Source organism: Ruegeria sp. CDSA246, assembly GCF_059611225.1.
In genome coordinates this window covers 112,764-169,133 of the sequence record NZ_JBXWPD010000005.1, presented here as the reverse complement: position 1 = coordinate 169,133, position 56,370 = coordinate 112,764, and the positions used below count along the sequence as shown (strand labels likewise).

Annotated in this window: 59 protein-coding genes (2 of these 59 running past the window's edge); 23 read left to right on the top strand and 36 right to left on the bottom strand. The window is 57.4% G+C overall.

The window, feature by feature from the left end; genetic code table 11:
- Together AC2FI9_RS08135 and AC2FI9_RS08130 are read right to left on the bottom strand one after the other, a co-directional pair.
- Positions 1–1,340 carry the 5' portion of a DNA-packaging protein gene (locus AC2FI9_RS08135; RefSeq protein ID WP_496767053.1) on the bottom strand. It extends 31 nt beyond the left edge of the window, so the window shows 1,340 of its 1,371 coding nt (coding positions 1–1,340); its start codon is at positions 1,338–1,340; its stop codon lies beyond the left edge, outside the window.
- Positions 1,341–1,838: 498 nt separating this feature from the next.
- Complete coding sequence (locus AC2FI9_RS08130; RefSeq protein WP_496766973.1) at positions 1,839–2,906, bottom strand: linear amide C-N hydrolase; 1,068 nt, start codon at positions 2,904–2,906, stop codon at positions 1,839–1,841.
- Between the two features lie 420 nt (positions 2,907–3,326).
- Between AC2FI9_RS08130 and AC2FI9_RS08125 the strand changes: the two genes are divergently transcribed.
- Positions 3,327–4,583, top strand: coding sequence for a DEAD/DEAH box helicase (locus AC2FI9_RS08125; RefSeq protein ID WP_496723430.1), 1,257 nt, complete (start codon positions 3,327–3,329; stop codon positions 4,581–4,583).
- 38 nt (positions 4,584–4,621) lie between these two features.
- On the opposite strand, the gene mltG is transcribed toward AC2FI9_RS08125, so the two are convergent.
- The 7 genes from mltG to fabD all read right to left on the bottom strand — a co-directional run bounded on the left by mltG (position 4,622) and on the right by fabD (position 10,950).
- Positions 4,622–5,782, bottom strand: coding sequence for an endolytic transglycosylase MltG (gene mltG, locus AC2FI9_RS08120; protein ID WP_496766972.1), 1,161 nt, complete (start codon positions 5,780–5,782; stop codon positions 4,622–4,624).
- Entirely contained in the window at positions 5,783–7,048 is a 1,266-nt protein-coding gene (gene fabF, locus AC2FI9_RS08115) for a beta-ketoacyl-ACP synthase II (RefSeq protein WP_496766971.1), read from the bottom strand.
- A gap of 193 nt (positions 7,049–7,241) precedes the next feature.
- On the bottom strand, positions 7,242–7,985 hold the full coding sequence (locus tag AC2FI9_RS08110) for a 1-(5-phosphoribosyl)-5-[(5-phosphoribosylamino)methylideneamino]imidazole-4-carboxamide isomerase (protein ID WP_496740430.1): 744 nt from the start codon (positions 7,983–7,985) through the stop codon (positions 7,242–7,244).
- Between the two features lie 122 nt (positions 7,986–8,107).
- Positions 8,108–8,647: a GNAT family N-acetyltransferase gene (locus tag AC2FI9_RS08105; RefSeq protein WP_496766970.1), complete on the bottom strand. Its 540-nt coding sequence runs from the start codon at positions 8,645–8,647 to the stop codon at positions 8,108–8,110.
- Between the two features lie 141 nt (positions 8,648–8,788).
- Positions 8,789–9,022 (bottom strand): acyl carrier protein, encoded by a 234-nt coding sequence (locus AC2FI9_RS08100; protein ID WP_005982462.1) that lies wholly within the window; start codon positions 9,020–9,022, stop codon positions 8,789–8,791.
- 209 nt (positions 9,023–9,231) lie between these two features.
- Entirely contained in the window at positions 9,232–9,969 is a 738-nt protein-coding gene (fabG, locus tag AC2FI9_RS08095) for a 3-oxoacyl-[acyl-carrier-protein] reductase (protein WP_496766969.1), read from the bottom strand.
- Positions 9,970–10,011: 42 nt separating this feature from the next.
- Positions 10,012–10,950, bottom strand: coding sequence for an ACP S-malonyltransferase (fabD, locus tag AC2FI9_RS08090; RefSeq protein ID WP_496766968.1), 939 nt, complete (start codon positions 10,948–10,950; stop codon positions 10,012–10,014).
- A 161-nt stretch (positions 10,951–11,111) separates the two neighbouring features.
- Between fabD and AC2FI9_RS08085 the strand changes: the two genes are divergently transcribed.
- Entirely contained in the window at positions 11,112–12,338 is a 1,227-nt protein-coding gene (locus AC2FI9_RS08085; RefSeq protein ID WP_496766967.1) for a cytochrome b/b6 domain-containing protein, read from the top strand.
- Positions 12,339–12,410: 72 nt separating this feature from the next.
- Here the strand turns inward: AC2FI9_RS08085 and AC2FI9_RS08080 are convergent, their stop codons facing one another.
- Complete coding sequence (locus AC2FI9_RS08080; protein ID WP_109311412.1) at positions 12,411–12,983, bottom strand: YceI family protein; 573 nt, start codon at positions 12,981–12,983, stop codon at positions 12,411–12,413.
- 128 nt (positions 12,984–13,111) lie between these two features.
- Positions 13,112–13,630 carry a hypothetical protein gene (locus AC2FI9_RS08075; RefSeq protein ID WP_496723447.1) on the bottom strand — a complete coding sequence of 173 codons (519 nt, stop codon included), beginning with the start codon at positions 13,628–13,630 and terminating at the stop codon, positions 13,112–13,114.
- Positions 13,631–13,914: 284 nt separating this feature from the next.
- Here AC2FI9_RS08075 and rpsF point away from each other — a divergent pair, with 284 nt between their 5' ends.
- The 7 genes from rpsF (at position 13,915) to AC2FI9_RS08040 (ending at position 18,259) form a co-directional block, all read left to right on the top strand.
- The gene (gene rpsF / locus AC2FI9_RS08070) at positions 13,915–14,268 is read left to right on the top strand and encodes a 30S ribosomal protein S6 (protein WP_082637099.1); all 354 of its coding nucleotides are present in this window, start codon (positions 13,915–13,917) and stop codon (positions 14,266–14,268) included.
- 27 nt (positions 14,269–14,295) lie between these two features.
- Complete coding sequence (gene rpsR / locus AC2FI9_RS08065) at positions 14,296–14,523, top strand: 30S ribosomal protein S18 (protein ID WP_005982441.1); 228 nt, start codon at positions 14,296–14,298, stop codon at positions 14,521–14,523.
- Positions 14,524–14,535: 12 nt separating this feature from the next.
- Positions 14,536–15,156, top strand: a complete 621-nt coding sequence (rplI, locus tag AC2FI9_RS08060; RefSeq protein ID WP_496766966.1) for a 50S ribosomal protein L9 — start codon at positions 14,536–14,538, stop codon at positions 15,154–15,156.
- Positions 15,157–15,395: 239 nt separating this feature from the next.
- On the top strand, positions 15,396–15,752 hold the full coding sequence (locus AC2FI9_RS08055; protein WP_496766965.1) for a hypothetical protein: 357 nt from the start codon (positions 15,396–15,398) through the stop codon (positions 15,750–15,752).
- Between the two features lie 153 nt (positions 15,753–15,905).
- The gene (locus AC2FI9_RS08050) at positions 15,906–16,394 is read left to right on the top strand and encodes a transglycosylase SLT domain-containing protein (RefSeq protein ID WP_496766964.1); all 489 of its coding nucleotides are present in this window, start codon (positions 15,906–15,908) and stop codon (positions 16,392–16,394) included.
- A gap of 214 nt (positions 16,395–16,608) precedes the next feature.
- Complete coding sequence (locus AC2FI9_RS08045) at positions 16,609–17,310, top strand: LuxR family transcriptional regulator (RefSeq protein WP_058274014.1); 702 nt, start codon at positions 16,609–16,611, stop codon at positions 17,308–17,310.
- Positions 17,311–17,407: 97 nt separating this feature from the next.
- The gene (locus tag AC2FI9_RS08040) at positions 17,408–18,259 is read left to right on the top strand and encodes an acyl-homoserine-lactone synthase (RefSeq protein ID WP_496766963.1); all 852 of its coding nucleotides are present in this window, start codon (positions 17,408–17,410) and stop codon (positions 18,257–18,259) included.
- Positions 18,260–18,355: 96 nt separating this feature from the next.
- On the opposite strand, the gene tig is transcribed toward AC2FI9_RS08040, so the two are convergent.
- The 3 genes from tig to AC2FI9_RS08025 all read right to left on the bottom strand — a co-directional run bounded on the left by tig (position 18,356) and on the right by AC2FI9_RS08025 (position 22,875).
- Positions 18,356–19,687 (bottom strand): trigger factor, encoded by a 1,332-nt coding sequence (gene tig / locus AC2FI9_RS08035; RefSeq protein WP_496767052.1) that lies wholly within the window; start codon positions 19,685–19,687, stop codon positions 18,356–18,358.
- Between the two features lie 184 nt (positions 19,688–19,871).
- Entirely contained in the window at positions 19,872–20,996 is a 1,125-nt protein-coding gene (locus tag AC2FI9_RS08030) for a porin (RefSeq protein WP_496766962.1), read from the bottom strand.
- Between the two features lie 301 nt (positions 20,997–21,297).
- On the bottom strand, positions 21,298–22,875 hold the full coding sequence (locus AC2FI9_RS08025; protein WP_496766961.1) for an NAD(P)H-hydrate dehydratase: 1,578 nt from the start codon (positions 22,873–22,875) through the stop codon (positions 21,298–21,300).
- A gap of 169 nt (positions 22,876–23,044) precedes the next feature.
- On the opposite strand from AC2FI9_RS08025, the gene AC2FI9_RS08020 reads away from it, so the two are divergent.
- The 5 genes from AC2FI9_RS08020 to AC2FI9_RS08000 all read left to right on the top strand — a co-directional run bounded on the left by AC2FI9_RS08020 (position 23,045) and on the right by AC2FI9_RS08000 (position 27,528).
- Complete coding sequence (locus tag AC2FI9_RS08020) at positions 23,045–23,383, top strand: P-II family nitrogen regulator (RefSeq protein ID WP_496766960.1); 339 nt, start codon at positions 23,045–23,047, stop codon at positions 23,381–23,383.
- A gap of 28 nt (positions 23,384–23,411) precedes the next feature.
- Positions 23,412–24,818 carry a type I glutamate--ammonia ligase gene (gene glnA, locus AC2FI9_RS08015; protein WP_058277498.1) on the top strand — a complete coding sequence of 469 codons (1,407 nt, stop codon included), beginning with the start codon at positions 23,412–23,414 and terminating at the stop codon, positions 24,816–24,818.
- Positions 24,819–24,917: 99 nt separating this feature from the next.
- On the top strand, positions 24,918–25,562 hold the full coding sequence (locus AC2FI9_RS08010; RefSeq protein WP_496723461.1) for an MSMEG_1061 family FMN-dependent PPOX-type flavoprotein: 645 nt from the start codon (positions 24,918–24,920) through the stop codon (positions 25,560–25,562).
- A gap of 66 nt (positions 25,563–25,628) precedes the next feature.
- The gene (locus AC2FI9_RS08005; protein ID WP_496766959.1) at positions 25,629–26,417 is read left to right on the top strand and encodes a lytic murein transglycosylase; all 789 of its coding nucleotides are present in this window, start codon (positions 25,629–25,631) and stop codon (positions 26,415–26,417) included.
- 199 nt (positions 26,418–26,616) lie between these two features.
- Positions 26,617–27,528 (top strand): hypothetical protein, encoded by a 912-nt coding sequence (locus tag AC2FI9_RS08000; protein WP_496723464.1) that lies wholly within the window; start codon positions 26,617–26,619, stop codon positions 27,526–27,528.
- A 36-nt stretch (positions 27,529–27,564) separates the two neighbouring features.
- Here the strand turns inward: AC2FI9_RS08000 and AC2FI9_RS07995 are convergent, their stop codons facing one another.
- Positions 27,565–28,308, bottom strand: coding sequence for a heme-dependent oxidative N-demethylase family protein (locus AC2FI9_RS07995; RefSeq protein WP_496740441.1), 744 nt, complete (start codon positions 28,306–28,308; stop codon positions 27,565–27,567).
- A gap of 123 nt (positions 28,309–28,431) precedes the next feature.
- Here AC2FI9_RS07995 and dddP point away from each other — a divergent pair, with 123 nt between their 5' ends.
- Entirely contained in the window at positions 28,432–29,775 is a 1,344-nt protein-coding gene (dddP, locus tag AC2FI9_RS07990; RefSeq protein WP_496766958.1) for a dimethylsulfonioproprionate lyase DddP, read from the top strand.
- A 4-nt stretch (positions 29,776–29,779) separates the two neighbouring features.
- On the opposite strand, the gene AC2FI9_RS07985 is transcribed toward dddP, so the two are convergent.
- Positions 29,780–29,974: a hypothetical protein gene (locus AC2FI9_RS07985; protein WP_496723470.1), complete on the bottom strand. Its 195-nt coding sequence runs from the start codon at positions 29,972–29,974 to the stop codon at positions 29,780–29,782.
- 241 nt (positions 29,975–30,215) lie between these two features.
- On the opposite strand from AC2FI9_RS07985, the gene AC2FI9_RS07980 reads away from it, so the two are divergent.
- On the top strand, positions 30,216–31,430 hold the full coding sequence (locus tag AC2FI9_RS07980) for a bifunctional alpha/beta hydrolase/OsmC family protein (RefSeq protein WP_496766957.1): 1,215 nt from the start codon (positions 30,216–30,218) through the stop codon (positions 31,428–31,430).
- 9 nt (positions 31,431–31,439) lie between these two features.
- On the opposite strand, the gene AC2FI9_RS07975 is transcribed toward AC2FI9_RS07980, so the two are convergent.
- The 5 genes from AC2FI9_RS07975 to AC2FI9_RS07955 all read right to left on the bottom strand — a co-directional run bounded on the left by AC2FI9_RS07975 (position 31,440) and on the right by AC2FI9_RS07955 (position 33,907).
- On the bottom strand, positions 31,440–31,790 hold the full coding sequence (locus AC2FI9_RS07975) for a hypothetical protein (protein ID WP_496766956.1): 351 nt from the start codon (positions 31,788–31,790) through the stop codon (positions 31,440–31,442).
- Between the two features lie 10 nt (positions 31,791–31,800).
- Positions 31,801–32,358: a hypothetical protein gene (locus AC2FI9_RS07970; RefSeq protein ID WP_496766955.1), complete on the bottom strand. Its 558-nt coding sequence runs from the start codon at positions 32,356–32,358 to the stop codon at positions 31,801–31,803.
- Positions 32,359–32,499: 141 nt separating this feature from the next.
- On the bottom strand, positions 32,500–33,087 hold the full coding sequence (locus tag AC2FI9_RS07965) for a biotin transporter BioY (RefSeq protein WP_496723476.1): 588 nt from the start codon (positions 33,085–33,087) through the stop codon (positions 32,500–32,502).
- Between the two features lie 68 nt (positions 33,088–33,155).
- A complete protein-coding gene (locus AC2FI9_RS07960) occupies positions 33,156–33,578 on the bottom strand; it encodes a DUF6314 family protein (RefSeq protein WP_496723478.1) in 423 nt (140 codons plus the stop codon).
- A complete protein-coding gene (locus tag AC2FI9_RS07955; RefSeq protein ID WP_496766954.1) occupies positions 33,575–33,907 on the bottom strand; it encodes a hypothetical protein in 333 nt (110 codons plus the stop codon). The genes AC2FI9_RS07960 and AC2FI9_RS07955 overlap by 4 nt, the downstream gene beginning before the upstream one ends.
- Positions 33,908–33,996: 89 nt before the next feature.
- On the opposite strand from AC2FI9_RS07955, the gene purB reads away from it, so the two are divergent.
- From purB to AC2FI9_RS07935, 4 genes are all read left to right on the top strand, one after another.
- Entirely contained in the window at positions 33,997–35,301 is a 1,305-nt protein-coding gene (gene purB / locus AC2FI9_RS07950) for an adenylosuccinate lyase (protein ID WP_496766953.1), read from the top strand.
- 378 nt (positions 35,302–35,679) lie between these two features.
- On the top strand, positions 35,680–36,219 hold the full coding sequence (locus AC2FI9_RS07945) for a tetratricopeptide repeat protein (RefSeq protein ID WP_108860321.1): 540 nt from the start codon (positions 35,680–35,682) through the stop codon (positions 36,217–36,219).
- A gap of 68 nt (positions 36,220–36,287) precedes the next feature.
- A complete protein-coding gene (locus tag AC2FI9_RS07940) occupies positions 36,288–37,379 on the top strand; it encodes a flagellar motor switch protein FliG (protein ID WP_496766952.1) in 1,092 nt (363 codons plus the stop codon).
- Positions 37,380–37,494: 115 nt separating this feature from the next.
- The gene (locus AC2FI9_RS07935; RefSeq protein WP_496766951.1) at positions 37,495–38,418 is read left to right on the top strand and encodes a lysophospholipid acyltransferase family protein; all 924 of its coding nucleotides are present in this window, start codon (positions 37,495–37,497) and stop codon (positions 38,416–38,418) included.
- On the opposite strand, the gene AC2FI9_RS07930 is transcribed toward AC2FI9_RS07935, so the two are convergent.
- Positions 38,419–39,120, bottom strand: a complete 702-nt coding sequence (locus AC2FI9_RS07930) for a DUF1223 domain-containing protein (protein ID WP_496766950.1) — start codon at positions 39,118–39,120, stop codon at positions 38,419–38,421.
- Positions 39,121–39,351: 231 nt separating this feature from the next.
- Between AC2FI9_RS07930 and acnA the strand changes: the two genes are divergently transcribed.
- A complete protein-coding gene (acnA, locus tag AC2FI9_RS07925) occupies positions 39,352–42,042 on the top strand; it encodes an aconitate hydratase AcnA (protein WP_496766949.1) in 2,691 nt (896 codons plus the stop codon).
- A 105-nt stretch (positions 42,043–42,147) separates the two neighbouring features.
- Here the strand turns inward: acnA and AC2FI9_RS07920 are convergent, their stop codons facing one another.
- The 10 genes from AC2FI9_RS07920 to yajC all read right to left on the bottom strand — a co-directional run bounded on the left by AC2FI9_RS07920 (position 42,148) and on the right by yajC (position 49,142).
- On the bottom strand, positions 42,148–42,684 hold the full coding sequence (locus AC2FI9_RS07920) for a DsbE family thiol:disulfide interchange protein (protein ID WP_496740451.1): 537 nt from the start codon (positions 42,682–42,684) through the stop codon (positions 42,148–42,150).
- Positions 42,677–42,835, bottom strand: a complete 159-nt coding sequence (ccmD, locus tag AC2FI9_RS07915; protein WP_496723495.1) for a heme exporter protein CcmD — start codon at positions 42,833–42,835, stop codon at positions 42,677–42,679. Before ccmD ends, AC2FI9_RS07920 begins: the two co-directional genes overlap by 8 nt.
- A complete protein-coding gene (locus AC2FI9_RS07910; protein ID WP_496766948.1) occupies positions 42,832–43,605 on the bottom strand; it encodes a heme ABC transporter permease in 774 nt (257 codons plus the stop codon). Before AC2FI9_RS07910 ends, ccmD begins: the two co-directional genes overlap by 4 nt.
- 61 nt (positions 43,606–43,666) lie before the next feature.
- Complete coding sequence (gene ccmB, locus AC2FI9_RS07905) at positions 43,667–44,323, bottom strand: heme exporter protein CcmB (protein WP_496723499.1); 657 nt, start codon at positions 44,321–44,323, stop codon at positions 43,667–43,669.
- Positions 44,320–44,934 (bottom strand): heme ABC exporter ATP-binding protein CcmA, encoded by a 615-nt coding sequence (gene ccmA / locus AC2FI9_RS07900; protein ID WP_282169318.1) that lies wholly within the window; start codon positions 44,932–44,934, stop codon positions 44,320–44,322. Before ccmA ends, ccmB begins: the two co-directional genes overlap by 4 nt.
- Before the next feature lie 146 nt (positions 44,935–45,080).
- Entirely contained in the window at positions 45,081–45,434 is a 354-nt protein-coding gene (locus AC2FI9_RS07895; RefSeq protein ID WP_496723503.1) for an Mth938-like domain-containing protein, read from the bottom strand.
- Positions 45,421–46,191, bottom strand: a complete 771-nt coding sequence (locus AC2FI9_RS07890) for a sulfite exporter TauE/SafE family protein (protein ID WP_496766947.1) — start codon at positions 46,189–46,191, stop codon at positions 45,421–45,423. Before AC2FI9_RS07890 ends, AC2FI9_RS07895 begins: the two co-directional genes overlap by 14 nt.
- Positions 46,184–47,158, bottom strand: a complete 975-nt coding sequence (gene secF / locus AC2FI9_RS07885) for a protein translocase subunit SecF (RefSeq protein WP_058277475.1) — start codon at positions 47,156–47,158, stop codon at positions 46,184–46,186. Before secF ends, AC2FI9_RS07890 begins: the two co-directional genes overlap by 8 nt.
- 1 nt (position 47,159) lies before the next feature.
- Entirely contained in the window at positions 47,160–48,821 is a 1,662-nt protein-coding gene (gene secD, locus AC2FI9_RS07880) for a protein translocase subunit SecD (protein WP_496766946.1), read from the bottom strand.
- Positions 48,822–48,854: 33 nt separating this feature from the next.
- On the bottom strand, positions 48,855–49,142 hold the full coding sequence (gene yajC, locus AC2FI9_RS07875) for a preprotein translocase subunit YajC (RefSeq protein ID WP_058274044.1): 288 nt from the start codon (positions 49,140–49,142) through the stop codon (positions 48,855–48,857).
- 201 nt (positions 49,143–49,343) lie between these two features.
- Between yajC and AC2FI9_RS07870 the strand changes: the two genes are divergently transcribed.
- Together AC2FI9_RS07870 and serS are read left to right on the top strand one after the other, a co-directional pair.
- Positions 49,344–51,008 (top strand): mechanosensitive ion channel family protein, encoded by a 1,665-nt coding sequence (locus AC2FI9_RS07870; protein WP_496766945.1) that lies wholly within the window; start codon positions 49,344–49,346, stop codon positions 51,006–51,008.
- A gap of 72 nt (positions 51,009–51,080) precedes the next feature.
- Positions 51,081–52,373: a serine--tRNA ligase gene (gene serS, locus AC2FI9_RS07865; RefSeq protein WP_496766944.1), complete on the top strand. Its 1,293-nt coding sequence runs from the start codon at positions 51,081–51,083 to the stop codon at positions 52,371–52,373.
- 54 nt (positions 52,374–52,427) lie between these two features.
- Here serS and AC2FI9_RS07860 read toward each other — a convergent pair whose 3' ends face one another.
- The 4 genes from AC2FI9_RS07860 to AC2FI9_RS07845 form a co-directional block, all read right to left on the bottom strand.
- Positions 52,428–53,036: a helix-hairpin-helix domain-containing protein gene (locus AC2FI9_RS07860; RefSeq protein ID WP_496766943.1), complete on the bottom strand. Its 609-nt coding sequence runs from the start codon at positions 53,034–53,036 to the stop codon at positions 52,428–52,430.
- A 91-nt stretch (positions 53,037–53,127) separates the two neighbouring features.
- Complete coding sequence (locus tag AC2FI9_RS07855) at positions 53,128–54,114, bottom strand: fatty acid desaturase (RefSeq protein WP_496766942.1); 987 nt, start codon at positions 54,112–54,114, stop codon at positions 53,128–53,130.
- 163 nt (positions 54,115–54,277) lie between these two features.
- Positions 54,278–55,741 carry a ribosome biogenesis GTPase Der gene (der, locus tag AC2FI9_RS07850; protein ID WP_496740460.1) on the bottom strand — a complete coding sequence of 488 codons (1,464 nt, stop codon included), beginning with the start codon at positions 55,739–55,741 and terminating at the stop codon, positions 54,278–54,280.
- 48 nt (positions 55,742–55,789) lie between these two features.
- Positions 55,790–56,370: the end of a PQQ-like beta-propeller repeat protein gene (locus AC2FI9_RS07845; protein ID WP_496766941.1), read on the bottom strand. Its footprint extends 742 nt past the window's final position; the window shows 581 of its 1,323 coding nt (coding positions 743–1,323); its start codon lies off the right edge, out of view — the gene reads right to left on this strand; it ends in the stop codon at positions 55,790–55,792.

The window sequence follows — 56,370 nt, the reverse complement described above, 5'->3', positions numbered from 1 at the left end:
GCCCCCGCAGGCCCCACCACCAACTCATGCAGCGCCCAGACCAGCGCGTCGACCCGGTCGGGGGAGCCCTGCCCCTCGAACCCCCGCGCGGTCATCTGGCACATCTGCTCCTCCAGCGCGTCCAGCCCCGCGACATGCGCCACCCGCCCCTGTTCGTACAATGCCGCAACAGGCTCGGCACGCGCGACCTTCCCGCGTGAGGCCCGCACCGCGCGATAAGGCACCAGAGGGTCCACCTGCCGCACGACCTCTTCCACCAGTTGCCCGCCCTGATTGACCTCGGCCACCAGTCTTTCGGCCCTGAATTCATCCATCGCGTCAATCGCCGCCTGCGCCCAGCCCGCCGGGCCAACGCCCTGCACCGTCCGGTCGGCCAGTACATAGGCCCGCCAGTCCTCGGGCGGCCCTTGCACTTGCGCGCCGACCACCACGATCCCGCAGGCATCCGCATCCGAGCCCGCCGTCACCGCTGGGTCCAGCGCGACCACAATACGGTCCAACTCTGGTACATTCTCAACTCGCGCCGCGTCCAGCATCGCCCCGGTCCACAACGCCCCCTCGGCATCCGACAGCAGCACGCCGTCCAACTCCTGCCGCCCCAGCCGCGTACCCGCATAACGCGCGCGCACTTCGTCCAGAAACGAATCCGCCAGATTGGCCCGGTTCGCCTCGGTCGGCGCATGGGTCTGCACGGTGGACGGAGATGCCAGCAATTCCTTCAAAACCTGCACATTGCGCGGCGTGGTCGTGACACAGACACGGGGCCGCTCCCCCAACCGCAACGCAAATTGCAACATATCCCAGGTCTCGCCCGCCTTCTTCCACTTGGCCAACTCATCCACCCAGGCTGCATCGAACTGAGGCCCGCGCAACCCTTCGGGATCATGCGCTGAAAACGCCTGCGCCTCAGCTCCGTTTGGCCAGATCAGTTTCCGTTCGGAGGCTTTCCAGACAGGTCGCCGATCCTGCGGCGAACATTGCAATATCCCGCTATCGCCAAAGATCATCACATCGCGTACCTGATCGAATGTCTCACCCACCAATGCAACACGACGCGCCTCGCCGCGATCCAGCGGCAAAGACCCCTCGACCACCCGTCGCACCCATTCGGCCCCGGCCCGCGTCTTACCAGCCCCACGCCCGCCCATGATCACCCAGGACCGCCAATCCCCCTCGGGCGGCACCTGATGCGGCAGTGCCCAGAACTCGAACAGGAAAGGGAGGGCGCACAGCCCCCCCTCCCCGATCTCACTCAGAAATCTGTCCCGAACCGCAGCAGGCGCGGAGGCGAGCCAGCCTGCACCCAATCTCAAATCGAGCGCGCTCAAGGTCGAGCGCATACCCCCCTTGGGCAATTCCGGCTTGTCTGTGATGTTGTTCGACAAAGCTTGTCTCCACTTTCTGACAACTTCGGATCAGCCCCTCTAACTGCCCGAGTTGCTTGGCTGAACCAGCAAGATCTGCATCCTCCCCGGCACCGATCTGTTTGCGCAGTTCTTCCGCTGCTTGGCGCAGATCGCGAATGGATCTCTCAAGCGACTGCAACAAATCAGCCGTCTGGGACATCCGCTCTTCCGGGGTAATCAAAGTCATGTGTGCCTGTGACCTCATGCGTGAGTGATCTCCGCACGAGAGAAACGAAAAACGGCCACCGGGTCGCCCCAGGGCCGTCGTCCACCTCTTCTAGCATGACACAACTTATACGCAAGAAAGTCCGCAAAGTCAATGTGTTGCGCAACAACGGCGCAACGGGTAGCGTGCGCTGATAGTTAAGAGACCTTTACTGATAGGACTATGTGGCAGACGGTCGTCAGTGGTTGAGCCCCGTGACTACAACGTTACGTATCGCCGAGAAAAAGAAATGGCTCGGAAGGTTCAAAGCTGGCCGAAACCTCGCCTGCAAGGATGGGCTTTTCGCCAAGTTCCAATTTCAGGGTAGAAGCCCCATCGGAGAGATCAAGGTTCTCGATATCCACCCAAAACAATGTAGGGCTGAACACGCTCTCATAGTAGTACCGACCCAGCTCATGATCAGCGACCGTACGCCAGGTTGTTGATGCGATGTTTGGGCGCTCTGGGTCCGTCACACCAAATGGTACGGAAATTGATCGCACGAGAGAGAACACCGCCGCCGTCGCATCGTTTTTGTCGTCAAACGAGGGAACGGCATTCAGATTCCAGCTCAACCGCGCAAATCGGTCGGAAGACCGATGGGTTCCGGGCAAAAATGAAAGACCATTAACTTCACCCCAATAAGTGGTGATAGCGAGTTGTTCGTCAAAAGTAGGAGAATTCGCCATGACAGTAAATTCGCGGCCATGGTGAATAACCAACTCGCCATCGAGATACTCGAATATTGCACTGTCACCAGACGCATCAGATAGCGCAATATGCCCTCCGGCCTCATGTCCGCATGGCAACATCGGCGCTAAGATCACGAATGGCTCTTGCTCCATCGCTGCAACGGCTTCTTCAACTGTTGCAAAGTTGTCCAGAAAATACTGCAACCACCCTCCGACAGAAAGAAGAGGTTTGTCTCCGGCATTTTCCGTCCCGTAATCCGCCTCGGCAAGATAGAGAGCATTGCCGACCAGCCCGCCATCATTCATGCCGTCAACAGTAGCCCCGTCATAGATCGTTGCCACGACAGAGCCGTATTTGGACGTCCATTTGACCGAATTCTCTCCGGCACCACCATCACGGTCCATGCCCCGCGGGAAGGCCCAAATGTCTGTTGAAGTATCTTCGAACCAGTCAAGCGTCCTCCCCGTGAGGAAGGATCCGTCTGCCGTTTCATAGACGATCCGAGAGCATGCGATTGCTGAAGACGCGGCTAGAACCACGGTCAGAGTGGTAGCTACAAGTATTTTAGCGCACATTTCTGGATTCCTTTTTTGGTCATACACAAAAAGTCATCTCCCCTAAGGATCGGGTATTTTCCGATGTTATGAAAGCCAAGAAGCACTTCGGGATTTTCAAAGCCCAGCTGGACAAGGTTCTTCTATTTGAACAATCCGTTCCCTGGCGGCCGCGGCAAGTACGTGTTCCCACTTCGCAATTCATGGCTTGACAAATGCTAACAAAACTAGCATGTGCCACCTTAAGACAGCGCTGACGCGTGAGCATTGACGGTCGCAGCAGACCCCACAGCGCATCACTACTTCTCCTAGTTCCCATTCACGCAGGGTTCTTGACGCGACGCCAGATGGCGCAGGGTTCGCCTGCACGTCCCGAGGTTTAGCGGAAACCCTGCCGGTCACGCGCTGCGTGGCCAGACACCTCTTGTCCGCACGGCTATTGCCTTGCGGGTTACAAAGGATAGTTATTTGTTCGACTTCGACATGCTGGGCCTTGCACCAGCCCTCAACGATGCACTGAAACGTGCCAATTTCTCACAACCGACCCCTATTCAGAACCAGGCCATCCCGCTGGCGCTGAACGGTCACGACATCCTGGGCCTGGCGCAGACCGGCACCGGTAAGACGCTAGCCTTCGGCCTGCCGCTGATCGACCACTTGCTGGCGCAGCCCGGCAAACCCGCGCCCAAAACCGCCAAAGCGCTGATCCTTGCCCCAACCCGCGAGCTGGTCAACCAGATCGCGGATAGCCTGCGCAACCTGACCGACAAGACCAAACTGCGCGTGGCCACCGTGGTCGGTGGTCAGTCGATCGGCAGACAGATTTCGTTCCTGTCGCGCGGCACCGACATTCTGGTCGCCACACCCGGGCGTTTGATCGACCTGATGGAACGCGGTGCTGTTGACCTTGGCTCGGTGCGACATCTTGTACTGGACGAGGCCGACCAGATGCTGGACATGGGCTTTATCCACGCCCTACGCAAAATCGCACCCAAGCTGGGCACGCCGCGCCAAACCATGCTGTTCTCGGCCACTATGCCAAAACAGATGGAAGAGCTTAGCCAATCCTATCTGACCAACCCGCAGCGAGTGCAGGTCTCGCCTCCAGGTAAAGCGGCGGACAAGATCACGCAGTCTGTGCATTTCGTCGACAGGGCCGGCAAACCGCGGAAATTGCGCGAAATTCTGTCCGCTGACATGGACGCTCTGACCTTGGTATTTTCCCGTACCAAACACGGTGCCGAGAAACTGATGAGAGGCCTTGTGGCCGATGGATTCAACGCGGCCTCGATTCACGGTAACAAAAGCCAGGGACAGCGCGACCGCGCGATCAAGGCGTTCCGGGCCGGAGAGATCAACGTATTGGTCGCGACCGACGTGGCCGCGCGTGGCATCGACATTCCCGGTGTTGCCTATGTGATCAACTATGACCTGCCCGAAGTGCCCGACAACTATGTCCACCGCATCGGGCGCACAGCCCGTGCTGGTCGCGAAGGTGAGGCTATCGCCTTCTGCTCACCGGACGAGGTGGATCAGCTGCGCCAGATTCAGAAACTGATGAAGATCGAAATTCCGGTCGCCAGCGGCACCATGCCAGAATTTTCCGAGCCCAAGAAAACCCGCAATCGCGGAGGCTTCCGGGGGCGTAGACCGCAGGGGGCAAATTCGACATCGAAGCCCGCGTCTTCGAAACGTCGTCGCCCACGCGGACGTCCCGCTGCATAAAAAAGAAAAGGCCGCGTTTTCGACGCGGCCTTTTTTTCTTAGTTGCTTGAACTGTTTCTTTCAGCCTCAATCTCTCGCCACTTGGCGACGTTCCGATTGTGCTCCTGCAAGGTTTCCGCAAACGCGTGCCCCCCGGTGCCATCCGCAACAAAGAATACAAAGTTGGTCTCTTCCGGCGCGACAGCAGCCTCAAGGCTGGCCAAACCCGGGTTGGCAATCGGTGTTGGCGGCAAACCGTCTATCACATAAGTATTCCAAGGTGTTGCACGGCGCAGTTCACTGCGACGCAGCCCGCGCCCCAGCGTGCCTTGACCCTTGGTGACACCATAGATGACCGTCGGGTCTGTCTGCAGCTTCATGCCCTGCTCAAGCCGGTTCACAAAGACGCTCGCAACCTGCCCGCGTTCATTGGGAACACCGGTTTCCTTTTCGATGATCGACGCGAGGATCAGCATTTCCTCTGGGCTGCTGATAGGAAGGTCGCCTTGGCGATTCTCCCACACTGCGTTGATGCGCAATTGTTGCTTGTCTTGCATCGCCTGCAGAACAGCCGTCCGGTCATCGCCCGGTGCCAAATCATAGCTGTCAGGTGCCAACATCCCTTCGGCCGGGATCTCGGCAATCTCACCTGTCAGCGGTTCAATCGCCTGCAAGCCTTGCGCTACCTGCCAAGAGGTCACGCCCTCAGCAACAGACACACGGTACCGGGTGTCGGCTTCTTCACGCTTTTGACCGTATTCGGCAGGGATGTCCTCGTCGGTCACATCAAACGATGCGATCTCGACAAATTCCAGCGTTGCCGGGTCCAACTCGCGTACCCGGGTTTGGATGCGGGTGACACCGATACGGTATTCAATCTCGGACCCACAGGTGCTGGCCCCGCTGCTGGTAATCTCGTCGATGATCTGCTCCATCGACGCGCCTTCGCGCACCAGAAAGCTACCGGCTTTCAGCTGCTGCGATTTATCCGTGTAGTCCGCCGCCATGCGAAAGATCATGGCGCTGCTGATGGCTCCGTCATCTTCAAGCTCTTGGCTGACACGGGTCATATTCGACCCGCTTCTGACCTGCAGGCACATGGCGGATTCTAGCGGACCCTCGGCCTTGTATTGCGACTGCCCCCACACAACCAGCCCGCCCATCAGGAACAAGGCAACGATCAGCAAGGTCAGCGCATTCGAAGCAAGAGCCCGGAACATTTAGCTGACCTTTCCGAAGATCACGCTGGCATTGGTGCCGCCAAAGCCGAACGAATTCGACAACGCCACATTGATCTCACGCTCACGCTTGGCGTTGGGCGCCAGATCGATCGGAGTTTCAACGGCGGGGTTATCCAGATTGATCGTCGGCGGAGCCACTTGATCCCGGATCGCCAGGATCGAAAAGATCGCCTCAATCGCGCCAGCCGCACCCAAAAGGTGACCAGTGGCCGATTTGGTTGAGGTCATGGTGGCCTTGCTGGCGTGATCCCCCAACAGGCGCTCTACCGCGCCCAGTTCGATCGTATCCGCCATAGTCGATGTGCCATGCGCATTGATATAGTCCAGATCCGAAGGCTCAAGGCCCGCGCTGCGCAATGCGGCTTTCATGGAACGCTCAGCGCCATCACCATCCTCGGACGGTGCGGTGATGTGATAAGCGTCGCCGGACATGCCATAGCCCAGCACTTCGGCATAGATCTTTGCACCGCGCGCCTTGGCGTGCTCGTACTCTTCCAGAACCACGATGCCTGCGCCCTCACCCATGACAAAGCCATCACGGTCCACGTCATACGGCCGACTGGCTTTCTTTGGGTCGTCTGCGTACTTGGTCGACAGCGCCTTGCACGCATTGAAACCAGCGATACCGATCTCGCAGATGCAGCCTTCACCGCCACCGGCAACCATGACGTCAGCGTCACCTGCACGAATGATGCGGCTGGCATCGCCAATGGCATGCGCACCGGTCGAACAAGCTGTCACGACCGAATGGTTGGGCCCCTTGAACCCGTGGCGGATAGACACCTGACCGGATGCCAGGTTGATCAGCGCACCGGGAATAAAGAACGGCGACACACGACGCGGACCTTTGTCGCGGATCAGGTTTGCCGTTTCAGCAATAGAGCCCAAACCGCCGATACCGGAACCGATCAGAACGCCTGTACGCAGGCGGTCTTCTTCATCCTCAGGCAGCCAGTTGGCATCTTGGCAGGCCATGTCGGCGGCTGCGATCGAATACAGAATGAAGTCTTCGATCTTGCGTTGCTCTTTTGGCGGCAACCAATCGTCGGGGTTAAACGTCCCTTCGGTTCCATCGCCGCGCGGAACTTCGCAGGCATAGGTCGTGGTGACACCGCTCTCTACGGCATCAAACTGGGTGATCGGGCCTGCGCCGGATTCCCCATCCAACAACCGTGACCAAGATTCCTCGACCCCGCTGGCCAAAGGAGTGACCAATCCCAGACCGGTTACAACGACTCTGCGCATGAAATGCCTCTTGCCTGCTTCCTATTTGAGAACCGCTCATACCCCGGCCCGGGGTCCGGGGGCAAGAGCAACGGCACATTCCATCCCGGCGCCATTTCGCCGGGCCGTCCGTCGGTGCGGGTTGTGCCGAAACAATTTGCCCCGACCCTTTCGCAGATTTGAAAGAGCCGGGGCAATATCTTGTGGGATAAACTTACTGGAACTCAGCGACCGGCTCGTGAGCCTGTTCGGCCACATCAAGCGCATCCGCTAAGTCAACCGTCTTGCGGAACAATGCCCGTCCAACCAACGCGCCCGAGATGTTGTGCACATAGGCCAGGCGCGAGATGTCATCTGATGTCCGAACGACACCGCTGGCGATTACCGGTGTGCGCGAAAGTTGCGCCAGACCCGAGATCAGACCCAGCTGCGCGTCGACGTCTTCGATGTCGCTGTCGATATCGGTCACCAGAATTGCCGCAAAGGGCGTACCTTCGAACGCCTCAATAAATGCTTCCGGCGTAAACGCACTCTGGCTGCGCCAGCCTTCGGTCATGACCTGTCCTTGCCAGACATCCACAGCCAGAACGATTTGGTCCGGGTAAAGCTTGGCCAGCTCCTTGACCAGATTCGGGTCCCAGGCCGCCAGCGTGCCAATCACGATCCGTCCCGCGCCTTTGTCGATCCAATACTCGACCTGTTCTCGCGTCCGCATACCGCCGGCCAGTTGCACTGACATCTCAGACGTGCGGATGATTTCCTCGACCAATTCGGCGTTGGTGTCGCGGCCTTCGATTGCATCGAAATCCGTCAGGTGCATCCACGTGGCACCGGCCGCAGACCAGCTACGCGCCGTGTCCGCCGGATTCACATGCCAGATCATCGCGTCGTCCAGACGGCCCTTGTCCAGTGTGACACACCGGCCGTTCTGCAATTCCATCGTGGGGTAAATCCTCATGAGCTTGCTCCTCCGCTCAATCGCTCTGCAAATCCAGAGTACCATACACGCGGAAGATCGGCCCGTTTTACCAGGATCGGCAAACCAAGTTCGGTTTGCGGCATTCAGGAAGTCTCAAATTGTCAGTGGCGTGGCGGCGGACCATTTCGGCGCAGTAGCGTAACGTCGCTGCCATTGTACGCGCATTCACGCATCGGGGCATACCCCAGCTTGTTCGCCAGCTTTTTCGAGGCAGAATTCCCAGAATTCACCATAGCAACCAATGGCCCAGGCATGATCCGGTCAAACCAATCATGCGCGGCCTGCGCGGCCTCTAACCCCAAGCCCTGCCCTTGTGACTCGGGGACCAAAATCCAGCCTGCCTCGGGGAAACTGTCAAAATCTTCGCCGATCGAGCGGTTACCGTAGAAGAACCCCGCCTGCCCGATCATCTGCCGATTCGACTGCTGAACCACGGCCCACTGCCCGAAACCGGCCATTTGCCAGTGCCCGGCATTTCGAAGGAATGAATCCCACGCCTCTCCGCGCGACCGCGGCTTGCCGCCGATATGTCGCACGATGCATGGGTTGCGCCAAATCTCGGCGAACCGGTTGAAATCCTCTGGCCGCATGCCGCTCAGCGTCAAACGGGCCGTATTGATCATCGGGGTGGATCTTATCATGCCCTTCCCGCTCTGAATTATGTGCCTCGGGTAAAAGGTTGCGAACGAATACGGCACCTTGCAAGCCAGAATTGGGCACGGCACAAAAAAAACGGCGCCTCCGTTGCCCGGAAGCGCCGCTTTTTAATAATGTCGAAGCTCTTAGGAGGCTTCAGAGATGAATTTGACGGCGTCGCCAAATGTCTGGATGGTCTCGGCTGCGTCATCGGGGATTTCGATGCCGAACTCTTCTTCGAAGGCCATAACCAGCTCAACAGTGTCCAGGCTGTCTGCGCCCAGATCGTCGATGAAGGACGCGTTTTCGGTCACTTTGTCTTCTTCAACACCCAGGTGCTCAACAACGATCTTTTTAACGCGATCTGCGACGTCGCTCATGTCTATTCCTCATTCCGTTTTCAGGGCCTAGTGCCCGGTTCTGCCCTTGCCCGCTCAGGCTGGCTTTGATTTGCCCGGTGCGGGCGGTTGGGTCCCGGATGACCGGGAAAGTAGAAGGCCGACCATTTGGTCGACCCCAGCATTTATGCGCCGCCTATAGCATAGACAACGCGCGAGGCAAACGCTTTCGCACCTGCCCCTGTCCGCGCTCACAACATGGCCATACCGCCGTTAACATGCAAGGTGGTTCCGGTAACATATCCGGCTTCGGGGCTGGCAAGATACAGTACAGCCGCCGCAATTTCCGACGCATCGCCCATGCGACCGGCGGGAACCTGCCCCAAAATGCCCGATTTCTGATCGTCGGTCAGCTTGTCGGTCATGGCTGTGGTGATGAAGCCGGGCGCAACCGCGTTAGCCGTGATCCCACGACTGGCAACTTCATAGGCCAACGACTTCGTCATACCGACCATACCCGCCTTGGATGCGGCATAGTTCGCTTGACCGGGGTTGCCGGTGGCGCCAACCACGGACGAGATGTTGATGATCCGACCCCAACGGGCTTTCATCATGCCCCGCAGGACCCCTTTGCACAGCTTGGCGGTCGAGGTCATGTTCACGTCGATCACGCTCTGCCATTCGTCATCCGACATACGCATGAACAGGTTGTCCCGGGTAATCCCGGCGTTGTTGACCAGAATATCAACCGACCCCATCGCCTCGGCAGCTTGCTTCGGCAGCGCGGAAACAGCTTCGCCGTCGCTCAGGTTACATGGCAGGACATGCGCCCGCTCGACCAGTTCGGCGGCCAATGCCTCGAGCGGTTCGACACGAGTGCCCGACAACGCAACCGTGGCCCCCGCACCGTGCAGCACGCGCGCAATCTCGCCGCCAATCCCGCCGGACGCTCCGGTGATCAACGCATTCTTACCTGTCAAATCAAACATTCGATCTTCCCTTTGCAGCGCAACTTGCGTCGCACGTTGTTCTTATGATTCGCTCTTAACCACATTCTGCACGTCATCCGGCGTACCAACAGCCTTGCCAGCAATCGCGCGGTCGATCTTGCGGATCATCCCTGAAAGCGCCTTGCCTGCACCGATCTCCCAAGTCTCGGTGACGCCCTGCGCCGCCATGTATTGCACGCTCTCGCGCCAACGCACGGAACTGGTGACCTGCTCGACCAGCAACTGACGGATCAGGTCCGGATCGCCAACAGCCTCGGCGCGCACGTTCGCAATTAGCGGAACTGCCGGGGCCTTGATTTCAACTGCAGCCAGCGCCTCGGCCATCACATCTGCGGCGGGTTGCATCAACGCACAATGGAACGGGGCGCTTACGGGCAACATCACAGCGCGCTTGGCACCTTTTTCCTTGGCAATCTCGGCAGCACGTTCCACGGCCGCCTTCGCTCCCGAAACAACAACCTGTGTAGGGTCGTTGTCGTTCGCGGCCTGACAGACCGCGCCCTGCGCAGCCTCTTCTGCGACGGCACGAACCGCCTCAAGGTCCAGCCCCAGAATTGCGGCCATTGCGCCTTCACCAACCGGAACGGCGCTTTGCATCGCCTGACCACGTGTCCGCAACAAACGCGCCGTATCCGCAATCGACAGCGCACCAGCTGCCGCAAGCGCTGAGTATTCCCCCAGCGAATGCCCAGCTACAAATGCAGCGTCCGTGACCGCAACACCTTCGGCCTCCAACGCGCGCATCGCGGCCATCGAGGTTGCCATCAGCGCCGGCTGTGCGTTCTGCGTCAGCGTCAGGTCGGCAATATCACCTTCCCAGATCAGGTCGCTCAGCTTTTCACCAAGCGCTTCATCGACCTCTTCGAAAACAGCCTGTGCAGCCGGGTAGGCCTCGGCCAGTGCCTTGCCCATACCTATGGTCTGGGCGCCCTGCCCCGGAAAAACGAACGCGCGTGTCATTACAACCTCTTGGATGACGTTAGGTTGCGATGGGGTGTAAACCGAGTGAACGAGCGGCACAAGCTCTGCATCCTGACACGTAAACTGTGCGTCAAAGCCTATTGTGTCGGCCCCGGCTGCATTTAGGGTGGCCACAGCAAACAGATCGGAGTCGCAAACCAATGCCCCTTGCCAACACCACCCAAAGCTATGGAGGCGTTTCGAAAACCTTCCACTGGCTGACAGCCTTGCTCATTCTGACGGCGCTTCCGATTGGGTGGTTTGCAAACCAACTGGCACACGCAATCGAAGACCCGACCATTCCAACGACACCGGAAGACCTGCAACAGGCGGCGCAGCTGTTTTCACTGCACAAGACTATCGGTGTAACGGTCTTTTTCGTGGCCCTTGCCCGTATCTTGTGGGCGATCAGCCAACCCAAGCCAGGATTGCTCAATGCTGAAAACAAGCCCGAGGCATTTGCTGCGGAAACCGTCCACTGGCTGTTGTATGGCTCGCTGGTTCTGGTTCCTCTGACAGGCTGGATTCACCATGCGGCCACCGAAGGGTTTGCGCCGATCCTCTGGCCGTTCGGGCAGAACCTGCCTTTTGTGCCGAAATCCCCCGCATTGGCCGAAGCAAGCGGCGGGTTACACTTCGTCCTGATGCTTGTGCTGGTGGGTGCGCTGGTTTTGCATTTCGTTGGCGCGCTCAAGCACCATGTAATCGACAAAGACAGCACATTGCGCCGCATGCTGCCCGGACAGGTGGAATTGCCGGAACCACCAACGCAATGGCACTCACCTGCCCCCGTCGTAGCAGCAGTCGTGATCTGGGCTGTTGCTCTTAGCATCGGGTGGTTCGACGGAGCCTACTCGGCACATCCGACCGGTGATAATGCATCTGCCGAACTGGAGGCCGTCCAATCCGACTGGCAGGTGCAGGAAGGCACTTTGGCAATCACGATCACCCAGTTGGGCAGCCCCGTCAGCGGCGCGTTTTCCGATTGGACTGCGGCAATCACTTTTGACGAACCGGCGGAACCCGGACCAGCGGGATCTGCCGATGTGACAATCGCCATCGGCTCATTGACCATCGGCACCGTAACACAGCAAGCCCTTGCTGCGGATTTCTTTGACAGCGCTCAGTTTTCAACCGCGAGTTTTAAAGCGGATCTGTTCAAAACAGATTTGGCCTATGAGGCGCGCGGCACATTGACCATCCGGGACAAAACCATGGACGTTACCCTTCCGTTCGAGCTGGACTTGCAAGATGGGACCGCGAAGATGCAGGGTGAGTTGGAGTTGAACCGATTAGACTATGATGTCGGGACGTCACAACCGACCGAAGACTCGCTGGCTTTTGCAGTCAAAGTCACCGTCGAACTGACGGCCATTCAGGCTGAATAAAGATAGTCGAACAGAAAAAAACCGCCGAGACCTGACGGGTCCCGGCGGTTTCTTTTTGCACGTAAGGCAGGCTTACTCGGCCTTTTGCGCCTCTACCGAAATACGAACCTCAACCTCATCGCTAACAAACGGTGCGAACTGTCCCAGATCGAACTCGCTGCGGACCAGTGTGGTGGTGGCATCAAATCCGGCCCAGGGCTTGCCCGCCATCGGATGCTCGCCAACCTGGTTCAGCTTCGCGTCCAGAACGACCGACTTGGTCACGCCATTCATGGTCAGATCGCCGGTGATGTTCGCGGTGTTTTCACCGGTGACTTCGATACCGGTCGAGGTGAACGAAATCAGGTCACCCTCGGCGACGCCAAAAAAGTCTTCGGTCATGAAGTGATCTTCGCGCGGCTTCCAGCCGGTGATCATTTCGACCACTGGCATCGACACGCTCACGCTGGAATCTGCCGGGTTTTCCTGATCGAACATGATCTCGCCCTCAAAGCCCGAGAACATGCCAGTCGTGGTGGAAAAACCAAGGTGGTTATAGTTGAAGACAACCTGGCTGTGGCTGGGGTCCAAAACGTATTTCTCGGCGCTTGCAAACGCCGAGGTCGCCGATACGGCCAGTGCAGCAGCAAGAAGGGTGGATTTCATGACTATCTCCAAAAATGTTGTGAGTGCAAACCAGTTGGAATGCTCAACAACAAAAATGTGCCGCCCTTGGGCGGCACACAAGACTTATTCTCTAACAATTTCTGTTCCTAAATGAACAGAAGTGAAAATCAGGCGAAGATCGTTACACTTCCGCTCAATTGGCCCTTCAGCGCTCGGCCAACATCCGCCGATTGTAGCGGCAACTTCATCAGCAGGCTGCCGTCCACATCATAGAGTTCGACCTGATCATCATCGAACCGTGCACCACCCAAGGTGTCATAGCTGCGGCGCAGTACTGTCTGAGGACGCCCGTTTTCATTCTTTTGCAGCACGCGTACTTCGCGGCGGATCGGATCAAAATAGGCATCGGGGCGCGCATCGAGCACCTGAATGGTCAGCAGGCTGACGCCGATCAGTAAGAATGTCAGCGACGCGGCCAGCTTGATCGGCCAAACCTCGGTTGCCATCACCGCACCCGACATCAGCCACATGGAAAACGCCACAATGATCAAAAACGCCCCGGCGACGCGTGCCAGAATAGTGCGTGCCCTCCAATTCGGCGCAAATGCGATAAGAATTGGAACCGATTGATCATAAGTCGTGCTGTTCGCAGACTTCTCGATGGTATTCGTGTTCATCGCGGTCATTTCTCTGTACCCTAGTTCACGTTGCCGTCTTTGGTTCGGTCTGTCCGGTTAGTTCCCGGTATGCAAAACAACTTTGAGCCGAAAAGAGTCAGGAATTGGGCAGCGCAAAGGAAATAGCGCGACTTCACCAAGGCATGTGTGACGGCCCTTGCCCCCCGACGCGAATGGTGTATATGGGGCCATCCTTCGCAAGAGTTATGAATCGCGCAGCCTCTCGTGGCAGGGTCGCGAAGGACGAACCGGCCCCGCCTTTGAAATGCGCCTTGATAGAAACAGGAGTGCACATGCCACTGTATGAGCATGTAATGATCGCGCGTCAGGACCTGTCCAACGCGCAGGCAGAAAGCCTCGTCGAACATTTCGGCACCGTTCTGGCTGACAACGGCGGCAACGTCGTCGAAAGCGAGTACTGGGGCGTCAAGACGATGGCCTACAAGATCAACAAGAACCGCAAGGGTCACTATTCCTTCCTGAAGACCGACGCCCCAGCTGGCGCCGTTCAGGAAATGGAGCGCCTGATGCGCCTGCATGACGACGTTATGCGCGTTCTGACCATCAAGGTCGACGAGCACAACGAGGGCCCTTCGGTCCAGATGCAGAAGCGCGACGAGCGCGAAGGCCGCCGCGAGCGCCGCTGATCAACGCCTGACGAAAGGACATATACCATGGCCGCAAAACCATTTTTCCGCCGCCGCAAGGTCTGCCCGTTCTCGGGCGACAACGCGCCGAAGATCGATTACAAAGACACCCGTCTGCTGCAGCGCTACATCTCTGAGCGTGGCAAGATCGTTCCCTCGCGCATCACCGCCGTTTCGGCGAAAAAGCAGCGTGAGCTGGCCCGTGCTATCAAGCGCGCCCGCTTCCTCGCCCTGCTGCCCTACGCTGTGAAGTAAGGAGAGACTGATATGCAAGTTATCCTGCTGGAACGCGTTGCGAAACTGGGTCAGATGGGCGACGTCGTTGACGTCAAGCCTGGCTACGCCCGCAACTTTCTGCTGCCCCAAGGCAAAGCGCTGAGCGCTTCGAACGCCAACATTGCGTCGTTCGAATCCCAAAAAGCGCAGCTTGAGGCGCGCAACCTGGAAACCAAGAAAGAAGCTGAATCTCTGGCTGAAAAGCTGGACGGTCAGCAGTTCATCGTGATCCGCTCGGCATCGGATGCTGGTGCTCTGTACGGTTCGGTCACCCCGCGTGACGCCGCAGATGCCGCAACCGAAGCTGGTTTCACCGTCGACAAAAAGCAGATTGCTCTGATCGCTCCGATCAAAGAGCTTGGCCTGCACTCGCTGGCGGTCAAGCTGCACCCCGAGGTCGAAGTCAAGATCCAAATGAACGTTGCCCGTTCGCAAGAAGAAGCCGAACTGCAGGCTTCGGGCAAGTCGATCCAGGAACTGGCTGCCGAAGAAGAGGCCGCCGCAGAATTCGAAATCGCCGAACTGTTCGACGATATCGGTTCCGCAGCTTCCGACGATGACGATTTGGTTGCCGAAGAGGCCCTGGCTGAGGAAGACGAAGCCAAAGCCTGATCCGGCTGCCTTTGAAAGATTGATTGGCCGCGCCGAAGGGCGCGGCCTTTTTTTGTGTTCGAACCCCAGACCGTGACAAAGAGTGACGTCAGGCACGACCAGGAATTTGGATTGAAATTATGCTATCCTACGGTCACGCGGCCCCTGCCGCCCCAGCCGCATTTTTTTGAAGTTCATTTTATTAGCAATTTGCGTGATCGCACATCTGGGCGGATCGCGATCCGACAGGAGAAACCACTATGGCATCCTTGTGCAACTACATCGTCGTGAATGATGGCTCTTTTTCTGTAAACCCCGGTGAAAGCCAGACCTTCAGCGACCCAATCCCTTCCAACCTGATCATCGGAACCAACCGCGCGAAACCGATCCTCGCCTTCAAAGCCTGGGCAACGCCGTCCGGAGGGGCCTTTCAGATCGAGATAAACGATACCTTTATCTACGGCCCATCCATGTCGGGCGGCGACATTCGTGGATTATGGGAGACCTTCCCCGGAACTGTTCTGAACCCGGGGATCAATAACACCGTTCAGTTTCGCGCGACAGTGAACAAGATCTGGTTTGCGGATATCATTTTGTGGTTCCAGGTCGATATGTGACAACCCGCCTTTCCGAGCTGACCAATAAGGAACACTCTGGCACCGGATTGTGACGCAGCGAGACCCGGCATAAATCAGCACGCGGGCTGGCTGTCTGCTTGCGGTTGCGTTCGGCAGGACTATCATGCCCCAAACCCCATCCGGAGACTACACATGCCCCACTACACGCGACGCGCTCTACTTGTTGCATTACTCGGCGCACCTGCCCTGGCTGCCTGCGGTGGCCTGGATGGCAAGCAGAGCTCTCGCAATGCCCCTTTTGATCCGCCGCTATACCCCAACGAAACCCCTGAATTGCGCGCCTCAATCAACAAGTGGGCTGACCATTATGAATTGCCACGCGAGCTGTTGCACAAGCTCGCCATAAGGGAAAGCACGCACCGGCCATGGGCGGTCAACAACCCCTATTACGGGTTGCTGCAGATCCTACCCGCGACAGCGCGATCCATGGGGTACAAAGGCAACGCACAGGGTTTGTTGGATGCAGACACCAATCTGGAGTTCGCCGGAAAATACCTGCGTGGGGCGTGGCTCTTGTCAGATGGCGACCAGAAGCGGGCTATCTTCCTTTATGCCAAAGGTTACTACCCCGAGGCGAAGGCCGCCGGGATGCTGGTTGAAACTGGCCTAAGGTCAGAGTGACGTTGGGTAAGGATATAACTTGTCATTAGCGTAAAGGTTGCAATAATGACTTATGCAATCGCTAAGGTATTCTGTTGCCATAACCACGCATTATGCTTAAGCGATATGTATAATTAGCTTGCGTCAGGCACCACAGTTGACGCAACGTATTCGGTGAAATGGACAGACTTGGCATTTCTTTGGGGAAAGATTTGCCGCCGCAAAGGTTGGACAGGTGAAACTTATAGACTTGGCCGCGATCGACCACGAGGAAAAGTCGGCAGCCGACATAATTAATGCTGTCTGCGATGAATTGGGATTCGATTACGCATCTTACGCCACTTTTAACCCTGTAAAGGGTGATGTTCAGGGATATGCCAACTACCCGGACGAATGGAAGATTCACTATGGCAGCCAAGGTTTCCACCATTTCGATCCGACCTTGTATCAATCTGCGCTCAGCATCGCTCCGGTGGACTGGGGCAGATTTAATCACGACGAAAAGTTCCATTCGGTTTTTCGGGATGCGCATGATTTTGGCATTACTTCCCGTGGCTTAACCGTTCCGGTACGTGGCCCGTACGGGGAATGTGGCCTGCTGAATGTGACCCGAAATTGCTCGGATTCCGAGTGGGCAAAGCTGAAGAAACATGTGATGGGGGACCTGCAGATGGCCGCAGTTACAGCGCATGATACCGTGATGCAGTCTGGCCTGTTGGCCAAAGCGCTCTATTTACCAGCTCTTTCGACGCGAGAGAAAGAGATCCTGCAGTGGGTTGCGGATGGAAAATCACAGCAGGACATCGGTGATATCCTGTCAATTTCACACCGAACCGTCGAAGTTCACATGCGGTCTGGCCGCGAAAAAATGGGCGCGTTGACAACACCGCAAGCCATTGGAAGAGCTATTGGATTGGGCCTAATTGCCCCAGGATAATCAAAAAAGATTAAAAAATACGGGAAACCCCCAATAGTCTTAGCTCAAATCTAAGTTAACGTCATCCTTACGGTAACCAGACTGTAGGGGGATGGAAATGATCATCGTAATTGATGGTATCAACCAAAATAAGTTTAAGCATGTCTTGGACGAGATGTACAAACTGCGCGCGCGCGTTTTCGGCGACCGCCTTGGTTGGGATGTAAACATTGTCGATGGGCGCGAACGCGACCATTTTGACGACCTTCATCCAGCACATGTAGTCAGCATCAACGACGAGGGGGACGTCGTTGGGTGCATGCGACTACTGCAAACGACCGGGCCACACATGCTGTCCGACGTTTTTCATTCAATTCTGGACGGCGAACCGCCGATCCGCAGCGCGCAGGTCTGGGAAGCAACCCGGTTTTGCGTCGATACCAAAAAGCTTGGGCGAGGACGCGGAGAAAACTCCGTTTCTTACGTCACCAGCGAGGTAATGATCGGCTCGTTCGAATATGCCAAGATGGCCGGTGTTCTGGACTCTATCGCCGTGATCGACCCGGTGATGAACCGCGTCCTGCAACGATCCGGCAATGCGCCTTACGATTATCTTGGAACTGCCAAGCCGATGGGTAAGGTTGTCGCCATGGCTGCGTTGATGGATTGCTCGGACGAACGGATCGCTGGAATTCGGGATTACGCCGACATTGAACACGATGTCTTCCTGACCGACGAACAGGCTCTGGAACTGGTCGAACGGGCAAAGGCCAAGCCAAGTGCCGCGAATTATGACCACCAGCCTCTGACGCAGTTGGAAAAATACTTTGTCGAACAGATGAGTTCGGCAACATCGAAAGCCGAAGTTGATTCAGTGCTGAAACTGATCGAAGCGCTTTCGGACCGCTTCACGCCGGAGCAGAAGACCGCTCTGCTAAGAACCCCCCGTGCTTTTGCTCATGAGGCCTGACCCCCTCACCTCATAGGTTAAAGCCACCCAAGCGGAGCCGTCTTTTTCCAGACGGCTCCGTATTTTTTTGTGCCCATGGGGATGGGCGGACGAGGATTACTCCTCGTCCAGTGCCTCGACGGCTTTCTGCAGATCGTCTTTGCTGACTTCTTTGTCCGCGACCTGAGCCAGTTCAAAGACATAGTCGATGACTTTGTCTTCGAAGATCGGCGCGCGCAGCTGTTGCTGCATCTGAGCGTTCTGCTGCACGAATTCAAAGAACTGACGTTCCTGACCAGGGTACTGACGTGCCTGGTTCATGATCGCTTGGGTCATCTCGGAGTCGGTGACCTCAACCTCGGCCTTCTGACCCAGTTCAGCCAACAGTAGGCCCAGACGCACGCGGCGTTCGGCCAGCTTGTTGTGCTCGTCTGTGGGCTCGATCTCGGCGTGGTCGTGACCTTCCACTTCCGGATTTTCCTCGTGCCACAGCTGATGTGCGATCTGCTTGGCTTCGGCTTCAACCAGCGACGGAGGCAGGTCGAACGAGACCTTCTCGTCCAGCGCGTCCAGCAGGCCACGCTTCATAACCGCGCGGGATGCACCGGAATATTCCGCTTCCAGACGCTCGGCGATTTGACCTTTCAGTGCGGCCAGATCTTCTGCGCCGAACTTGGTCGCCAGCTCGTCGTTTACTTCTGCAGCAACGGGTTCCTTCACCTCTTTGATGGTGCAGCTGAATACGGCGTCTTTACCGGCCAGATGCTCTGCGCCGTATTCTTCGGGGAAGGAAACGTTGACGTCTTTGACTTCTTCGGCCTTCACGCCAACCAGCTGCTCTTCGAAGCCGGGGATGAAGCTGTTGGAACCCAGAACCAGCGGATAGTCTTCAGCCGAACCGCCTTCGAACTCTTCGCCGTCAACTTTGCCGACGAAGTCGATCACAACCTGATCGCCGTCTTTGGCTTTGGAACCCTTGCGGCGCGCTTTGAAATCCTGAGCGGTTTCGGCCAGATTGTTCAGGGCTTCTTCGATGGCTGCGTCGTCTGCTTTGACGACCAGCTTCTCCAGCTCGACAGATTTCAGATCAACTTCGGGGATCGCGGGCAGCGCCTCATAGGACATTGCGACCTCGACGTCGTCGCCTTCTTTCCAGTCTTCGTTGGTCATTTTGACCTCAGGCTGAAGCGCAGGGCGCTCGCCGCTGTCTTCAAAATGCTGGTTCATCGCACCATCGATGCTTTCCTGCATCGCTTCGCCCAACAGGCGCTGACCGAACTGCTTTTTCAGCAATGCCATCGGCACTTTGCCTTTGCGGAAACCCTTCATTTCGACTTCCGGCTGCGCTTCGACCAGTTTCTCGTTAACTTTGTCGTCCAGCTCGGCTGCGGATACGATGATATTGTAGCCGCGTTTCAGACCTTCGTTCAGCGTCTCGGTAACCTGCATTATGGTAGTCCCCATAGGATTCGGGGCGCGCAAAACGGCGCGCCGGGCAAATTTGACGCCTTCTATTTGCCCAGCCGCTTACGTGCAAGAGGCAATGGCCAGATCAGCCTTGTTTTGCCGCCGATTTGAACAAAAAAAACGCCCCAGCCAGACTGGGGCGCCGTTAGTTTACGGGGAAACGTCGTCAGAACTTCCAGAGCGCACCCAGTACCCAGGCTTCGTTCTTGTCAAAGTCGACCGTGTCGTCGAAATCGTGGTTACGGTATTTCAGGTAGGCGTCTGTGTTGATCGCGTCGATCCGCTGGACAACGGCAATACCCCAGGACTTGGTGCTGGACCCCTGATTTTCAAAATCAGAACCGTCGAAATAGTCGATACCAACGCCGGTTTTACCCCAGGACACCCAATCCCCTTCATAAGCAAGTTTAGTGTACCAATAGTCCGGGTCGCTGGCGCCGGTAGAGGTATCGTCCCGCGTGCCGAGGGCTGCAGTAAAGCTGAACCCGCTGGGCAACAGGACCGACGCGGACCCGATGGTATCCTTGCGCTCGCCGGGTTGGCCGTCGAAATCCCTTACTGCGTAGGCAAGGCTCGCTGCGAACTCGACACCGTTGGTGAAAGTGTTCCGGTACTTGACCGCAAGATCGTAATAATCGTCGTCGTCGCTGCTGGACAGGATGTTCTGACCATAAGCAATCGCCGCTGAGAAGCCATTGAAATCGGGCGTGTCATACCGGACCCTGCCCCGACGCGCGCCATCAAAGTTGCTGGCCGAGTCGCCAACGGTGATGCCACTCAGGATACCATCTGCTCCCCGGTAGAAAAAAGCGCCGTTTTCATCGTTCGTGAAAGAATACAAAGCCGTCCCGACGTAGGACAAATCAGTCTCGGCAGCTCCGTCCGAGGCCATACTGCCCTGACCGGCAGAGAACTTGCCGTATCCACCCTTGAGTGAGAAATCGACGTGGCGGATATCTTCCCGGCTCCAACCGTTGGTGTTGGTACCATCCTGGTTGGCTGTCCCGGTACTTGGCAGACCCAGACCGGTTTCAAACCGGAACATGAACTCATTGCTGCCATAGGGTTGCATGACGCGCAAACCTACGCGGCTGTTGGACAGGTCATTGTCCAACAACCGGGTCTCGGTCTCCTGGCCGTCATCGACCGATACGATCACCGGATCGAGCTGACCGTACAGCACCACATAACCGCCGCTGTTGTTTTCGTACTTTAGTTCAGCAGAAGCAGGGATCGCCGTGGTCATCGCCAGAACAGCGGCAACCGAGGGGAGTTTCAAATTCACTGTCATTTTATTCACCTTGAACGTTTCGTTTGTGGCAACCGCCAAAAGAAAAACCGATGTGACGGGCCACTCCGCAAGGAACCGAGTTAGTCGCGTTTAGAGTTTCTGCCTTACGGCTCAAATCGGCAGAAAGTAAATTTTAATCATATCAAAGATTTGGCCACCAAGATTTCGTTGGTAGGAAAATCCACGTACAAGTCTGCCACTCTGTCCGAAGTCTTTCAAAAGGAATGACATGCACTGATGCGTATACGTGCGGCCATTTCTTGCCGAGCGCTGAAAAAAGCAGCTAATTTCCGCCCATGCGTCATTTAGCCAAACTTTGAAAAACCGCAGGTAATTGCTCGGGTAAGTCCTCGGCAATCAGCCCGGGGCCAAATTGGCGCGCGCATTCAACATGCAGCCAGGCTGCCGTTTCCGCTGCCTGCATTGGGGCGAACCCTCGCGCCAGCAACCCGGTGATAAACCCGGCGAGCACATCGCCAGAGCCAGCCGTCGCCAACCACGGTGCCGAACGCTCATAATGGGCCGAATTGATCGCACAGCGCCCATCCGGCGCGGCAATCACCGTGTCCGGCCCCTTGAACAGAACCACACATCCTGCCCGCGTGGCCGCCTCACGCGTTGCGTCGACCTTGGAATAGGCTGGGCCTTTGGTGGGAACCGCAGTCAACTTCTCAGCAACATCCGGGAAAAGCCGGGCGAACTCTCCACCATGCGGTGTGAGAACGCAATTATCGTGCAATTGGTCAAACAGAACCGCAGGGTCGTCCGCAAACGCGGTCAAAGCGTCCGCATCCAAAACTGTCGCCCGATTTGCAGCCAGAGCAACCGGAACCAAAGCCCGCGCACGCTCCAATCCCAGACCAGGGCCAAGACAAAGCGCATTCAACCGCTCGTCGTTGAGAACATCGGACAACCCCTCACCACCCTCAACCCGTTGCAACATGATGGCCGTGACCTGCGCCGCAACTTCCATCTGCGCGGCCGGCGGGACACCCAACGTTACCAACCCGGCCCCAATCCGCAAAGCACCGCGCGCTGCCAATCGCGCCGCGCCAGTCTTTCCGGAGTCACCAGAAATAATCAGGGCGTGACCATGAGAGTACTTGTGCATCGCTTTGTTCGTTCGGAGATTGGAAGGGTACTTTTCTGACACTTGCCAGCGGGAATTCCCGGTCTCGTATTGAATGGAAGAGTTCCGTCGAAAAGACGGAACAAAATCGGCAATTCCAATTTCCTTGACCTTCAACGTTTCCGCCTGATCCGCCAAAAGGCCAATTTTATGGCCAAGCCGCTTGCGTTCGAACGTTACAATGAGACCGACGACCTCGGGTCCATCGTAGAACTGTGTTTCCTCGTCCAGAAACTTCCCGCTATCGGAACAATATCCAGAGGGAACATCGATAGCCACATCAATGCCAACCTTGAACATCTCACGGCAAAACGCCTTGGCGTCTCCAGAAAGCGGTCGCGACAACCCTGTTCCGAACACGGCGTCAATAACAAGGTCAAAGTCGGCTTTCAGCAATTCGCCCGCTACTGGATTACTGCCTTCGATATCTCCAATTTTGCTCCACCGTTCACAGTTCGCCTTCGCATCCGGCGGCAACTTTTCCGGATCGCCAAACAGAAAAACCTCGATCTCCCAACCCCACTCTTTCAACAGCCGCGCAACGACGAACCCATCACCGCCATTGTTGCCGGGACCGCACAAAACCACGGCAGTGCCAGACGTTCTTGACAGTTCAGGCCACTCCTCGAAAATCGCGTCGACAACACCGCGACCGGCGCGTTCCATCAGTTCCAGACCGGTCACCTCACCGAACTCAATCGCCGCGGTTTCAATTGCTCGCATCTGCGCCGCTGTTAGCAATTCCGTCATTTCAAATCCTCTGGCGATTCAGTTTCGCTTACTTTTTGTGCAAGTTGATCAAAAATTGACCCGACGCCCATTTTCTCAGCGCCCGGCTCGGGCCGATATCGCTATCACATTGCCGCCCGAATTTAGACGTGGTCAGTGCCAATCTGACAAGAGTTAACAGGAGCCCGGAATGAAGAAGATCGAAGCGATCATCAAGCCGTTCAAACTCGATGAGGTTAAAGAGGCGCTGCAGGATGTCGGCGTCCAGGGTCTTAGCGTGATCGAGGTTAAGGGCTTTGGCCGTCAAAAGGGCCACACCGAATTGTATCGCGGCGCGGAATACGTCGTCGATTTCCTGCCCAAGGTGAAGGTCGAAGTCGTTCTGGACGACGATCAGGTTGATGCGGCCGTCGACGCCATCGTCGCGGCAGCCAAAACCGACAAGATCGGCGACGGCAAGATCTTTGTCTCGCCTGTTGAACAAGCCATTCGCATTCGGACCGGTGAGACCGGCCCGGAAGCACTGTAACAAACTCAAAGCAGAGGAATATTAAGTTATGAGCAAGGACGCAGTTCTTCAGCTGATCAAAGACGAGGACGCCGAGTACGTCGACGTTCGCTTCACTGATCCCCGCGGCAAGCTTCAGCACGTCACGCTGATGGCCGACCAGGTTGACGAAGACTTCCTGGAAGAAGGCTTCATGTTCGACGGTTCGTCCATCGCGGGCTGGAAATCGATCGAAGCATCCGACATGAAACTGATGGTCGACACCAACAGCGCCTATGTCGATCCGTTCTACGCGGAAAAGACGATCTGCGTGCACTGCTCGGTTGTCGAACCCGACACCGGCGAAGCCTATGAGCGTGACCCGCGCGGCACCGCCCAGAAAGCCGAAGCGTACCTGAAGGCGTCCGGTATCGGCGACGTTGCTTACATGGGGCCCGAGGCCGAATTCTTCCTGTTCGATGACGTCCGTTTCTCGAACAGCATCAACAAAGTATCATACGAAGTTGATGCAACTGACGCGTCGTGGAACACCGACACCGAGTACGAGATGGGCAACATGGGCCATCGTCCGGGCGTCAAGGGCGGCTACTTCCCGGTCAACCCCATCGACGAAGCGCAGGACCTGCGCTCGGAAATGCTGTCGACCATGAAGCGTCTGGGCATGAAGGTCGACAAGCACCACCACGAGGTTGCTTCGTGCCAGCACGAGCTGGGCTTGATCTTCGACAGCCTGACCAAACAGGCGGACGAGCTGCAGAAGTACAAATACATCATCCACAACGTCGCGCACGCATACGGCAAATCGGCCACGTTCATGCCGAAGCCCATCGCAGGTGACAACGGCACCGGCATGCACGTGAACATGTCGATCTGGAAAGACGGCAAGCCGCTGTTTGCAGGCGACAAATACGCCGACCTGTCGGATGAGGCACTGTACTTCATCGGCGGCATCCTGAAGCACGCCAAAACGCTGAACGCCTTCACCAACCCGGCGACCAACAGCTACAAGCGTCTGATCCCGGGCTTTGAGGCCCCAGTTCTGCGCGCCTACTCGGCTCGTAACCGTTCGGGTTGCGTTCGTATTCCGTGGACCGAAAGCCCGAAAGCCAAGCGCGTTGAAGCTCGTTTCCCCGATCCAGCGGCGAACCCCTACCTGGCATTTGCCGCTCTGCTGATGGCTGGTCTGGACGGCATCAAGAACAAGATCGATCCGGGCGAAGCCATGGACAAGAACCTGTACGATCTGCCTGCCGAAGAACTGGCCGACATCCCGACCGTCTGCGGTTCGCTGCGCGAGGCGCTGGAAGCGCTGGCGTCGGATCACGACTTCCTGCTGCAGGGTGACGTGTTCACCAAAGACCAGATCGACGGCTACATCGCTTTGAAGATGGAAGAAGTCGAAACCTACGAGCATACCCCACACCCCGTTGAATACGGCATGTACTACAGCTGCTGATCGGGTTCAGGGTAGAATACTCAAGGGCGTCCATTTGGGCGCCCTTGTTTCGTTTGGTACGATCTCTCACACTCGACCCACCCGGTTAGGAGAGATCGCATGTCATCAGACGCCCCCTTTTCTCAATTCACAGATTTCGTGACTTCGAGCGATGAACTGGAGCGCATAACTGGCGCGCCCCTGCCCCAGATCATCGCCAAAGAGCTGTCCGGGCTGGACCAGATGTGCCGCGACTTTATTGCCAAGTCCACATTCTGCCTGATTGCGTCGGCCAATCCAGGTGGTCATCTGGACATCTCGCCCCGAGGTGATCCAGAAGGGTTCGTAAATGTGTTATCCGACACCCTGATCGCAATCCCTGACCGACCCGGCAACAAGCGCGTGGATACGTTCCACAATATTTTGCTGGACCCACGCGTCAGCCTGATATTCTTCGTGCCGGGCAAGATGGAAACTCTGCGCCTTCGTGGCACTGCCCGTCTATGCAAAGATCGCGACTTGCTGGATAGCATGGCGATAAACAACCGCTCGCCGAAACTGGCCTTGGTCATCCATGTCGAGACAGTGTTCGCACACTGCCCCAAATGTGTGATCCGCGCGAACCTGTGGCGGCCGGAGGAATGGCCGGATTCGTCTGAGTTACCGAACATGAACGCGATGATGGTCAAACACGCCAAGATAGACAAAACGCCTGAAGAGTGGTTTGAAAGCTTGAAAGGTACCGGAGAGTTGGACCTGTACTAACCTCTTTTCGGATTAGCGAATGCCACGTACCCTATCCATAACATTTCACTTGCCTGGATTTCACTGATGCTGCGATTTGCTCTTATACTTGCCCTGTCCCTTCCCACAGTTGCAGCCGCCGCTCCTTGCGGAAACACCAGTAACGGCTTCGAAGCATGGAAAAAGGACTTTGCGAAACAGGCCAAGCGTGCTGGCGTCAAAAAGAAGGGGCTGCAGGCGCTGGCACAAACGCAGTACGCCACGCGCACGATCGCTGCGGACCGCAATCAGAAAAGCTTTAAATATTCCTTGGACAAGTTCATGCGCGTACGCGGGGCAGACACCATCGTGGCGCAGGGGCGCAAACGTAAAGCACGCAACCCGCAATTCTATGCAGCGCTAGAACGCCAATACGGCGTACCGGCCGGGGTACTGATCGCCATTCACGGTATGGAAACCGGGTTCGGAAACTTCATGGGCGACAGTCAGGTTGTTTCCGCAATCACAACACTGGCCTACGACTGCCGCAGGTCCGACTTTTTCACTCCTCACGCAATCGGAGCGCTGAAGCTGGTCGATCAAGGCAGCATTACGACGGCGACAAAAGGGGCAAAACATGGCGAACTTGGGCACACCCAGTTCCTGCCGGGCAATGCCATGCAATACGGGGTTGATGCCACCGGCGACGGTCAGGTCGACTTTTACAATATGACGGATGCTCTGGCCTCAACCGCTAATTTTCTACGTAAGAAGGGCTGGAAACCCGGTCGCGGCTATCAACAGGGTCAGCCAAACTTTGCTGTCATTCAACAGTGGAATGCCGCCTCGGTTTACCAACAATCCATTGCAATAATGGCTGCCCGAATCGACGGTTGAAGCAGGCTCGGGATTCCGGCAGTTACACCCGATTTCGGCCACATTGTCGCCACAGACGTCAAAAAGCCCTTAAAATGCCTAGGTTTCCATAGCGTAATCAATCCCCGCGATTTCTCATTTTTTTCCATTTTTGCCCAAATCTGCCCCAGATCGCTTGCTAGATTGTTTCCAAACACAGGATGCGACAAAGGACAGCGCAGTGACTCCGAAGCACAGCTATCACGGTGGTCTGCAATTCAACGGTAAGGCCGAAAACGCGGTCGAGCGGTTCAGCGACATCGTTGCCAAGACCCTTGCGGACTATGGTCACCTGGTCGAGCGTAAGTCTCTGCAGAACGACACCGAAGCAAGCATTGTGTCCAGCCAGTATTTGGTGCGCCTGACGCTGGATACCAAGGTCGCCGAAACCGAAGACCGGTTCGATCGCCTTAACCGCGCTGCAGGTCTGAAGACAATCCAGAGACCTATTGTCACCCTGCCGAATAACCGGCTGACGATCACAGTGACTCCAGTTTCCCCCCTATTGGATGACAGCGAAGTTACCGAGTTGATGCTGGTCGTAATCCTTTACAGAATGGTTGACGTCTGCGCGACCCAGCGGGTCGAATGGCTGTCGCCCAACACCGTTTTGACTATCGAACAATTCATGAGCGCATTTGACACGCTGGCCCCAAGCAGGCCGCGTGACAGAAAGCAGATTTTCGAGGCAGTGACAGGCCCGTTTGCCGGACTGAATGTCACTGACGCAGAAGACCTGGATGAGCCAGAAAAAAAGGCGCTGACCCCAGTAGCCCGGCCAATCCAGCTGTCGGATGAGCAGTTGCTCAGCATCGCTTTTCGGACAGAACCTATCGAGCAGCCTACCGATCGGGACGACACGCCCCCCCTCGTCCACGAGCAACCCAGCGATATCCTCCGACTGACCAGTTGGGGATTGACGGGTGCCGTGGCAAGCGTGTCCGTCCCGATTGCGGCCTCTTTGGCCGCTGTGAACCTGATAAGGGGCGAAGACTTCCGCCTGAACACTCAGGTGCTGGTATATTCGGTCGCGATCTCCGCTCTCAGCACAAGCGGGGCACTTGCGGGCGCTGCCAGCGCGCTAGGCATGTAGCCTGGTATGAAATGACCCTCCTTGGAGGCCCCGCCATCAGGCGGGGTTTTCCATTTTTGACACCTGCTCTGCCGCCAGAACATAAGTATGGATCGAGAAAACCACGGCCTGTGTCTCAGGCAGTCGCAACAGCGTCTGCCGCTCACTTCGCAGGAACCGCGCGTGTCCTGGTTTCTGCGGGGCCCGCCGGTCGTTTGCGCTGCGGGGTTGATGCAGCTCGGCGTCCTCATACCACAGCGCATTGAACCGCCACAGAGGGCGCCCTGGTTGTATCCCGTCAAACAAACGCTGAACCCGCCGGGCGATGTCGGCGTTGTAGCTGTCAACAGGCAGATGGATGTCGATCAGGGGCCGCATGAATTTTTCGGATAAACGCCAACTGGCAGGAAAACACAGGATGGCTCCAGTGAGCACGTGTTCATCCCCCTGCTTTTGTAGGATGCAGAAATCTTCCTGCACCAATCGGCACAGCGTATCCAATGGCTGATCCGGATCGATCGTAACATCTGTCCCGTCCGGGCGAGCCACGTGATCTGTGCACTCGGGATAGACTTGGTTCAGGACAAGATCCAACAACTCCTGCGCAGCGGGTTTAGCACCTGCATCCATCGCCAGAACATCCGAACGATGACTAACCAAAAGGTCCTTGCGTCTTTGGATCTGGGCGGCGAACGCATCATCGTGGTGCAACCAGCTGTCCATGCTTGCTGGCTGAATGCCTGGCAATGGGCGCTTGTCCAGCGGGTCATACGGAATTGAAGTCTGAAGAATGGTCGTCATGAATTTGACGTATCATCAGAATTTCCGCTTGTCGGTCAAAAAGCGACGAACGCACGGTCGCAAACCTTCAAGACGTCCGGAGATTGATTCTTCACGCTCAAAGAACAGGCAGGGAGACCCACCATGAACCGACACTACCGCGACACTCGCAAGATCGACCCGACCAAAGGTGCGACCCTTGGTGATGGCACCCCGAATGAAAACGACCGGATCGAGATCGGCCCGACGCAGCTTGCGTTTTCAGAATGGGAAAAGGCCGGCCTTGTCCTGCCCGATCTGGCCCGGATGCGCGAACATCGGTGGAGACGGTTGACGCAGGCCATTGTCGATCGCGGCTATGGCGGGCTGTTGATGTTCGACCCGCTGAACATCCGTTATGCCACCGACAGCACCAACATGCAGTTGTGGAACACGCATAACCCATTCCGCGCCGTCTTGCTGTGCGCCGACGGCTACATGGTGATTTGGGACTATAAGAACTCTCCGTTTCTTTCCACGTTCAATCCGCTGGTGCGCGAGCAACGATCCGGAGCTGATCTGTTCTACTTTGACCGCGGTGACAAAGTCGACGTGGCCGCGGACGTGTTTTCAAACGAGGTGCGCGTTCTGATCGACGAACATGGTGGCGGCAACAAACGCCTCGGCGTGGACAAGATCATGCTGCACGGCTTGCGTGCGCTTGAGGCGCAAGGCTTCGAAATCATGGAAGGCGAAGAGGCGACGGAAAAGACCCGCGCCATCAAAGGCCCGGACGAAATCCTTGCCATGCGCTGTGCCAATCACGCCTGCGAAACCGCTGTGGCGGAAATGGAGAAATTCGCGCGCGCCAATGTGGGAGACGGCAAAACCTCGGAAGACGACATTTGGGCAGTTCTGCACGGCGAAAACATCCGGCGCGGCGGCGAATGGATCGAAACCCGCCTGCTGGCCTCGGGCCAGCGAACAAACCCGTGGTTTCAGGAATGCGGCCCCCGGATCACGCAACAGAACGAGATCATCGCTTTTGACACCGACCTGATCGGTTCATATGGCATCTGTATTGATATCTCACGCACATGGTGGATCGGCGACGAAAAACCCCGGCCCGACATGGTCTATGCCATGCAGCACGCGCATGAGCATATCATGACCAATATGGAGATGCTGAAGCCCGGCGTGATGATCCCCGAACTGACGGCCAATGCGCACAAGCTGGACGACAAGTTCCAGGCGCAGAAATACGGCTGCCTGATGCACGGCGTCGGCTTGTGCGATGAGTGGCCTCTGGTTGCTTATCCGGACAAGGCAGTGGCGGGCTCTTACGACTACGCGCTCGAACCCGGCATGGTCCTGTGTGTTGAGGCTGCCGTTGGAGAGGTTGGCGGAGATTTCTCTATCAAGCTGGAGGATCAGGTTCTAATCACCGAGGACGGGTATGAGAACCTGACCACTTATCCCTTTGATCCGCAGCTCATGGGGCTGAGCTGACGTTTCAGTTCGACCAATGTGACCGTCTGACATTTCCGTGCCAGTCTTCGGACACGGGATCAAAAACCTGGGCCTCAGTGGATGTCACCGGCGGCAGAGTTTGACCAAGCGCAAATCCGATCACGCCGGTCAGGGCAATCACGGCCAGTATATCCGGGCGCAGAACCACGCCCCTTTGATCCATTGCAGTATGTGCCATTTGAACCTCCTGGGCTGCACGTGTGCGATGGTCGTAAGATGGGGGTGTGATATGAATTAGTAAAACAAATACTTTTTGCATTATACTTCACGAAATTTGATGCTTTAGGTTCACAGCAAAGACAAAGGAATGCGCGCAATCCGTTCGCTTCACTCACCTTCCCGTGACGCTTCTTACAATGGGGTTGAGCGGCCAGACGGAAGCACACACTATTAGTCATCCCGACGAACAAGGAACTGCCATGCCCACCGAACGCATTACCTTTGCCGGTCACGACGGCAACCAATTGGCCGCGCGCCTGGATTTGCCGGACGGACCGGTTCTGGCCACGGCGCTATTTGCGCATTGTTTCACCTGTTCCAAAGACATCCCTGCCGCGCGCAGGATCGCGGCCCGACTGGCGGCAATGGGCATCGCCGTGCTGCGATTTGATTTCACCGGGCTGGGTCATTCCGGTGGGGAATTTGCCAACACAACCTTTACCTCCAATGTCGAAGACCTGATCGCCGCCTCACATTATCTGGCGGGCCGCAACATGGCTCCGGCATTGCTCATCGGCCATTCGCTGGGTGGTGCGGCTGTGTTGCGCGCCCGCGCTGGAATTCCCAGCGTCAAGGCCGTGGTCACTTTGGGTGCACCCGCAGATCCGGGCCATGTAGCGCATCACTTCGAAGATGCGCTGCCGGAGATCAAGCAGGCTGGATCGGCGGACGTGATGTTGGGCGGGCGTCCCTTCCGCATTGGCAAAGCTTTTGTGGATGATATTTCCGAAGCAGCCCTGATGCCCGCTATCGCAGATCTAAAGGCCGCTTTGCTGATCTTGCACGCCCCTCGGGACGAGACCGTAAGCATCGACAATGCCAGCACAATCTTTCTGGCCGCCAAACACCCCAAGAGCTTTGTGACCCTCGACGATGCCGATCACCTGATTACCCGCGCATCCGATGCAGAATACGCGGCGGACGTGATCACCGCGTGGGTGACGCGATACGTCAAGCTCTGCCCGCCTGCCCCGCCACCGGGGGCGCCCGAAGGTGTCGTTCGAGTGACCGAAGCTGATCCGGAAGGGTTCCTGCAGGACATTCAGTCCGGCCCACGCCACCACGCCGTCGCGGACGAGCCCGCCTCATACGGCGGCACCGACCGAGGCATGTCTCCCTATGGATTCGTGTCGTCTGGTCTTGGGGCTTGCACATCGATGACCATCCGCATGTATGCGCGGCGCAAGCGGTGGCCGCTGAAAACCGTTTTAGTCGATGTGTGCCACAACAAGGTCCACGCACAAGATGCCGGGCTGGCCAACGAAGGAAAAGTCGATCAGTTCCGCCGCAAGATCCGCCTTGAAGGTCCGCTGACGGCCGAGCAACGCGCGCGACTGCTGGAAATCGCGGACAAATGCCCGGTCCACAGAACCTTGGAAGGGTCAGCCCAGATCACGACGGAATTACTGGACTGACCCGCTAGCTCAGCGCCGCCCTGCGGGGCGGTGAATGGGTGGCCGAGCCGCCGGAGGCCGTGCGACTGGTGGTCTTGGACGGTTCGGTGGTCGGGACACCGGCGGTCTGTTCGGTGGCTTGGCGATTGGCGGAACAGGACGCGCAGGTGGACGTCCATCCGGCGGTCTGGGTCGATCCGGTCGGTCGATGTCTAAATCTACATCCACGTCGTGATAGTAGTCGTTCCACAACATCGAGTCGTAGAAGGGGTCATACCCGTATCCCACGCCAACGGTGACGCCATCACAGGCCGAAAGCGTCAGTGTGGCAGCACCCAATCCAAGGGCAAGGGTTGCACGTTTGATCAATTTGCGTGTCATGTGCGCCTCCTCACTGAAGGGACCGGAACGACGCGAACACGGCGTTCAGGTCGTTCACATAAGCTGGATCGGCGCCGTCGCGCAGGATCGCCACGGCAATGGCTACGCGCCCCCTCGGCAAGTCGATCACTGAAACCGTAAAGTTAACACCACGTCCTTCGCGATTGCCGGTCCCGCGAATAACCCGTGCGGGCAATCCGCCGATACGCGTCGTGGTGGTTTCGGATACGGTCGGATCCTTGACCAGAAACCTGTCTATGTCTTCAAGATACCGCAGACCGCCCTCGATCGAGGCCACGCCGGCAGGCGACACAAAGCCCATCCAGACATTATCGTCCGTGACTGGCCGCATCCCCATGACCCGAGCCACGGCACGTGCATCGCCCAGCTCGGTATCTTCAATTTCGCGCGGACCACCGGTGCGCAGCGCCCAGAAGTCGGGCACGGAAAAGCCGAATAGCGCGCGCCCGTTATCCAGATAAGTGACCGGAGTGTCTGCGGATGCCGTCCCACCGCTCAGCAAAAGCGAGGCGCAAACCGCGAGTGCCGAAGCTAATTGAATACGCATATCTCAATAACCTGATGATTTCATTGAGTGCAGATTGGCCCGTAGTGGCCCCTTTTGTCCAGCATCCCGATCTGCGGGTACAAAAAAACCGCGCCGGGATATCTCCGGGCGCGGCTTCGTCAGATTTGGATTGGTTGGAAATTACGAACGAGCGTCGCCCACCAGTTTCCACAGGCCAGGGATCAGCAGTGCAGCCAGCACCAGCTTGATCGCGTCGCCCACCAAGAAGGGTGTCAGACCCCACTGCAGGATCGGCTGGTCCCATCCGTACAGCTGACCCAGCCACAACAGACCGGGCACGTAGATCGCGACATTTGCCAGAACCAGAGCCAACGCCATCTTGCCGAACGAACGGTCCCAGCCTCGCGCGGCCAGTGCGCCCAGCAGAACGGTTGCCAGAAGGTAACCGACCAGATAACCGCCGGTACCGCCCATCATGTAAGTCAGACCGAATTTCTCAGCCGAGGAACCTGCGAACACATCAAAGCCCAGCGCGCCGATCAGCAGGTAGCCCAGCATGGTGGCCAGACCCAGACGCGTGCCATATGCGGTGCCAATGGTCAGCACGGCAAAGGTGCCCATCGTGATCGGGACGGGCCACATCGGGACCTTGATCTTTGCGGCAATTGCAAGCGCCAGAATACCCAGAGCGACCAGCACAACCTGTTTGACGCGCAGCGCGGTGCCTTCGCGCGGGCCAATCGCATTGGCCAGTACATTCGCATTCATTCTTATGTCTCCACCTATTTTCAACTGCAGAAATGCCCGCTCAGAGCTTTGACTGCAACATGATTACGCTATCTTAACCGATATTCGGTGCTCATTTCATAAGATTTTCTAGGTCCCGAGACGATCCAGCGCACTGACCAGACCGGCCAGGCCGAAAAATCGTAGACAGCATCGTAGCTGTCGGGCGGGCAATCGTGGTGGTCAGACGCATGTGCCTGCCCCAAGGCCAGCCGGTGAAAATAGCGGCCGTCGTCAAAATGTATGGCAATCGTCGCACCCGCTGCTTGCCACAGGTACCTGCGCGTGCCTTTCATCTCGGCTTGCCCCGGCACACGCAGCGTGACCTCTTCGTCGTATGTCAAGCCGTCCTCGGTCGGGCTCAGGACCGTGTGACCATCGGCCTGCACCACCTGCCCCGCCTGCGTATCCAGAATGGTCCGGGTCAGGCTCCAATGGCCTTCGAAATCCGACAGTCTGCGCGGCAGGCTCATTCGGCAATTGTCCCGTCGGTCGTGGCACCGTTATCATCCACGAACCGGATCACATTGCCACTTTGCTCGACATCATAGCAGGCCCAAAAATCCGAAGGCGGCCAGATCGAGCAATAACGATCCTCGCGCACTGCCCACCGCCCTGCGCTGGGCCCGCCCGAGAAATACTGCGTCAGCATCGTGTCATCGAAGGTCTGCCAGATACCTTCCCCGTAATCGAGCTTCTGTCCGGTCAATACCGACAGAATTTCATCCCCCGTCAGCGTTCTGAACTCCTCAGCCGCCAGAAAACCGGGCCAAAGGGCCAAAATCAGGGCAAACCGTCTCATATTCGCACTCGCGCCTTGTTCCTTTGTCTGCGCGGGTTTAAACCCCGCCGCAACGCCTCCTGCCAAATCACAATAAGGTGCCGCTGCCAATGATTCCACGCTATTCCCGCCCCGATATGGTCGCCATCTGGTCGCCCGAATCCAAGTTCCGCATCTGGTACGAGATCGAGGCACATGCCTGCGACGCCATGGCTGATCTGGGCGTGATCCCGCGCGAAAATGCTGAGGCCGTCTGGAAAGCCAAAGACGTGGAATTCGACGTGGCACGCATCGACGAAATCGAAGCGGTTACCAAGCACGACGTCATCGCCTTCCTGACCCATTTGTCCGAACATGTCGGCAGTGAAGAGGCGCGTTTTGTCCATCAGGGCATGACCAGCTCTGACGTTTTGGACACTTGTTTCAACGTGCAACTGACGCGCGCCGCCGACCTGCTGATCGCAGATCTCGAAGGTCTACTGGCTGCAATGAAACGCCGCGCAATCGAACACAAAGACACGGTCCGCATCGGCCGCAGCCACGGTATCCACGCAGAGCCAACCACCATGGGCCTGACTTTCGCGCGTTTTTACGCCGAGATGGACCGCAACCTGTCCCGCATGCGCGACGCCCGCGCTGAAATCGCCACTGGCGCGATCAGCGGCGCGGTTGGCACCTTCGCCAATGTTGACCCGCGTGTGGAAGAGCATGTCTGCGACCAGCTGGGTCTGGTGCCCGAGCCGATTAGCACTCAGGTCATCCCGCGCGACCGTCATGCTGCGTTCTTTGCGACGCTGGGGGTTATTGCCAGCAGCATCGAGAACGTCGCCATCGAAATCCGCCACATGCAGCGCACCGAGGTGCTGGAGGGGGCCGAGTTCTTCTCGATGGGTCAGAAAGGCTCCTCAGCTATGCCACACAAGAAAAACCCGGTGCTGACCGAAAACCTGACTGGTCTGGCGCGCATGGTGCGCGCGGCAGTGATCCCTGCGATGGAAAACGTGGCGCTCTGGCATGAACGTGACATCTCGCATTCCTCGGTCGAACGCATGATCGGCCCGGATGCCACAATCACGCTGGATTTTGCACTGGCGCGACTGACAGGCGTGATCGACAAGATGTTGATCTTCCCCGAGAACATGATCGAAAACATGAACAAGTTCCCCGGTCTTGTGATGAGCCAGAGGGTTCTGCTGGCGCTGACACAAGCAGGTGTCAGCCGCGAAGATGCCTATGCCATGGTTCAGCGCAACGCGCTGAAAGTCTGGGAACACCGCACCGATTTCAAAGAAGAACTGCTGGCAGACGCGGACGTCACCGCCGCGCTGAGTCCGGAAGAAATCGAAGAGAAATTCGATCTCGGCTATCATACCAAACACGTTGATACGATCTTCGCCCGCGTGTTCGGCGAATAACCCAATCTGATCAGTTGGTTCGCAGGGCCCGGATCGCAGGACGCGTTCCGGGCCTTGGTGTTTTGCCAGACGGGTCAAAACAAGCTATGATGTGGGTGTAAATCCGGACAGGAGAAACACGATGATCCGCACTTTGATTTGCGCTGTGGCCCTTAGTTGTTCAGCCTCCGTTGCCTTGGCTTGTAGTGGCCATTCCAAGCAAACCCAGTCCTGCGCACCAGGTTCGGTTTGGGATGCTGAAACTCAAACCTGCGCCAAAATTACGAACAGCTGAGAAAATTTTTTCCCATTTGTGAATAAACGCGAGCCTTCGGTTGTTAGCTTTTGAGAAGAACGCACTATGCTTTCTGTAAGTAGCCCAGACAACGGAGTAGGAATATGCGCCTAGTACTCGCTTCAGCCATCGCCCTTCAGGCCTTTGCATTCGCGCCGGTCGCGCTTGCCGCTGGCGGTGACAGCAGCCCGCCAAAACCGACCAACACGACCAAGAAGTGTTTCTTCGGTCGCGTCTATGACAAAGACGCCGGACGGTGCGTGAAGCCGGACAAGACCAACTTTACCGAAGAAGAGCTGTATGACGCCGTGCGCGAACTGGCCTATGACGGACAGTTCGAAAATGCACAAGACATCCTGCGCATCATGGATCAGGATGATGATCGCGTGTTGACCTACTGGGGTTTCACCTACCGCAAAATGGGTGAGCTTGATCTGGCGAATGCCTTCTATTCGAACGCCATTGAGGCGAATCCCGACAACATACTGGCGCGCAGCTATATGGGTCAGGGCTTTGTCACCGAAGGCAAAACCGATCTTGCCATCGCACAGTGGCGCGAGATCAAGGCGCGCGGCGGTGAAGGCACCTGGGCCGAGGCATCCTTGCGCGAGGCGATCCGCACCGGGCTGACTTACAACTACTAAACTTCAGCCTTTCTTTACCCGACTCTCCGTAATCTGCCTGTGGAACAGAAACTTGGCACCACAGGCAGATGCAGGACACAAACTCTTTGGTTCAACTGGCACCGGGAACATCAACACCCGCAGCCGACGCCCAGAACGACGCGCCCCGCGTCGTCCCCAAGGCGTTGAGCAACCGACAAAAAGCCGCCGTCGTGGTGCGTCTTTTGTTGAATGAGGGCGCAGATATCCCCCTGGAAGAGCTTCCCGACGATTTGCAGGAAAAGCTGACGCACCAGCTGGGTCAGATGGGCCTTGTGGATCGCATCACGCTGGCATCCGTCGCACAAGAGTTTGCCGAAGCTCTGGACAGTGTCGGCCTGTCCTTTCCGCATGGGCTGGCCGGTGCTCTGGATGCGGTCAGCGACAAGATTACGCCGGCAACAGCGGCCAGGTTGCGGAAGGAAGCCGGGGTGCGCCAGATCGGCGATCCGTGGCAACGGCTGCGCGAAATCCCGACAGTAGATTTGGCCACCATCGCTCTGGCCGAAAGCACTGAAATTGCAGCGGTCATGTTGTCCAAGCTGGAAACTGCGAATGCCGCGCAACTTCTGGGTCACCTGCCCGGCCCGGTCGCGCGGCGCATCACCTATGCCGTGTCCAAAACGGCCAGCATCACACCCGAGGCGGTTGAACGGATTGGCTGGTCGCTGGCGGCGCAACTTGATCGACGCCCGGCCACGGCCTTTTCGGATGGCCCCGGAGCGCGGGTCGGTGCGATTCTGAACCAATCAGCCGCAGCGACGCGCGACGGGCTTTTGACGGCCCTGGACGAGGAAGACACCGACTTTGCAGCTTTGGTGCGCCAATCGATATTCACCTTCGCCCATATCCCGGCCCGCATCCTGCCCCGGGACGTGCCTGCGATTCTGCGTGGCGTGGAACAGGCAGACCTTGTTACCGCCCTGGCCGGAGCCCAGGGCGAAGATGACAAATCAGCGGTCGAGTTTCTGCTGTCCAACATGTCCACGCGTATGGCGGATAACCTGCGCGAAGAAATCACCGAACGCGGCAAGGTGAAACTGTCCGAAGCCGAAGACGCGATGACCCTAGTCGTTGTTGCAATTCGAACACTGGTGGATGAAGGCGCACTAGCGTTGATCGAAGAGGATAGCGAAGAGTGACCGGCAAGTCCGATCCGGCAAGTCAAAGCATGGCTTTGGTTTGCAACGCTTGTGGTTGCGGTTTCCGCCTTGTATGTCTTGCCCGGCAAATCGCAACAGCCGGTGAGACCTATTCATGCCCGTCGAAAAGTCGGAACTAAGCCGCACAGAGCTTAGAAAATACTACATCACTGGATTGTTCATGAAGGGCGTCATCGGGACCTTGCGGTTGCTGCCCTATGAAGCTCGCCTGGCCACCATGGGCGTAATCGCACGTGGACTTTCACCGTTGATCGGCTTTACCAAACGCGTGCGCAGCAACTTGAAATTGACCCGCCCTGACCTGTCAGAGGCCGAGGTCAACAGAATTTGCAGTGCCGTTCCGGACAATGCCGGTCGCGCGATTATGGAGCATTTTTCGCCCGAAGGGTTCACCGAACGCCAGCGCACGGCAAAGGTAAGCGGTTCGGGTGTTGCCGCATTTGACACTGCCGTCGCCGAAGGGCGACCGATCATGATGATCACCGCGCATTTTGGTCACTATCTTGCAGCACGCATCGCCCTGCAGGAACGCAGCGGTCAACCGATTGGGTGCCTCTATCGCCGCATGGCGAACCCTTATTTCAACGACATGTATGTCGAGGCGTTCCATAAGACCGGCTCGCCGATGTTCGAACAGGGCCGCCGCGGAATGGTCGAGATGGTGCGTTCGCTCAAGAAAAATGAGATCATCGCGATCGTATCCGATCTGCACGCACATGGCGGTGAAGAGTTGACATTCTTTGGTAAGCCCGCCGTGACCTCAGTCCTGAATGCAGAACTGGCAATGAAATACAACGCCGTCCTGATCCCGTGTTACGCGGTGCGGCAACCAAACGGCGTGGATTTCGAAATCGTGCTGCACGAACCGGTGCCGCACACAGACCCCAGAACCATGACCCAGTTCACCAATGACGATCTTGAGGCTATGGTAAGACAGCATATGGGTCAGTGGTTCTGGATCCACCGGCGCTGGAAAGCCTGGAACGGTTTGGGCGTTCAGCCCGAGGATATGCCCTGATTACTTGACCCGCGCTGCTGCCACAATCGGGCCGTGCCCTGCCCTTTGCACCAGCACAACTGCCGGAAAATCTGTGTCGACGGTTACCGAAAACGCCTGAGGCGCGACACCGTCCCATTGACCTGCCATATGCCAGGCCTCGACAACATTGGCATAGTCCAGATCGTGGCCAGCCAGCTCTCCGCGTCGGATCGAGGCATGGCGCATAGGTGAATACTGAATGACCCGGATGTCATAGGTTTCTCCGGCCGGCAGTTCGACCGGCGTCACATCCACCGATACGTCTTCGCCCGAGCGCACGGCCGTCACGGATGCTTGCGGGGCGGCCTTGAGATGCGCATTGATCAGGCGATCCAGTTCCCGGGATTGCACCCCGACCACATCCTGCTGGCCATTCACCACCATCTGAGGCGTATAGATCATCGACCGCCCACCTTCTCGCGCATAAGTGCGCTGGCGCAGAGTGTGATCCGGGTCTGCATATTCATCCTTCCAGCCGATGTAGTCCCAGTAATCCACATGTAGTGCCAGGCCGATCACATCGTCGCGTTTGGCCAAATCATGCATGATCCGGTCGGCAGGCGGACAGGACGAACAGCCCTGAGATGTGAACAACTCAACCACAACCGGGTCGCCCTCGGCCAGGGCTGCTGTGGAGAGAAACAAGGAAACTAGCGCTGTTGCGCGGATGGATCTGAACATTACGGGTCTCGGGCCTTTGGCTGGATGTACCGACCGGTTTAAACGCAAGCCCGTTCAACCTCCAATCAACGTTTCTTGAGACATGCGACCATCGTTACCCTTAAATTTTGTGTGCAATGGTATACATAACTCAACAAGCTCATCACCTTGGTCCTTGAACCAAAGGCTTTGGTGATGCAGATAACTATTAGCGAATCCCGGGATCTAAGTCATTTCAGAGGGAGGCCACAGATGCCCATCAAAGTCGGACAAGATACCGCCAAAACACGCCGCAACCTTAGCGTGAATGGCAAATCCATTTCATATTACTCGATCCCTGCCGCGCAAGAGGCTGGTCTGGGTGATTTTTCCAAGCTTCCCGCCGCGCTGAAAGTGGTTCTGGAAAACATGCTGCGGTTCGAGGACGATGGCTTTTCCGTCGCGGTCGACGATATCAAAGCCTTTGGCGAATGGGCACGTAATGGCGGCAAGAACCCGCGCGAGATTGCGTATCGCCCTGCCCGCGTGTTGATGCAGGACTTTACCGGCGTTCCGGCTGTTGTTGACCTGGCCGCGATGCGCGATGGCATCAAAGGGCTGGGCGGCGATGCGCAGAAGATCAATCCACTGAACCCTGTTGATCTGGTCATCGACCACTCGGTCATGATTGATGAATTCGGCAACCCGCGCGCGTTCCAGATGAATGTGGACCGTGAATATGAGCGCAACATGGAGCGTTACCAGTTCCTTAAATGGGGGCAATCGGCATTTAACAACTTCCGCGTTGTTCCCCCCGGAACCGGTATCTGCCATCAGGTGAACCTTGAATATCTGGCCCAGACCGTCTGGACCGACACCGACCAGAACGGCGACGAAGTCGCCTACCCCGACACGCTAGTTGGTACCGACAGCCACACCACGATGGTCAACGGCATGGCCGTTCTGGGCTGGGGTGTCGGCGGGATTGAGGCCGAGGCCGCGATGCTGGGCCAGCCGATCTCGATGCTGATCCCTGAGGTTGTAGGTTTTGAGCTGACCGGCGCGATGCTCGAAGGCACCACTGGCACTGACCTTGTTCTGAAAGTCGTCGAGATGCTGCGCGCGAAGGGCGTGGTGGGCAAATTCGTCGAGTTCTACGGGAGCGGTCTGGATCGTCTGCCGCTGGCTGACCGCGCGACGATTGCCAACATGGCCCCCGAGTATGGCGCGACCTGCGGCTTCTTCCCGATTGATGGTGAGACCCTGCGCTATATGCGTAACACCGGTCGGGATGAGGATCGCCTAGCACTGGTCGAAGCTTATGCCAAGGAAAACGGCCTGTGGCGCGATGAAAACTATGCGCCCATTTACACCGACACTCTGACGCTGGACATGGGCACAATTGTTCCCGCAATCTCGGGGCCAAAACGTCCACAGGACTATGTTGCGCTGACCGACGCCAAAGCTGCCTTTACCACGGAAATGGCCGAAACCTTCAAGCGCCCGATGGGCAAGCAGGTCGTGGTCAAGGGCGAAAACTACGGCATGGAATCGGGCAAAGTTGTGATCGCCTCGATCACCTCGTGCACCAACACTTCGAACCCTTATGTGATGATCGGTGCCGGCCTAGTCGCAAAAAAGGCGCATGAGCTAGGCTTGAACCGTCAGCCGTGGGTCAAAACATCGCTGGCCCCCGGTTCGCAGGTTGTGTCTGAATACCTTGAGGCTGCGGGCCTGCAGCAGCATCTGGATGCCATCGGATTCAACCTTGTCGGTTATGGCTGCACCACCTGCATCGGCAACTCCGGCCCGATCCAGCGGGAAATCAGCGAAGCAATTGCCGAGGGCGATCTGGTCGCCACATCCGTTCTGTCTGGCAACCGCAACTTTGAAGGCCGGATTTCGCCGGACGTGCGGGCCAACTATCTGGCCTCGCCGCCACTGGTCGTGGTCTACGCACTGGCTGGCACCATGGATATCGACCTGACATCCGAGCCGATCGGCCAGGACAAGGACGGCAATGACGTCTTCATGAAGGACATCTGGCCAACCCAAAGCGAAATTGCCGAGCTGGTGCAAGAAACTGTCACCCGCGAAGCGTTCCAGTCGAAATATGCGGACGTCTTCAAAGGCGATGAGAAATGGCAAAGCGTTGAGGTTCCGCAACAGGAAACCTATGACTGGCCGCCGACTTCAACCTATATCCAGAACCCTCCCTATTTTCAGGGAATGGGTGCCGAGCCGGGCACGATCACAAATATTGAAGGGGCCAAGGTATTGGCGGTTCTTGGGGACATGGTCACGACCGACCACATCTCACCCGCAGGGTCTTTTGCAAGCACCTCGCCTGCCGGTCAGTACCTGATCGAACGTCAGGTGCAACCGCGTGAGTTCAACTCCTACGGTTCCCGCCGCGGCAACCATGAGGTCATGATGCGTGGTACCTTCGCCAACATCCGCATTAAGAATGAAATGCTGGACGGCGTCGAAGGTGGCTATACCAAAGGTCCTGACGGCGAGCAGGCTTCGATCTACGACGCTTCGATGGCCTACCAGGAACTAGGCCTTCCGCTGGTCGTCTTTGGTGGCGAGCAATACGGCGCCGGTTCATCCCGGGACTGGGCTGCCAAAGGCACGGCCCTGCTGGGCGTCAAAGCCGTGATCGCCGAAAGCTTTGAGCGTATCCACCGGTCCAACCTGGTTGGCATGGGCGTGATCCCGTTCGAGTTCACCGGCGGCGACACCCGCAAGACACTGGGCCTGACTGGCGATGAAACAGTATCGATCCACGGCTTGGATTCGGTCGAGCCGCTGCAAGAGGTGCCCTGCACCATCATTTTCGGCGACGGAACCGAGAAAACAATCACGCTGAAATGCCGGATCGATACCGCGCCCGAGATCGAATACATCGAAAACGGCGGCGTGCTGCAATATGTGCTGCGGAACCTTGCCAAGGACGCTTAAAGCAACAAAGCCCCGGCCAATGCGCCGGGGCTTTTTCTTGAGTGCCAGCACCAATAAGAAATAGAGCGCGTGCCGCAGGCACGCTCCGCTTGGCAACGGTTCAGATCACTGGCCGGCTTTTTCCAAGGCAGGGCGGATCGTGCTTTCAATCACGCGCTGCGTGATCGGACCGGCAAAGCGCAGAATGATCGTGCCCTCTCCGTCGATTACATAAGTTTCCGGAACACCGTAGAGACCCCAGTCCAGCGCCATGCGTCCTTGCTCATCCCGTCCGATGGCCTCGTAAGGGTCGCCCAGTTCGGTCAGAAAACCTTCGGCATTGGCCAACTGATCCTTGTAGTTGATGCCATAGACCGGGATGCCCTCTTCGGACAGCGCCTCAAGATTGGGATGCTCAGCCCGACAGGGTGCGCACCAGCTGGCCCAATAGTTGACCAGCTTGACCTCACCATCACGCAAAGTGGCATCGTCGAACAACGTTTTGCCCGGAAACTCTGTCAGAACGACAGGTGGCGCGGGCTGCCCTTCGCGTGCAGATGGCAAAGCATCAGGGTCGTCGCGGAACATTCCAATGCCTGCCAGAACGGCAAAAGCGCCGAAGATCAACGGCGGCGCAATCATCAGGGGTGAGATTTTAGCCATTGCGCGACATCCTGTGTTCGACCTTTTCCATTTCCGCCCGGACTTTGCGCCCGCGCATTACGCTGAGAACGACCAGTGCAATCAGCAACCCCAGCGAGGCAGCATAGGACCACAGGACCGCGTCGGCATATTTTCCAAGATCAGGGATCATCCGTTTAGCCTTTCTCGCGCCAGCAGAGCCTTGATCCGCCGCGCCCGGATTTCTGTTCCTGTGCGATACAGAACCAACGCGATGAACAGCAGCACAAATCCGATGATGCACAGCAGCAGCGGGTAGAAATAGATGTTGCTGACCTTTTCCTCGGTATCCGAGCCCGTGACGGCTGCAGCGCGCATCACAGAGGCTCCTTGGTGCAGGCCTTGGTTCCAGAAGTTCACCGCATAGCGGCTGAGCAAGGCAAAAACCGACCCCACCAGACACAGGACCGAGGTCAGATCGGCGGCTGTGTCGGCATCTTCGATCGCTTCCCATAGCGCAACGTAGCCCAAATAGAACAGGAACAGGATCAGGAACGCGGTCAGGCGAGGATCCCAGGCCCACCACGTGCCCCACATCGGTTGCCCCCAGATCGCGCCGGTTGCCAAGGCGACCATTGTCATCACGATACCGACCGGCGCAGCCGCCCGGGCTGCCAGCGCGCTGACATGGTGACGCCGTACAAGCCAGATCAGCGAGGTCGCCAGCATCATCAGCCAACAATTAATCGCCATCAGCGCCGCAGGCACATGCAGATAGATGATCTTGACCGTCGAGCCCTGTTTGTAGTCATCCGGTGTGAAGAAAAAACCCCAAACCAGCCCAACGAACAGACACACAAAAGAAGTCATCCAGAAGAACGGCAGGATCCGCTCGCTGGTCGCGAGGAATTTGCGCGGGTTGGCGTATTCCCAGAGGGTATTGGCTTTGGCTGCGATAGACATGGGCTCTATTTAGTCCGACTCGTGTTTGTTCTCAATTGACATCAGTCAAACTGCGACAGCGTCACCGAAGGTTGATCCGCAATACTGCTGCGCTGGCAAAAGGCAACAGCGCAATCGTGGCGGCGGTGATCCCCGCCAGCATCAAAAGCGGCGTCTGAGTTTCCATCCCCGTGGCACCACGGCGCGCGACCTCGGCCCCGAAGATCAGTGTGGGAACATAAAGCGGCAGAACAAGCAATGACAACAATAGACCACCACGCTTTAGGCCGACTGTCAGAGCTGCGCCAAAGGTCCCGATTACACTCATGGCCGGGGTGCCGACCAAAAGTGAGATCACCAACCAGAAAAATCCCGGCACCGGCAGGTTCAACAGCACACCCAGAAACGGCGCGGCCAGAACCAGGGGCAAACCCGTCGTTAACCAGTGGGCCAGCGCCTTGATCGTCACAACCGCCTCAAGCGGCAAGGGCGCCGTTGCTAGGAGGTCAAGCGATCCGTCTTCCCAATCCAGCGCAAGCAGACGATCAAGCGACAACAGGCAAGCCAACAGCGCGCCCAGCCAAAGCACACCCGGGGCAATGGTCGACAGCAGCGAAGATTGCGGGCCGACTGAGAACGGCACCAGAACGGTCACAATCAGAAAGAATGCAAGGCCAAGGCCAAAACCCCCGCCCGCGCGGAACGCCAGTTTCAGGTCGCGCAGCAGCAGGGCGATCACAGGAAGCCTCCGTCAAAGTCGTCGATGGGTTTTGGTTTGGCTTTGTTGGGACCCACATCCAGAACCGCACCGTCCAGACCAAGGTCGATATGGGTGGCGATCAGGGCGGAACCGCCCTGCCCCAGATGGGCACGAACGGTATCGGCGAACATCTGGACGGCGCTTTTGTCCAGTGACACCGTCGGTTCGTCCAGCATCCAGATCGGCCGCCCGGTGACCAGCATCCGGGCCAGTCCAAGGCGACGTTTCTGCCCGGCGGACAGGTTTCCCGCATGGCGGTCCGACAGCTCGTTCAAAGCAAAGGCATCCAATGCCGGTTGGATGTCATCTGTCCCAAAGACCGAGGCCCAGAAGGTCAGGTTTTCCACAACCGTCAACGTTGGCTTCAACCCGTCGGAATGCGAGGCGTAGGCAATTTGATCCTCGGCCCCGACAATGGTTCCGCTCAACGCCGGCTGCAACCCCGCAAGTGTACGCAACAAAGTTGTTTTGCCGATCCCGTTTGGCCCACGCAGGATCAGTGCTTGCCCGGATTGAAGCGAGAAGTTGAGCCCCTCGAGCACGGGGATACCCCCGCGGGTGATGGCAAGATCGGTTACGGTCAGTGTCATACGTTCCCGCTTATCTTATTGCGCATAGGGGCAAAAGGCGGGATTTGCCGCAGGGCAATGCCCGAGCCGCTGTCGGATAAGCATGAAAATGAGGGGGCAGCCCTTCGCGCTCCTGGGATATTTTTGGCCAGATGAAACGGATCCCGTCAGGTGGGAAGCAAAGCCAGCGCGATGCGACGGCCTTCGGAGAGCAGTACATTATAAGTCCGGCAGGCTGCAGGTGAGTTCATGATCTCAACGCCCATGCCGGCCTGCTCGAGCGCCGCTCGAAGGTCAGAGGGGATGTGGGCCAGATCAGCGCCCGTTCCGATCAACAGGACATCCACATGCCCAGCCAATGCAAGCAAAGAGGATTGATCGTCGTATCCGCCCCAACCAGTGGTGCCCGATGGACCGGTTAGAACCGCCCCTTGGTGAACCTGGCCACCAATACGGAAAAAGCCGGGCCCGTAGCCATCAACCGGTGTTGCGTTGTTATATGTGATCTCATTCAACCGCATGGATATCTTCTATGCCCCAAAGCGGCAGGCCCGACAAGGCAGCAAGGGCGATGACCACATAAGCCGCGGCACGGTAGAGCTTTGCCCTTTCCGGATTGAATAGCCATCCGCCCAGCCAATTGCCCAGAAGGTTCGGGGCGGACAGAGCCAAACCCAAAACGACACTGTCGAGGGTCACACGCCCCATGCCGGACAGGAAGCCAAAGATGAGAAAATCGAATCCAAAAAGGAACAGCAGGATTGTGGCCCGGATAACCTCTACAGGAAGTGGGCGAGACATGTAGAACAAGATCACCGCCGGTCCAGGCAACCCAGCGACGCCACCGAGAAAGCCCGCAGCGCCACCGATTGCGGTCACCATCGCGCGCCGCACGCGGCCTTGATAGCGTAATCCGAGGATCAGGATTGCAAGCATGAATAAGGCCAGAAAGCTGACCGCGTATCGAAAAACCTCAGGTTCGACCTGCGTAAGGACCCACAGGCCAACGGGCAGGACCAGGGCGCAGCCCAGCAGTAACCGTGCCAGGTCGCCGCGGTCCACGACGCGCCACGTCCGTCGCAGGTTGGGGAGTGGCCCGAAGATATCCATGATCGTCAGTCCGATCAGCGCCCCAAACGGGCCGAGGAACGGTGTGGCCAGAGGTAAAAAAATCAGCGCGGTGCCAAAGCCGGAAAACCCGCGAACGATGCCACCCAGTGTCGCTGCAAAAAGTATAACGGCCAGCCCCGTGGGGGACTGGCCGAGAAGATCAGGCATCCACATTTGCGAACTGGTTGCCCGCGTTGTTGGACGGCTTCGACCAGTCGCGCTTGACGCCCAGCCACAGCAGGATGGTCGAGGCCACAAAGACCGAGGAATACGTCCCTACGATCACGCCCCAGATCATCGCGAAAACAAAGCCGCGGATCACGTCCCCGCCCAGCACATAAAGCGAGATCAGCGCTAACAGGGTGGTAACCGAGGTCATCACCGTCCGGCTGAGCGTTTCGTTGATCGAGATGTTCAGAACCTCTTTCAGGTCCTTTTTCTTGTATTTCCGCAGGTTCTCGCGAACACGGTCAAAGACGACCACGGTGTCGTTCAGCGAATACCCCACGATGGTCAGCAATGCCGCGATGATGGCCAGATCGAACCGGATTTGCAGTTCCGAGAAGATGCCGATGGTGAGGATTACGTCGTGAACCAATGCGGCCACCGCGCCCAAGGCGAACTGCCATTCGAAACGCAGCCAGATATATACCAGCACCGCCCCGATCGCCAACACCACCGCGATAACCGCAGTTTGGATCAGCTCACCGGAGACTTTGGGGCCGACGGATTCAACGCTTTCAAATGGTAATTTGAGGCCTGGATCAGCAGCGGCAAGCACCTCGCCGACCTGAGTGATCACGTCCGATGTAACTGCCTCGGCGTCTTCTTGCGCTTGGATACGGATCATCGCGACATTCTCATCCGGTCCAAAGTTTGGATCGAAGATCTCTGTGATTGTCACATCCCCCAATTCCAACGGGGCAAGGGCGTCACGATAAACTCCAACATCAATCTCTTGGGTGCTTTGCGTCCGGATCGTCGTGCCACCGCGGAAGTCGATGCCGAAGTTCAGCCCCTGAAGCATGAAGGACGTGAACGCCACGATCATCATCAAGGCCGAGATACCCAGCCAGATTTTCCAGCGGCTGAAGAAATCGAACGAGGTATTCTGGGGTACGAGTTTCAGTCTCATGTCAAACCTCGATCATTTTCGGGCGGCGGCGTTCAAACCAGATGACGATCATCAGACGCGTCACGAAGATCGCGGTGAAGACCGAGGTCAGAATGCCCAGACCCAACGTGATGGCAAAACCGCGCACCGGACCGCTGCCCATGGCAAACAGGATTACAGCGGTGATGAAAGTGGTCACGTTTGCGTCCAGAATGGCCGACAACGCCTTTTCATAACCCAGTTCGATCGCGCGCGCCGGGCCTCTGGCGGATTTCAGTTCTTCGCGGATACGTTCAAAGATCAGCACGTTGGCATCCACCGCCATACCAACCGTCAGTACGATACCAGCGATACCAGGCAGTGTCAGGGTCGCTCCGATCAAGGACAGCAGGCCAAACAGCAGGCCCACGTTGATGATCAGAGCGATGTTGGCAAAGATACCAAACAGGCCGTAGCTGAGCGCCATGAAAACCAGCACTGCGGCAAAGGCTACGATCGTCGCGACCTTACCGGCATCAATGCTGTCCTGACCCAATTCCGGACCAATGGTCCGTTCCTCGAGGAACTCCAGCCCCGCTGGCAAAGCACCTGCGCGCAACAGAACAGCCAGATTGGTGCTTTCTTCAACGGTGAAGTTGCCGGTGATGATGCCCGAACCGCCGGGAATGTGGCTTTGAATAACAGGGGCCGAGATGACCTCATCATCAAGAATGATTGCGAACGGCTGGCCGATATTTTCCAGCGTATAGTCGCCGAACTTGCGCGCCCCAGATGTGTTGAACCGGAAGCTGACCGCTGGGCGACCGTTCTGGTCGAAGGCTGGCTGCGCGTCCACCAGCTCTTCGCCGGTGACGACTGGGGCCGCCTCGACTGTGTAAAACAAACCGGTTTCGTCGATGGAGGGGAGGACCTGTTCGCCAATCCCCGGCACTGCGTCCGGGTTGGTACCCCGCCCCACTACGGGATTGAATGTCAGCTGAGCGGTGGTGCCGATGATCTCTTTCAGTTCACCAGCACTGCCGATACCCGGCACCTGAATAAGGATACGATCCGCACCCTGACGTTGGATCGTGGGTTCACGCGTTCCAACCTCGTCAATACGGCGGCGCACAATCTCAAGCGACTGGCGCACAGTGCGGTCGTCTGTGGCAAGTTTTTCCGCCTCTGACAGTTGAACGACGATTGTGTCGCCCTCAGCCCGTGCCTCGATATCGGTTGCACCTACACCGGTCAGGGTTTGCACCTGACGGGCCAGGCCGCGCACAACTTCAAGCGCGCGGGACATGCCCTCGGGCTGGCTGATGCGCACCCGAATCTCGTCCGGGGCCGACTCTTGTTTGCGGATGGTGCCAACCGTGGCGCGCTCATCCCGCAGTGCATCGCGAATTTCGGGCCACATGGCCTCCATCCGGGATTCGTACACATCGCCGACCTGAACTTCGGCCAACAGATGCGCACCACCGCGCAGATCGAGGCCCAGATTGACCAGCGACGACGGCAGCCAGTTCGGCCATTGCGCCGCCTCGGCCTGCATTTCGGGAGTGTCGATACCAAGCTCAATTGCGGCCTTGGCATCGTTGGATTGCTCGACGCGCGTATAAAACGCATTCGGCAGGGCAAGGATCAGACCGATCACGCAGACCAGCCAGATCAGAACCCGCTTCCAGGTATCAATTTGCAGCATTACCCTGCCTTTTCAAGGAATTGTGGCGCGAAGTTACTTCGCGGGCTCAGTCTTGTTCAGAACCTGCGCAATGGTCGACTTGACCACACGAACCTTCACACCCTCGGCGATTTCAACTTCGATCTCGTTGTCGCCTTCCTTGACCTTGGACACCTTGCCGATCATTCCACCCTGCGTGACAACCTGATCGCCGCGACGCACGGCTTCGACCATGGCCTGATGTTGCTTCATCTTTTTTTGCTGCGGACGGATCAGCAGAAAATACATGATCGCGAAGATCAGGATCAGCGGGAGAAACTGGGCGATTGCGCCACCTTCCATGGGATATTCCTTTGTTTTGGTGCTGCGGAAATGCTCCGCAAATTTGGCGGGAACCTATGCTCTGAATTGCGCCTTTGCAAGCGAAGGCAACGCTGTACACCGCCCTGACCCGGCCACAGTGCACAAAGAACAAGCCAGGCGTTGCAGATATGTCCTAGGCACCTCGCTGAAACTGGGTATAGTTCGGGTTAAGGGGGACATATGGCAAGGCAATTCAAGCCCTTCCTTTTGCTGGTTTATTTTCTGACGGCCCTGGCGTCCAGCCTTTGGTTTTCAGACGTCGTACTGGCACAGGAAACACCGACGGAGCCCCTTGCTTCTGACGGGGCGGACTCGGACAGTTTCGTGGCGCCGGTCATCGTGGACGGGGACGTATTGTTCCAGGTCCGGGGATCCAGTGCCCTGCCCGCGCCAGAGCGGGCGGAAGACGTTCAGGACAAGATCATCGAAATCGCCGAAGCCTCGGATGCACTGACGGTTGAGGTGACATACGAAGAGACCGAGTTCGGCATTTGGACTCTGGCCGATGGCGAGAGAGTTTCGATCGTCACCGAAGCCGATGCCGAGTTGGATCAGATGGAGCTTAGCGTTCTAAGCGTTTTGCACGGGAACGCGATCAAACAATCCATCGAAGACTACCGCGCCAACCGCACCGATCGGGCGCGCGTGTCCGGTGCAATTGAGGCAGTGGCATGGACCATTGGTTTTGTGGCGTTTGTGGTGGCAATCCTGTGGGTGCACCGTCGGATTCGACGGAAGACATTAAAGTTTGTCTCACTTCACCTCAAGGACGTGGAAACTGCCACAGCCAAAAGCGTTCAGGCCGAAGCGATCGCTGCGCTGGTACGATATGGGCTGAACTTCGTTCTGCTTATCATCTTCTTTCTCGGCTTTTATTACTACCTCTCGTTTGTTCTGCTGGCTTTCGCCGAAACCCGCTATTTTGCGCAGCTATTGCTGACCTATCTGACCGAGCCGGTACTGCTGATCTTCAAAGGCATTATCAGTTACATCCCCAATTTAATCATGTTGGGCCTGATTTCTTGGGTGGCGCTGTACATCATTAAGGGGATGCGGGTGTTCTTCGACGCGGTCGAAGCGGGTTCCTTCGACATGGGCGATTTCGAAAAGCACTGGGTCAGCCCAACCTTCAACATTGCCCGTGTTGTGGTGATCATGATCGCCCTGGTCTTTGCCGTTCCCTACATCCCCGGGTCCGACTCGGCGGCGTTCCAGGGATTGACGATCCTGGTGGGCGCCATGCTGTCGCTGGGTGCAAACTCTGTCGTCTCAAACATGCTAGCCGGCCTGTTCGTGATCTATCGTCGCTCGACCTCGATCGGGGACCGGATTCAGATCGGCGACCACATCGGCGATGTGGTTCAGATCAAACTGATGGAGACGCATCTGAAATCTATCAAGAACGAACTGATCTCGATCCCAAACGCGCAACTGATGAATTCGGATGTGGTGAACTTCTCGAAGAAAACGGACGGCAGCGGTCTGCTGCTGCACACCACGGTTGGCATCGGCTATGAAGAGCCGCCCGAGAAGGTCGAGGCGATGCTGATTGAGGCCGCCAACCGAACCAAAGGCATCAAGGCCAAGCCTGAACCCTTTGTTTTGTGGACCGCATTGGCGGATTACGCGATCAACTATCAGATCAACGGCTATACGACCCGTGGCAGCATCATTCCGAAAATCCGGTCAGACCTGCATCGCAATATCGTAGCCGTGTTCAATGAAAACGGTGTGCAGATCATGACGCCCTCTTACATGGCTGATCCACCTGATCCCAAGATCCCGACCGAGCATTGGGATGGCCATCTGGCGCATGAAACACACGCGGATGCCGATAAGTCGTAACCGGCGCTACACCCTGCCTTTCAGATGGTGCATAAGCGGTTTCAGTGATTCACGCATTTAAGGATCTGAACCATGCACGACATCCGCGCCATTCGCGAAAACCCCGCCGCCTTCGACGCCGCACTTGCGCGCCGTGGGGACGCGCCGGTGTCGTCAGATTTGCTAAGGTTGGACGAAAGCCGCCGGGCCAAGATTCAGGCCGCAGAAACGGCACAAGCCGAACAGAACAAGGCCAGCAAAGAAGTCGGTGCCGCCAAGGGGCGCGGCGACGAGGCTGAATTTCAACGCCTGCGCGCGCTGGTCGCGGAAAAAAAGGCCGAAATCGCCCAGATGCAGACCGAGGCCAAGGATCTGGACGCACTGCTGACTGATCAACTGATCCGCATCCCGAACCTGCCCGCCGAGGACGCGCCAGAAGGTGCGGACGAGAACGACAATGTCGAGGTCAACCGCTGGGGCACTCCGCGTGAGTTGGATTTTGCACCGAAAGAGCACTTTGAAATCGAAGCCGTTCAGAACGGCATGGATTTTGAAACGGCGGCAAAGCTGTCCGGCTCGCGCTTTGTCCTGTTGTCCGGTGGTGTTGCCCGCATTCACCGTGCGCTGGCGCAGTTCATGCTGGACACGCACATCAACGAAAACGAACTGACCGAGGTGAACGGCCCGGTTCTGGTTCTGTCCGAGATGATGCAGGGCACAGGCCAATTGCCGAAGTTTGGCGAAGACAGCTATCAGACCCGTGAAGGCTGGTGGCTGATCCCGACGTCCGAGGTGTCGCTGACCAATATCGTCAACGACACGATGATCGAAGAAAGCTATCTGCCCCGCCGCTACACCGCGCATTCCCTGTGCTTCCGGTCTGAGGCCGGATCGGCCGGCAAAGACACGCGCGGCATGTTGCGCCAGCACCAGTTCGAAAAGGTCGAAATGGTCTCGGTCACCCATCCTGACAAGTCAGATGATGAGCAGAAACGCATGCTGCGCTGTGCCGAGGGTATTCTGGAACAGCTGGGCATCCCCTATCGCACAGTGATCTTGTGCACAGGCGATATGGGCTTTGGTGCGCGCCGAACCTTTGACATCGAGGCCTGGCTCCCGGGTCAGGATACGTACCGTGAGATCAGCTCGGTCTCGACCTGTGGTGATTTTCAGGCACGTCGGATGAATGCGCGCTTCCGGCCCGAAGGTGGCGGCAAACCGGAATATGTTCACACGCTGAACGGATCGGGCCTTGCCGTTGGCCGATGCCTGATCGCAGTGCTGGAAAACGGCCAGAACGCAGACGGTACCGTCACCCTGCCCAAGGTTCTGGCCCCCTATCTGGGCGGCAAGCTGACGCTGCAACTGGACGGCACGCTGGCATAAAAAAACCGGCGGCCAACAGGGCGCCGGTTCAAGAGGGTTAAGGTCGGAGAAGGGTTACTTCTTCGCCTTTTTCTTATCCTTCTTCTTGTCTTTTTTCTTATCTTTCTTCTTGTCCGTCTTGTCGGCCTTTTTCTTTTTGTCTTTCTTTTTATCTTTCTTCGCCTTGGCCTTCACCTTGTCCTTGGCTTTCGAGAAGACGGCTTCCATCTCCTGAAGCTTTTTAGCGGCCTTTTCAGCCTTGGCTTTGGCCTTGGCCTTCTTCTTTGCCTTGGCTTCTGCCAGTTCGGCTGCGGCCTTTTCCTCAGCCGCTTTGCGCGCAGCCTCTTCCGCCCGTTTCTCGGCAGCGGCGGCGGCAATGGTCTTGCGGGTCGCTGGTCGGCGCACTGCGGGTTTTCTGGCAGGTGCGCGGCGCGTTCCTCTTTTAGCAGCAGGTTGCTTGGCGGCAGGCTTGGCCGCGGCGGGCTTGGCGGCTGCCGGTTTCGCCGCAATCGCCTCTTTCGCGGCGGCGATCAAAACGGCTGCGCGGGCTTTGCCGATACGAGGAACTTTGACCAGTGCAGCGGGGGTTGCCTTGGCAACGGCTTCAGCGGTTTTGAAACCGTTGGCGGTAAGTGACTTTCCTAGCCCCTCTCCAACGCCTTTTATTGCGGTCACTGCGGTCATTCTTTGTCCTTTCCGATTTTCCCTGCATTATCTTATGTATACCAGAAACACGCTCTCACAAGCCAGTGCTCAGAGTTGCAGGTCATTTGTGTCAGCTACTGTGTGCAAGGTTACCGGATTGATCTTTTCCGGGAAACGGAACAAGCCGCTTGGCGTCTTCGTCCCACAGTTTCAGGTTCAAAGCCGCGACTGCCTCGGGGAATTTGATCCGGCGCGGCGTGAATTCGGGCGGTAGGTTATAGTGGCATGCACGCAGCCGATATGACGGAATACGCGCATTGAAATGGTGGATGTCGTGCAGCGTGATGCAGGCAACCGCATTGTCGAACCACCACCCGAAATCCAGCGCCGATGATCCCTGCAGCGCGGCCAGTTGCGGGTCCAGATCCGGACGGCGATCCCAATACGTGTCCTCGAAATTGTGCTGTAGATAGACCAGAAAAACACCCAGCATCCCGCCCAACAAAGAGAATACCAACCACACCAGAATACCCATGGTGCCGGCGATCAAATACAGAAGGCCAAGAAATACGATGATCGACAAGTTGTGTAGCAATACGCCCTTCACGCCAAACCGAACCGTGTTCTTGGGCCACCGGTAGCGGATGAAATACGTGAACAGCGCCCCAGCCGGAACCAGGATGAAGGGATTTCGGTAGAGCCTGTAAAACAAGCGCCCTTTCCAATCCGCCTTGTTCCATTCCCGCACGGTCATTGTGTGGATTTCGCCCGTCTCGCGGTGCTCGAGATTGCCGATACCGGCGTGGTGCAGGTTGTGATTCTGTTTCATCACCTCGAAAGGCGCAAAGGTGAACGGCGAAAGCCCGTGCCCCGCCCACTCGTTTTGGTGACGTGTTTCAAACAGCGAGTGATGCCCGCAATCGTGCTGAAGCACGTACAGGCGCACCGCCGAAAAGGCAAAGACGACCCCGGCCGGGATCATGACATACCAGCGATCCACAAAGGCAATCGCCAGCGCTAGCGATGTGAAATACATCGCGAAGGTTCCAAAATAGCTCAGCGCGGCCAATCTGTTGTCCTGAACCGCGTATTGCCGAGTGTATTCCCTCAGATCCATCCAGCCGCTCCTCACGTTGGTCAGGTCCAATGGTTGTCAAAAACTGGTGCGGAAGCTCCGCGTGAAATTACGCGCGCACAAAACAGATGCACGCCAGTGAATGCTAGCGTGGGGAATTGGGGCTGTCACGCCCCTCAGCCGAAAATGCTGAAAATTGGCGCAGTTACGCGCGACCCTTGAGATGTTTGGCCAAGGCACCCGCGTTTTTCTTACGGCGTCCCTTGTACGGGTTCTTGTCCCCCTGTCCGCGCAAAGTCAGGCGGATCGGAGTACCGGGCATGTCAAAAGATTCGCGCAGACCGTTGACCAGATACCGGGTGTAACTGGCTGGCATTTTGTCAGGATGCGAACACATGACAACAAAGCCCGGCGGACGGGTTTTGGCCTGTGTCATGTAACGCAGCTTGATCCGGCGACCTTGCGGGGCTGGCGGCGGGTGCTGTTCCAACATGGCCGTCAGCCAGCGGTTCAGCGCGGCCGTCGGCACACGGCGGTTCCAAATGTCATGGGCCCGCAGAATCGCGGCGCGCAGGCGCTCTAGCCCCCGGCCCGTTTTTGCCGAGACCGTCACCAGCGGTGCGCCACGCAATTGAGGCAGCAAGCGCTCGAACGACTCTTTCAGATCCCGCAGCTTTTCCTGTTTATCTTCTTCGATGTCCCATTTGTTGATGGCGACAACAACGGCACGACCCTCGCGCTCGGCCAGATCGGCAATACGCAGGTCCTGCTGTTCGAAGGGAATGGCCGCATCCAGCAGAACCACCACCACTTCGGCAAATTTCACGGCACGCAGACCATCCGAGACTGAAAGCTTTTCAAGCTTTTCCTGCACCTTGGCTTTTTTGCGCATACCGGCGGTATCAAAGATACGCATCGGTGTGCTGTCTCCGTCCGGGTCGGCCCAATCGATCCGCAGACTGATGGCATCGCGCGTAATACCGGCCTCTGGCCCGGTCAGTAGGCGGTCTTCGCCAATGATCTTGTTGATCAATGTGGATTTACCGGCATTCGGGCGGCCAACAACTGCCACCTGCAACGGCTTTTCAGCGCTGATCAGGGGCGTCTCGCCCTCGCCGTCCTCATCCAGTTCGATATCGGTTTCCGGTGCATCCTCGACCGCCTTTTCCTCAGCGGCATCGGCCAATGGCATAAGCTGGGAATAAAGATCGGTCATTCCCTCGCCATGCTCGCCCGACAGGCGCACCGGCTCACCCAGGCCAAGGTTATAGGCTTCAAGCACACCCGCATCCGCTGCGTTTCCTTCGGCCTTGTTGGCCGCGAGGATCACGTGTTTGGAACGTTTGCGCAGAATCTCGGCAAACAGTTCGTCGGTCGGCGTGACCCCAACGCGCGCGTCAATCATGAACAGACAGACATCTGCCATGTCCACCGCACGCTCGGTCAGGCGGCGCATGCGGCCCTCAAGGCTGTCGTCGGTTGCGTCTTCAAGCCCCGCAGTGTCGATCACGGTAAAGCGCAGATCCCCCAGACGCCCTTGGCCTTCGCGCAGGTCGCGCGTCACGCCGGGCTGGTCGTCGACCAAAGCCAGACGTTTGCCCACAAGGCGATTGAACAGGGTGGATTTGCCCACATTCGGGCGCCCCACGATGGCGAGGGTCAGCGACATGATACTCAACTTTCAAGACTCAGACGCGCCCTTTAGCGCATCTTGTGGTCAACGGAAAGCGTGCAAATCACCTTTGGTCGACACGACGTACAGTGTTTGGCCCGCCACAACCGGTGCCGTGGTCGCGCCACCTGGCACTTCGACACGGTTCACCAGTGCTCCGTCAACAGGGCTGAAGAACCGAACATAGCCATCGTTCGAGGCGATGACGATGCGCCCACCCGCCATGATCGGACCATAATGCGCGTAGACCGCCCCCCGACGTCCCGGCTTATCCTTGACAAAACCCGGCAGGTCCTGCGCCCAAACAATCGCTCCGGTCGCGGCGTCTAGTCGGACCAGTTGGCTGCGATCACTGATCAGGAAAATACTGTTGCCAGCGGCCCAGACCGTATCGACGGCCCCTTCGTCTGCGGTCCACATCCGTTCGCCGGAATTGGCGTCAAACGCGACCGTGCGCCCGGAATGGTTGCCGATATAGATCTTATCGCCCACCACCATTGGCCCACCGGTTACATCGACGATCTGCGCCGCCGCACGTCCGCGACGTCCCCCGGCTACTGATGCGTTCCAGCGGCGAATACCCCCCCGACGGAACGTCGCTGCGACATCACCCGAGCCAAAGGCGA

Coding starts and splice junctions, on each gene's coding strand:
- mltG (WP_496766972.1), bottom strand. CDS start 5,782: ATGTTCCGGGCTCTTGCTTCGAATGCGCTGACCTTGCTGATCGTTGCC.
- fabF (WP_496766971.1), bottom strand. CDS start 7,048: ATGCGCAGAGTCGTTGTAACCGGTCTGGGATTGGTCACTCCTTTGGCC.
- AC2FI9_RS08110 (WP_496740430.1), bottom strand. CDS start 7,985: ATGAGGATTTACCCCACGATGGAATTGCAGAACGGCCGGTGTGTCACA.
- AC2FI9_RS08105 (WP_496766970.1), bottom strand. CDS start 8,647: ATGATAAGATCCACCCCGATGATCAATACGGCCCGTTTGACGCTGAGC.
- AC2FI9_RS08100 (WP_005982462.1), bottom strand. CDS start 9,022: ATGAGCGACGTCGCAGATCGCGTTAAAAAGATCGTTGTTGAGCACCTG.
- fabG (WP_496766969.1), bottom strand. CDS start 9,969: ATGTTTGATTTGACAGGTAAGAATGCGTTGATCACCGGAGCGTCCGGC.
- fabD (WP_496766968.1), bottom strand. CDS start 10,950: ATGACACGCGCGTTCGTTTTTCCGGGGCAGGGCGCCCAGACCATAGGT.
- AC2FI9_RS08085 (WP_496766967.1), top strand. CDS start 11,112: ATGCCCCTTGCCAACACCACCCAAAGCTATGGAGGCGTTTCGAAAACC.
- AC2FI9_RS08080 (WP_109311412.1), bottom strand. CDS start 12,983: ATGAAATCCACCCTTCTTGCTGCTGCACTGGCCGTATCGGCGACCTCG.
- AC2FI9_RS08075 (WP_496723447.1), bottom strand. CDS start 13,630: ATGACCGCGATGAACACGAATACCATCGAGAAGTCTGCGAACAGCACG.
- rpsF (WP_082637099.1), top strand. CDS start 13,915: ATGCCACTGTATGAGCATGTAATGATCGCGCGTCAGGACCTGTCCAAC.
- rpsR (WP_005982441.1), top strand. CDS start 14,296: ATGGCCGCAAAACCATTTTTCCGCCGCCGCAAGGTCTGCCCGTTCTCG.
- rplI (WP_496766966.1), top strand. CDS start 14,536: ATGCAAGTTATCCTGCTGGAACGCGTTGCGAAACTGGGTCAGATGGGC.
- AC2FI9_RS08055 (WP_496766965.1), top strand. CDS start 15,396: ATGGCATCCTTGTGCAACTACATCGTCGTGAATGATGGCTCTTTTTCT.
- AC2FI9_RS08050 (WP_496766964.1), top strand. CDS start 15,906: ATGCCCCACTACACGCGACGCGCTCTACTTGTTGCATTACTCGGCGCA.
- AC2FI9_RS08040 (WP_496766963.1), top strand. CDS start 17,408: ATGATCATCGTAATTGATGGTATCAACCAAAATAAGTTTAAGCATGTC.
- tig (WP_496767052.1), bottom strand. CDS start 19,687: ATGCAGGTTACCGAGACGCTGAACGAAGGTCTGAAACGCGGCTACAAT.
- AC2FI9_RS08030 (WP_496766962.1), bottom strand. CDS start 20,996: ATGACAGTGAATTTGAAACTCCCCTCGGTTGCCGCTGTTCTGGCGATG.
- AC2FI9_RS08025 (WP_496766961.1), bottom strand. CDS start 22,875: ATGACGGAATTGCTAACAGCGGCGCAGATGCGAGCAATTGAAACCGCG.
- AC2FI9_RS08020 (WP_496766960.1), top strand. CDS start 23,045: ATGAAGAAGATCGAAGCGATCATCAAGCCGTTCAAACTCGATGAGGTT.
- glnA (WP_058277498.1), top strand. CDS start 23,412: ATGAGCAAGGACGCAGTTCTTCAGCTGATCAAAGACGAGGACGCCGAG.
- AC2FI9_RS08010 (WP_496723461.1), top strand. CDS start 24,918: ATGTCATCAGACGCCCCCTTTTCTCAATTCACAGATTTCGTGACTTCG.
- AC2FI9_RS08005 (WP_496766959.1), top strand. CDS start 25,629: ATGCTGCGATTTGCTCTTATACTTGCCCTGTCCCTTCCCACAGTTGCA.
- AC2FI9_RS07995 (WP_496740441.1), bottom strand. CDS start 28,308: ATGACGACCATTCTTCAGACTTCAATTCCGTATGACCCGCTGGACAAG.
- dddP (WP_496766958.1), top strand. CDS start 28,432: ATGAACCGACACTACCGCGACACTCGCAAGATCGACCCGACCAAAGGT.
- AC2FI9_RS07985 (WP_496723470.1), bottom strand. CDS start 29,974: ATGGCACATACTGCAATGGATCAAAGGGGCGTGGTTCTGCGCCCGGAT.
- AC2FI9_RS07980 (WP_496766957.1), top strand. CDS start 30,216: ATGCCCACCGAACGCATTACCTTTGCCGGTCACGACGGCAACCAATTG.
- AC2FI9_RS07975 (WP_496766956.1), bottom strand. CDS start 31,790: ATGACACGCAAATTGATCAAACGTGCAACCCTTGCCCTTGGATTGGGT.
- AC2FI9_RS07970 (WP_496766955.1), bottom strand. CDS start 32,358: ATGCGTATTCAATTAGCTTCGGCACTCGCGGTTTGCGCCTCGCTTTTG.
- AC2FI9_RS07965 (WP_496723476.1), bottom strand. CDS start 33,087: ATGAATGCGAATGTACTGGCCAATGCGATTGGCCCGCGCGAAGGCACC.
- AC2FI9_RS07960 (WP_496723478.1), bottom strand. CDS start 33,578: ATGAGCCTGCCGCGCAGACTGTCGGATTTCGAAGGCCATTGGAGCCTG.
- AC2FI9_RS07955 (WP_496766954.1), bottom strand. CDS start 33,907: ATGAGACGGTTTGCCCTGATTTTGGCCCTTTGGCCCGGTTTTCTGGCG.
- purB (WP_496766953.1), top strand. CDS start 33,997: ATGATTCCACGCTATTCCCGCCCCGATATGGTCGCCATCTGGTCGCCC.
- AC2FI9_RS07945 (WP_108860321.1), top strand. CDS start 35,680: ATGCGCCTAGTACTCGCTTCAGCCATCGCCCTTCAGGCCTTTGCATTC.
- AC2FI9_RS07940 (WP_496766952.1), top strand. CDS start 36,288: ATGCAGGACACAAACTCTTTGGTTCAACTGGCACCGGGAACATCAACA.
- AC2FI9_RS07935 (WP_496766951.1), top strand. CDS start 37,495: ATGCCCGTCGAAAAGTCGGAACTAAGCCGCACAGAGCTTAGAAAATAC.
- AC2FI9_RS07930 (WP_496766950.1), bottom strand. CDS start 39,120: ATGTTCAGATCCATCCGCGCAACAGCGCTAGTTTCCTTGTTTCTCTCC.
- acnA (WP_496766949.1), top strand. CDS start 39,352: ATGCCCATCAAAGTCGGACAAGATACCGCCAAAACACGCCGCAACCTT.
- AC2FI9_RS07920 (WP_496740451.1), bottom strand. CDS start 42,684: ATGGCTAAAATCTCACCCCTGATGATTGCGCCGCCGTTGATCTTCGGC.
- ccmD (WP_496723495.1), bottom strand. CDS start 42,835: ATGATCCCTGATCTTGGAAAATATGCCGACGCGGTCCTGTGGTCCTAT.
- AC2FI9_RS07910 (WP_496766948.1), bottom strand. CDS start 43,605: ATGTCTATCGCAGCCAAAGCCAATACCCTCTGGGAATACGCCAACCCG.
- ccmA (WP_282169318.1), bottom strand. CDS start 44,934: ATGACACTGACCGTAACCGATCTTGCCATCACCCGCGGGGGTATCCCC.
- AC2FI9_RS07895 (WP_496723503.1), bottom strand. CDS start 45,434: ATGCGGTTGAATGAGATCACATATAACAACGCAACACCGGTTGATGGC.
- AC2FI9_RS07890 (WP_496766947.1), bottom strand. CDS start 46,191: ATGCCTGATCTTCTCGGCCAGTCCCCCACGGGGCTGGCCGTTATACTT.
- secF (WP_058277475.1), bottom strand. CDS start 47,158: ATGAGACTGAAACTCGTACCCCAGAATACCTCGTTCGATTTCTTCAGC.
- secD (WP_496766946.1), bottom strand. CDS start 48,821: ATGCTGCAAATTGATACCTGGAAGCGGGTTCTGATCTGGCTGGTCTGC.
- yajC (WP_058274044.1), bottom strand. CDS start 49,142: ATGGAAGGTGGCGCAATCGCCCAGTTTCTCCCGCTGATCCTGATCTTC.
- AC2FI9_RS07870 (WP_496766945.1), top strand. CDS start 49,344: ATGGCAAGGCAATTCAAGCCCTTCCTTTTGCTGGTTTATTTTCTGACG.
- serS (WP_496766944.1), top strand. CDS start 51,081: ATGCACGACATCCGCGCCATTCGCGAAAACCCCGCCGCCTTCGACGCC.
- AC2FI9_RS07860 (WP_496766943.1), bottom strand. CDS start 53,036: ATGACCGCAGTGACCGCAATAAAAGGCGTTGGAGAGGGGCTAGGAAAG.
- AC2FI9_RS07855 (WP_496766942.1), bottom strand. CDS start 54,114: ATGGATCTGAGGGAATACACTCGGCAATACGCGGTTCAGGACAACAGA.
- der (WP_496740460.1), bottom strand. CDS start 55,741: ATGTCGCTGACCCTCGCCATCGTGGGGCGCCCGAATGTGGGCAAATCC.